Here is a 54,573-nt window from a genome sequence, read left to right as displayed (position 1 = left end):
CGCTCGCGGCGCTCGCCGGCGAGGCCGGCCTCGGCTTCGTCGCCCCGCCCCTGCCGCTCTGCGGCGACAACGGCGCCATGATCGCCTGGGCCGGGCTGGAGCGGCTGCGCCTCGGGCTCGTGGACGACCTGACCGCCCCGGCCCGCCCCCGCTGGCCGCTCGCCGCCGACCCGGCCCGGGACGCGGTCCCGGCCGGATGAGCGCGGCCGCGGATCGGCGCGCGCATTGGCGGGATCTCGTCGCGCGCCGCCTGCCCGAGGCCGCCCGGCCCGGCTGGCCGGTCCATCTCGACCATTGCTTCGCCCGCATCCTCCTCGATAATGCCTGCGGCGGCCCCTGGCGCGACAGCGTCAAGCCGCCCGCCCACGCCAACATGCCGGCCGACGGCCTGGAGGCCGCCATCGCCCTCGGCGAGGCGGTGCTCGACGGGGGCGCCGACCTCGCCCTGCTGAACCGGCGGTCTCTGGCCTGGCGCGGGAAGATCGCGACTGCCTCGGTGCGCGATGGCCTCCGGGACGGCGACCTGCTCCTGCGCCGCTGGCGCCAGGCGGACACGGCTCCGTTCGCGGCGCTCAACGCCGACCCGGCGGTGATGGAATTCTTTCCTCGGCTGCGGACGGCGCCGGAGAGCGCCGCCGAGGCGGGCAGCTATGACCGGCGCTTCGTGGCGGACGGGTTCGGCCCCTGGGCTTTGGAATGGGACGGGCGGTTCGTCGGCTTCGTCGGCGCGTTCCGGATCATGCGGTCCATGCCGTTCCCGGGGGGCGAGCGGATCGGCGCGACGATCGAGCTGGGCTGGCGCCTCGCCCGGGATGCCTGGGGCCACGGGCTGGCCACCCGGGCCGCGCGGCTGACGCTGGCCGACCTCGCCGGGCGCTGCGGCATCCGGACGGTCGTGGCCTATGCCGCGTCCGGCAATCGCCGCTCGCAGGCGGTGATGGAGCGCCTCGGCATGGTGCGGGCGGAAACGTTCGCGCATCCGGCGGTGCCCGAGGGGCCGCTGCGCAGCCACGTGCTCTATCGGCTCGACCAAGCGGGGGTTTCGGCATGAGCGCACCGATCAACGTCGTCGGCGGCGGCGCCTGGGGGACGGCGCTGGCCAACGCCGCCGCGGCCGCCGGGCACCCGGTCTCCCTCTGGCTGCGCGACCCGGAGGCCGCCGCCCGGCTCGAGGCCGAGCGGGAGAACCCGCGCTACCTGCCGGGGGTGCCGCTCCAGGCGGGCATCCACGCGACCGCCCGGTCCGAAAAGCTCGCCGGCGCCCGGGCGACCCTGCTGGTCGTGCCGGCCCAGACCGTGCGCAGCGTGTTGGAGGCCTTGCGCGATCCCCTGGCCTCGGCGGGGCCGGTGATCCTCTGCGCCAAGGGGATCGAGCGCGGCACCGACAGCTTCTTGAGCGCGGTGGCCGCGCAGGTCCTGCCCCCCGGAACGCCGGTGGCAATCCTGTCCGGCCCGAGCTTCGCGGCCGACGTCGCCCGCGGCCTGCCCACCGCCGTGACCCTGGCGGCCGCCGATCCCGGGCTCGCCGCCGCCTTGAGCACGCTGCTCTCGGGGCCGAGCTTCCGGCTCTACCACACCGATGACGTGCGCGGCGTCGAGATCGGCGGCGCCGGCAAGAACGTGCTGGCCATCGCCTGCGGGATCGTGGCCGGCCGGGGGCTGGGCGAGAGCGCCCGGGCGGCGCTGATCGCCCGCGCCTTCGCCGAGCTGATGCGCTTCGCCCGCGCCTTCGGGGGCCGGCCCGAGACCCTGATGGGCCTGTCGGGCCTCGGCGACCTCGTGCTGACCGCCTCCTCGCCGCAATCGCGCAACTTCGCCTTCGGCCAGCGCCTCGGCGCCGGGGCGACCCCGGAGGCGGCCGCCGGCGGCAAGCTCGCCGAGGGCGCCTTCACGGCCGCAGCCCTCGCCGGCCTGGCGGCGGCACGGGGCATCGAGATGCCGGTCGCCCAGGCCGTGGCGGCGATCGTGGCCGGACAGGCCGGCGTCGAGGACGTGATCGCCGGCCTGCTGGCTCGCCCCCTGCGCGGCGAGACGGATTAGGGTTTCAAAAGGTCCGGGACCGTTTGCGGGTGCAGGGCGCAGCCCTGCGAAGGCCAGGGGCTCCGCCCCCGAACCCCGCAAGAGGGCTGAGCCCTTTGGAAACCCGCATTCGTCGTGCGACCGTCCTAACCCTTCCGGTGCTCTCGGAACGCTGCCGTGATCGCCCGGAGCGCGTCCTTGCTGCGCGGGTCGGTCAGGGACGAGTGCAGCACGAGGGCGAGAGCGGGGATCGGCGGTAGGCCCAGCGCGTCGCCGACATCGATCGCGTCGGCCGGGGCGAGCGGGCGCGGGAAGGCCGAGACCGCCAGGCCGGCCGACAGGGCGGCGCTGATCGCCGCGGTGCCCCCGAGGAACACCGCCGTCCAGGGGATGCCGGCCCGGTCCAGGAGCTGGGTGGCGACGTCCCGGATGGAGCAGCAGGGCGAGGTCGCGGCCAGGCGCAACGGATCGCCGGGCCGGTGCTCGAAATGCGGCGCCGCGAACCAGCCGAAATGCTCCGGCCCCAGGATCTCGCCATCGCCCCGGTCGTCGTCGCTGCGGATGATCGCCGCGTCAACCTCGCGGTGGCCGGGGGCGCGGATCTCACCGAATCGATCGACCGGCAGGCGCTGGTCCGGGCCTTCGACCGGGTGATGCTGCTCTATGGCGGGCTCTGCGCCTGGGCCTGCGCGGGGGCGAGCCGGCTTGTGCTCGGCCGCAACGGGCGGTGAGCGGTTGTCCGCAGGGCCTGTGCGCCCCGGGGAGAGCTGGGCTATGGGGGCCGTGCCGCCGCGACGGGGCGGCCCTCGAGAGACGGCGTGATGGCGTACTGGCTGTTCAAATCCGAGCCCGCGACCTGGTCGTGGGACCAGCAGGTCGAGGCCGGCGCGGCCGGGACGCACTGGAACGGCGTGCGCAACCACCTCGCCAAGAAGCACCTGATGGCCATGCAGGTCGGCGACCGTGGCTTCTTCTACCACTCGAACGAGGGCAAGGCGGTGGTCGGCATCGTCGAGGTGAGCCGGCCCTATTACCCCGACCACACCGACGAGACCGGCCGCTTCGGCATGGTCGATGTGAAGGCCGTCGAGGCCCTGCCCCGGCCGGTGACGCTGGACGCGATCAAGGCGGATCCGGCGCTCTCCGACATGGTGCTGGTGAACAATTCACGCCTGTCGGTACAGCCGGTCACCGAGGCCGAGTGGAACCGCATCCGCGCCCTTGCCGAGGCCCCGTAAGGTCCCGGTTTCAAACGGTCTGAGACCTTTTGCGGGTCCAGGGCGGAGCCCTGGTGTCTCAGGCGGCGCGGTTGAAGGCGTTGCGGGCCGGCACGAAGGCGTCGGCGCCGACGTCGACTGGGGGCAGCGTGTCCATCACCCGGGAGGCCGGCAGGGTGACGATCACCTCGGTGCCCTCCCGCGGCCGCGAGGACAGCTGGAACTGGCCGCCGTGGAGCTCCACCAGCCCCTTCACGATCGGCAGGCCGAGACCCGAGCCCTGCTCGGCGGTCTTGATCGCCAGGGAGCCGCGGCCGAACGAGGACATCACGGTGCCGAGCTCGTCCTCGGGGATGCCGGGGCCGCTGTCCTTCACCGAGACGTATTGCCCGCCGGAGGCGGTCCAGCCGACCTTCAGCCAGATCTCGCCGCCGGGCGGCGTGAACTTCACGGCGTTCGACAGGAGGTTGAGCACGATCTGGCGCAGCGCCCGCTCGTCCGCCCAGAGCCGCGGCAGGGAGCCGTCGACGAGGTCGTGGAAGGTTTGGTTCTTCGCCTTGGCGCGCAGCCCCATCATGTGGCGGCACTCCTCCACGATGTAGGCAAGCTGCACCGCCTCCTCGTTGAGCTCGTAGCGGCCGGCCTCGATCCGCGACAGGTCGAGGATCTCGTTGATCAGGTTGAGGAGGTGCATCCCGCTGTCGTGGATGTCGTTCGAGTACTCGCGGTAGGACGGCGCGGTGTGGATGCCGAACACCTCGTTCTTCATGACCTCCGAGAAGCCCAGGATGGCGTTGAGCGGCGTGCGCAGCTCGTGGCTCATGGTGGCGAGGAAGCGGGATTTGGCGAGATTGGCCTCCTCGGCCCGGCGGCGCGCCTCGTCGGAATTGGCCTTGGCCTGCTCCAGCTCGCCGAACACCGCGTCCTTCTCGGCCCGCGAGCGCAGGGCGCCCACCGTCGAGGCGTAGAGGCGGCGCGACAGGCCCAGGAAGAAGATCTGCGCGCCCCCGGCCATCGCCAGCAGCAGCAGCGCGTCCATGCCCGTGGAGAAGGCGGCGAGCGACGCGGTAGCGAGCGCCAGCGGCACCAGGGCGGTCACCGCCGCCGCCGGCACGGTGGCGGCCAGCATGGTGGTGACGGCCGCCGCGATCACCAGGCCGAACAGCGCGAAGGTCCAGCCGCCGGTGGCGCCCAGCCCGATCATCGCCGACCACGACAGGCTCTGCAGTACCTCGCCGATCAGGAACCGGCGGCGCCAGCGGGCAAGCGGGATCGTCGCCGCGTCGGCCCGCAGGAAGGCCCGGCTCAGCGTGGTGTTGAGCGTGATCATCACGAACACGCCGAGCGCCCAGAGGGCGGCGACGACGGGCGCGATCCAGAAGGTTGCCGCCGTGGCCAGCGCCGCGGCGAACAGGACGAGCGGGATGCCGGCGCCGGCCCGGTACTGAGCGTAATGCCGCAGCAGCTCGTGGTCGAAGGCCCGCTCGAGGCCGGTCTGCGAGGTCAGCTTCTCGCGGGCCGAGCGGATCTCGCGGGCGACACCGAGGCGTCGCGCCGCCTCCTCCGTCGAGGGGCCGCGACCGCGCTGCACCATCTCGACGGTGAGATCGGACATGGGTCTCTTGAAACTCGGCTCGAACGCGGCGGCGAGGCAGCTGGGCGGGGTGGTAATCGCGCCAGGATGGGGCGGATGTCTTAAGAAGCGGCTGCCGAGATCGGTCGGATCTTAGGGATCGGCCTCATCCCGGCGCGAGGCGCTCCGGGTGTCCGTGCGCTGCCACACATCGTTGCCGGGCCGGGGCGGATTACGGTAAACCACACGCGTGGCGGGCCGAGTGCCGCGATCCGGTGCGCGCCGGATTTCGCGTGTCGACCGAGGGCCGCCGACCATGCCGAAGCTCACCGTCAACGGCGTCACCCACGAGGTCGACGCAGACCCGGACATGCCGCTGCTCTGGGTCCTGCGCGACCGCCTCGACGCCACCGGCACCAAGTACGGCTGCGGCATCGCCCAGTGCGGCGCCTGCACGGTCCATCTCGACGGGCAGCCGGTGCGGTCCTGCCAGACGAAGCTCGGCGATGTCGGCACCGCCCAGGTGACGACCATCGAGGGCGTCTCGGGCCGCGTGGCCGAGGCCGTCCAGGCCGCCTGGCGCAAGCTCGACGTCGTGCAGTGCGGCTACTGCCAGTCCGGGCAGATCATGTCCGCGATCGGGCTCCTGTCCGGCAACGCCAAGCCCAGCGACAGCGACATCGACGGCGCCATGGACGGCAACATCTGCCGCTGCGGCACCTACCAGCGCATCCGCGCCGCGATCCACGAGGCCGCGCGCGACCTCGCGTGAAGTCCCTGCCCCTCCCCGCGGTCCTGACCGGAGCATCGCCGCCATGCTGAACGCCCGTCGACCGAACCGTGTCCCGCCCCCCGTCCGGACCAGCCGCCGGGGCTTCCTGGCCGGCGCCGGCGCCATCGTGGTTGCCTTCCGGCTGGACGCGAAACCCGCTCGGGCCGCCGCGGGCCCGGACCTCGCGGGCGTCAAGGCTCAGCCCAACGCCTTCGTGCGGATCGCCCCGGACGACACCGTCACGGTGGTGATCAAGCACCTGGACATGGGCCAGGGGAACACGACCGGGCTGGCCACGATCCTGGCCGACGAGCTCGGCGCCGACTGGAAGACGGTCCGCACCGAGTTCGCGCCCGCGGACGCGACGCTCTACAACAACAGCCTGATGGGCCCGATCCAGGGCACCGGCGGCTCCACCGCGGTGGCCAATTCCTGGTTCCAGCTGCGCAAGGCCGGCGCCGCCGCCCGCGAGATGCTGATGGCCGAGGCGGCCTTCCGCTGGAAGGTCCCGGTCTCGCAGATCACCGTCGCGGACGGCGTGGTGCGCCACGCGGCGTCGGGCCGGCAGGCCCGGTTCGGCGAGCTCGCCGCTTCGGCCGCCTCCCTGCCGGTGCCGTCCGAGCCGCGACTCAAGGATCCGAGCGAGTGGAAACTCATCGGCCAGAAGGTGCCGCGCCTCGATTCCGTGGCCAAGACCAACGGCTCGGCGATCTATTCCCTGGACATCCGCCGCCCGAACCAGGTCACCGCCGTCGTCGCCCGCGCGCCGCGCTTCGGCGCCACCGTGAAGGGTTTGGACGCCGCCGCGGCCCGGAACGTCGCCGGCGTGCTCGACGTGGTCCAGGTCCCCACCGGCGTGGCCGTGATTGCCCGGGACACCTGGGCGGCCATGAAGGGCCGCGAGGCGCTGACCGTCACCTGGGACGACAGCACCGCGGAGACCCGCTCGTCCGAGGCGATCCTCGCCGAGTACCGGGAGCGGGCCAAGGGTCCCGGACTCACGGCCTCCGAGCGCGGCGACCCGCAGGCTGCCCTGAAGGGCGCCGCCAAGGTGATCGAGGCCGAGTTCACCTTCCCCTACCTCGCTCACGCAGCGATGGAGCCCTTGAACGCCACGATCGAAAAGGCGGCCGACGGCGGCTACGACGTCTACGCGGGCTTCCAGTTCCAGACCGTCGAGCAGGCCACGATGGCGGCGATCCTCGGGGTGACGCCCGACCGGGTGCGACTGCACAGCAACTGGGCCGGCGGCTCCTTCGGGCGCCGGGCGACGCCCACCGCCGATTACCTCGCAGAGGCGGCCACCGTCCTGAAGGCGTCGGGTGAGAAGGCCCCCGTGCATCTCGTCTGGACCCGCGAGGACGACATGGCCGGCGGCTATTACCGCCCGACCGTGCTGCACAAGGTCCGGGTCGGCATCGACGCCAAGGGCGCGGTGGTCGGCTGGGACCACGTCATGGTCGGCAAGTCGATCATGATCGGCTCGCCCTTCGAGGCGATGATCGTCAAGAACGGCATCGACTCGACCACTGTCGAGGGCGCCTCCGACACGCCCTACGCGCTGCCGGCCTACCGCTTCGGCGTCCATAACGGTCGCGAGGGCGTGCCGGTCCTGTGGTGGCGCTCGGTCGGCCACACCCACACGGCCCACGTGATGGAGGTGATGATCGACGAGCTGGCCCATGCCGCCGCCGTCGATCCGGTGGCCTACCGGCTCTCCCTCCTGGCCCAGGCGCCCCGGCTCTCCGGTGTGCTCAAGCTCGCCGCCGACAAGGCCGGCTGGAGCGCCAAGCCGCAGGATTCGGGCCGCGGCCTCGGGGTAGCGGTCCACGAATCCTTCGGCTCCTACGTCGCCATGGTGGCGGACGTGACCGCGCAGGATGCCGGGATCCGGGTGAACCGGATCGTGGCGGCGGTGGATGTCGGCGTCCCGGTCAACCCGGACGTGATCCGCGCCCAGGTCGAGGGCGCGGTCGGCTTCGCCCTGTCGGCGGTCCTGCGCAACCGCATCACCCTCAAGGACGGGCAGGTGCAGGAGCACAATTTCGACGCCTACGAGCCGACCCGGATGAGCGAGATGCCGAAGGTCGAGGTGCATATCGTGCCGAGCCAGGCCGCCCCCACCGGCATCGGCGAGCCGGGCGTGCCCGTGCTGGCGCCGGCCATCGCCAACGCGGTGTTCTCCGCCACCGGCCGGCGCCTGCGCGCCCTGCCCCTCGACCTCTCCGGCGTGAAGGGCGCGTGACGAATCGCACGGCGCGCCTGTCCGCCCCGGCGTAGGAGGAAGGGGCCTTCCCCCCAAGGCAAGAGACCCGACTGACGACGGCGCGGCGCGACACCGCGCCGTTTTTTTTGGCGCCGTTTTTTTTGGTTTCTGCGCGGCCGCTGGCCATCTTGGGCGGATGCCGTCCCCCGCCCCGTTCGAAGACATTGCCGCCCGCCTGCGTGCCTGCCGCCTCTGCCGGGACAGCCCGCTCTACGGGCCGCCCCTGCCCCAGGAGCCGCGGCCGATCGTGCAGGGCAGCACCGGTGCACGGCTCTGCGTGGCGAGCCAGGCCCCCGGGACCCGGGCCCACCGCACCGGCCTGCCCTTCACCGACCCGTCCGGCGTGCGGCTGCGGAGCTGGCTCGGCCTCGACGAGACGCGGTTCTACGACCCGGCGCAGGTGGCGATCGTGCCGATGGGCTCCTGCTTCCCCGGCCTCGACGCCAAGGGCGGCGACCGGCCGCCGCGCCGGGAATGCGCCGAGCGCTGGCGCGCGGAGCTGTTCTCCGGCCTGCCGAACCTCGACCTCATCCTGGTGATCGGCCAATACGCGCAGGCCTGGCATCTGGGCCGGATGGAGGACGGCCTGACCGGCACCGTGCGGCGCTGGCGCACGATCCTCGCCGAACCCCGCCGCCCCCGGGTCCTGCCCCTGCCCCACCCGTCCTGGCGCAACAACGGCTGGCTCAAGCGCGAGCCCTGGTTCGAGGCGGAGCTGCTGCCGGTGCTGAAGGCGGAGGTGGCGCGGGTGCTGCGCGGGTGAGCGGGCCGTCCGCCGCCTTCCCCAGCTTCCCGTCCGAGGTTTAAGGGCTATGCTGTGACCCGTGAAGTTCATCGCGCAGGAGCCGAAGCGGTCGGCAAACATCGCCAAGTACGGATTCGATCCGGCTCAGTTCGAGGAGGCCTTCAGCTTCGACCGTTACGCGACTGGTCCGACCAGGCCGAGCCGCACCGGCCGCGCGCGCTTCCTGCTCATCGGGACTTGGTTCGGCGAGGTCGTGGTCGTGGTGATCGTCTCACCATTGGGGACCGAAGCCTTCGATGTCGTGAGCGTTCGCCGTGCCAACCGGACGGAGAGATCTATCTATGAAGCCCTCTGACCACGCCCCCGGCTACGTCCCGAACGCCGCCTACTCACAGGCGGATTGGGACGAGGTATCCGACAATCCGGAACTGAGCGCCGAGCAACTGGCCCAGATGCACCTGGGATCCGAGGGCCTGCCGCCGGACCTCGCCGCCGCACTCGACCAGTGCGGCCGCCGCATGGCGAGCAGACGCGGGGCGTCCCCGTTTCGCTGCGCGTCGATCCCGACGTGCTCGCCGCCGACAAGGCCGGCGGTCCCGGCTGGCAGGTGCGCATGAACGAGGCCCTGGCCGCGGGGATCGCTCGCGGCAAGCGGCGGTCCAGGGCCGTCAAGCGCGGCTGACGCGTCCGGGCCGGATTGACAGGGATCGCCGCGGCGTGATCCGTGCCGCCAGCCCGAAGGACGCCCCGATGACCGAGAGTGCCGACCCCCGCGACCGCCTGATCGTGGCCCTCGATCTCCCGACCGTGGTCGAGGCCGAGGCGCTGATCGACCGGATCGGCGATGCCGCGACCTTCTACAAGATCGGCTACCGGCTGGGCTATGCGGGCGGCCTGGCGCTCGCCGAGCGGCTGGCGGCGCGCGGCCTCAAGGTGTTCCTCGACCTGAAGCTGCACGACATCGGCAACACCGTCGAGGAGGGCGTGCGCTCGGCCTCGGGCCTGGGCGCCACCTTCCTCACCGTGCACGCCTATCCCCAGACCATGCGGGCGGCCGTGCGCGGGCGGGGGGCGGATCTGAAGATCCTCGCCGTGACGGTGCTCACCTCCTACGACGATGCCGACGCCGCGGAGGCCGGCTACGGCCTGCCGGTGGCCGAGCTGGTCGCCAAGCGCGCCGCCCAGGCCGCGGAGATCGGCATCGACGGCCTGGTCTGCTCGGCGGCCGAGGCGGCCTCGGTCCGGCGCATCGTCGGGCCGGACCGGCTGATCGTCACCCCGGGCATCCGTCCGGCGGGCGCGGAGGCCGGTGACCAGAAGCGGGTGATGACCCCCGGGGATGCCCGCAGGGTCGGGATCGACCACGTGGTGGTCGGGCGCCCGATCACCGGCGCCGCCGACCCCCGCGCGGTCGCGCAGGCGATCGTCGCCGAACTCGCCTGAATCCCCGCCCTGAATCCCGGCATTGCCTTCGGGCAACCGACATCCATCTCACTTCCGCAACCGATGAGGCGCAGGATGGCGAAGGGCTACTGGATCGCGCGGGTCGATGTTCGCGACGCGGAGGCCTACAAGGCGTACGTGGCCGCCAACGGCGCTGCCTTCGCCAAGCATGGCGGGCGCTTCCTGGTGCGCGGCGGCGCCTTCGAGGCGGTGATGGGGCAGCCCCGGTCCCGCAACGTGGTGATCGAGTTCCCGAGCTACGCCGACGCCCTCGCCTGCTGGAACTCGGATCTCTACCAGGCGGCCAAAGCCAAGCAGCGCGGCGGCGTCGAGGCCGAGATCCTGGTGATCGAGGGCTATGACGGCCCGCAGCCGAGCACCTCCGAGCCGGCGCCGGAGGCCGGGCGGGCCTCGGAATAGGCTCCCCGTCCGAGGCGCAGCCGATCCATCACGAGCCGGGTGCGGGATCGATAGGCCGTGAAGGGCGGTGGCGACAGGGTCGAAGATCGGGTCGCGATCGCGCGCCGCATGCCCGCTCCATGCTGGGCACGCCGCGCGAGGAGCCGCCAAGGCGCCGAACGGAACGCCCGGGACGTGAGGTGACGGCCGTTCGATCGGTCGGTGCGTCCCGCGATCCGCGAGATCCAACCGTCGACGGCCCGCGTGCGGGGCTATCGTCCCCTCGGCGCTAGGCTGCGCAGCAGGAACGCGGTCATGGCCTCGAGGGAGGGCACCGGCTGCAAGGCGGCTTGCCCGACCAGCAGCGGATGCGTGTAGCGGACGATGCCGGCATGGATGCAGGCGGCCGCTTCCGCCGGGTCGGCGGCTTCGAACTCGCCCCGTGCCACGCCCTCGCGGACGATGCGCTCAAACCCGGCGGTAATCCGGGCGATGTGGTGGCGGCAGACCTCCCAGCTCTCGCCCATGGCCGCCTCGACCATCTCGTGCAGCCGGGGAAATTCCTCGCAGCGCCGCGTGCAGTCGCGGTGCAGCAGGTCGATCGCCGCCACGAGGCGCTCGGTGGCCGTCAGGCCCGGCCGGGCCGCGATCTCCGAGACCAGGGCCTCAATCTCGCCGATCAGCCGCTCCAGCACCGCCTCGTTGATCGCCTTCTTCGAATCGAAGAACCGGTAGACGTTGGCCGGGCTCATCTTCAGCGTCCGGGCGATGTCCGCCACGGTGGTCTTCTGGTAGCCGATCTCGCGAAAGTAGCCCGCCGCCGTCGCCAGGATGCGGCAGCGGGTGGTGGGCGCGCTCTCCTCCGCCAGCAGAGGGGTCGGGGCTTCCAGGGACATACGCTCCTCACTAGGGCACGGGCGCGCCGGGCGTCAAAGACCCCCGGCCACCCCCGGCTGACGATTCTCTGCGGCGGGTCGGCGCGTTCGGAACCGTCCCCGGCCCGACCCATTGCCCCGGCATCCGGCCGCTTTCAGGGCGGCGAGCGAACGAGGCGCGCATCATGATGCTGACGGACAAACGAGCCCTGATCACCGGAGCCGATTCCGGCATCGGGCAGGCGACCGCGGAGCTGTTCGCCCGGGAGGGCGCGGACGTGGCGATCACCTATCACACCGACGAGGCCGGCATCCGCGAGACCACGGCCCGGGTCGAGGCCGCCGGCCGCCGTGCCGTGGTGCTGCAGCTCGATGTCGGGGATCCCGCCGCGGTGAACGCTGCCTACGACCGCATCGGCAGCGAGCTGGGCACGCTTGACATCCTGGTGGCCAATGCCGGCCAGGCGATGAGCGGCATGCCCGTCGCCGAGATGGACGACACGGTGCTGGAGCGGATCCTGCGCGTGAACCTGATGGGCCCGCTGTTCTGCGCGCGCCCGTTCATCGGGATGCGCCGGTCGCAGGGCGGCGCCGGCAAGATCGTGTTCATCTCCTCGGTGGCCCAGCACCTGCCGACTCCCGAGAGCGCCCCCTACGGCATGTCGAAGGCCGGGCTCGGCTCCCTGTGCCGCAGCCTGTCGCGCGAACTCGCCGCGGACCGGATCAACGTCAACAACGTGGCCCCCGGCCTGATCGAGACGCCCATGACCGCCGACCGCTTCGAGCAGACCGAGGTGCTCGACCAGTCCCTGGAGCGGATCCCGTGGCATCGCGCCGGCCAGCCGGAGGAGATCGCCAAGGCGATCCTGTATCTCGCCTCGGGCGCGTCCGATTACGTCACCGGCCACACGCTGGTAGTCGATGGCGGCCTCACGATGCAGTGGGGCGGGGCCTGAAACGGCGATGGGCGCCGGATCTGTCGACCCGGCGCCCATCGCGAAGGACGTGATGTCCGAAGAGGGCCCGCCGGCCCCTGGCCGGGCGGGAAGCTTCCTACGAGCCGAATTGCGAGCCGAGCTGCTCCAAGTACTCGGCGAGGTCGAGGCCGCCGACGCGCTTGCCGTAATCGAAGCGCATGCCCTGGCGGATATCGACGCTGGCGTCGCGCGTGGTGAGGGTGAACGGCCGGACGCACACCCAGGCTCCGTCGCGGCGGTGCTCGAAGTACCCGAGGATCTCGTGCTTGGCCATGTCCTTGCCTCCGAAATAGTGTTCGAGGACATAACGGTCACGCTGCCATTCGGTTCGCCCTCCGCGACTGTTTTTCGCGCGGCAACCGGCATGAATCGCGTATTCGTCCCTCAGGGCCTGTCCGGCCTGATCTCGTCAGAGCTTGACTATGACAGTGCCGTGCAGCGTGCTTACGGCCAGCGTTCCAGGATCTCGTCGGTGGTGAGGGTCAGGACTTGGTGCCCGTAGCGCATCCGGTACATCACCATGAGGGCGTCGTGAGCCTCGTCGCAGGAGCTGCACAGGCCGTCCGTGGCCAGCACGATGCGGTAGCCGAAATCGACGCCGCCGAGCACGGCGGCCAGCACGCAGACATCGGTCTCCGCCCCGGTGACGATCAGGGTGTCGACGCCCCGCGCCTGCAGGCGCGCGTCGAGGTCGGATTCGAGCCAGGGTGAGTAGACGGTCTTGTCGATCACCGCGGCGGGCGGAACCAAGCGGGCCAGATCCGGGACCAGATCGATCAGCCCCGGATCGAGTTCGGCGCGGGTCATGCCCGACCACCGCTCCGAATAGGTCGCCCAGGTGCCGCGCCCCTCGCCGGGCCGGGCGGCCGGGATGAAGCGGGTGAAGACGGTTCGGTCGGGATGGGCTTCGGCCAGCCGGCGTACCTGCGGCAGCACGCGCGCCATCCACGGGGTCTGCCAGTCGGTGGGCTCGGCGAACATGCGCTGCATGTCGACGCAGAGATGCACGCAGGACCGGCCGAGGGGCTCGGCCGTGGATCCTCTGCTGTCGTCTGCGTGCGCGTCAGGCGATGACCCGGTCTCGGTGCGTACGTCCGCGCTTGCGCGCATGGGCGGTGATGTTCCTGCAGGGGACATGGGCGGCCGGCCCGGAGCGGGCCGGCCGGGATCGGTCGCGTCAGCGGTCGGCCTTCTCGCCGGCCGTGGTCAGCGCGAGGTAGCGCTCGGTGGTCGGCTTGATCAGCGACCGCACCGCCTCAGCCATGCCCTGCTCCTCCTTCAGCGATTGCTGGAATCCGGTCCGGTGGGCCTGCTGGCCGGCCGCGTCGGCGATCGTGAGCAGCGACTCGTAGGCCGCGATCTCGAAATTCTCGAAGGCGTGGTTGGCGTAGGTGTTCTTCAGGATCTCGTCCTGGGCCGGCGCGTGGCCGAGCGCCATCATGTTGCCGACGAAGCCGAGGAACCCTTCCTTGAGCGTCGAGGGGCCGTCGCCCAGGCTCTGCAGGGCTTCCTCGAGGCGCTGGCGCTGGCCGTGCGTCTCCTGGATGTGCCGGCGCAGAGCCTGCTCCATCTCCGGATAGCGCTCCAGGCGCTCGACCTGCCGCTCCATGATCTGCAGGGCCTGCATCTCGACGGCGTGGGTGTTCTTGAGGGCCGTGACGTAGATCGAGCGTATGTCAGAGGTCATGCTGCTGTCTCGCGATGGTTGTGGATCGTGACGATCCGATCTTGGGGACAACGCCGCGGCGTCACCGCCAAGTTCCGGTCGGAAGGTCGCAGCCCTCCGCCCACCGCGTCACCGGGTTGGCCTCGCTGCGCTACGATCCGTTCTGAGGCCCCGGCCGGGGCTACCTGAGGGCAGCCCCTCCGCCTGCAGGGCCTGCTGCACCGCGGGGCGCCCGCGCACCCGGCCGTACCAGGACCGGAGGTTGTGCAGTTCGTCGAAACGGATGTTGGCCCGGTAATACGAGGTCAGCCACGGGGCCTGGCCCCAGCCGGTGAGCGCAAACAGGTAGGCGTCGGCGACCGTGAAGGTGCCGCCCATCAGGAAGTCCCGCCCGGCGAGCTGGGCGTCGATCCAGGCATAGCGCGCTGCGAGCCTGGGCTTGGCGGTCTCGACCCAGCGCCCCGCCAGCCGGGCGTAGAGCAACGGAATGAAACCCTTGTGGACCTCGGAATTGAGGAATCCGAGCATCTCCTGGAGGCGGTAGCGGGCGAGGCTCCCGTTCTCCGGGGCAAGGCGCGCCTCCGGCTTCAGGTCGGCCAGGTATTGCAGGATCGCGGGTCCCTCCCGCAGGACCGAGCCGTCGTCGAGGGCCAGCGCCGGGACGTAGCCGTGCGGGTTGATGGCGCCGTAATCCTCGCCCGCCTCCGTCCTATGCGTGGCGTGATCGACGCGGCAGACGGTAAGGTCGAGCCCGAGCTCGTAGGCGACGATGTGCGGCGCGAGCGAGCAGCTCGCGGGAATGTAGTACAGCTTCATGGATAGACTCGAAAAACGCGCTGTTGCGGCGATGTCGGAAGCCGTGGTTTCCTGAATTATGCCTAGCGCAGACGAGATGATGGCGAAAGAACGCAAGAGTTTGAGCGTTGGGCACAAGAATTATACTGTGCCAGGCCGGGGTCCGAGCCGATGAGGGCGACCGTGACGGGCTGCTCCGTGGAGCACGCGATGCACCTGCTCGGCGGCCGCTGGCGGCTGCTCCTGGTGTCCTACCTGATCGATGGGCCGAAGCGCTTCAACGAGCTCCGGCGCGACATGCCGGGCATCTCGCAGCGGATGCTCACCCTGGATCTGCGCGCCCTCGAAGCCGCCGGCCTGATCAAGCGCACCGTGTATCCGACGACGCCGGTCAAGGTGGATTACGCGCTGACCGAGGACGGCCTGCGCCTGAAGGCGGTCGTGGCCGTCGTCCAGGAATTCGGCTTGTGGTTGAAGCAGCGTAACCCGGTCTGAGCGCCACCCCGGCCCGCGCCCGTCGCGGTCAATGCAGGAACGGATTCGGCCCGGAGCGCTGGCGGTCGGCCAGGTGTTTGCCGATCTCGAGCAGCAGGGTCTCCGTCAGGGCGACGATGCGCGGGTCGCCAAATTCCGAGACGGCGTTGTGCAGGGACAGGCACAAATCGGCGGTCTTGTTCAACGCGTCCTCGATCGTGTGCCCGTCCCGAGTCGCGAAGGCGGTTCCGGTGGGCTTGCTGTCCGAGATCTCGACGACGACGCCCCGGCCGGTCGTGGGACGGCCGGCCTCATCCAGGTAGAAATGCCCGCGGGTGAAGAGCCAGCGCAGGCGGCCTTCCGGAGACTGCACCCGGTATTCCGCGGTGTAGGAGCCGCCGGATTGCACGCAATCCAGGATGACCTGCGAGATATGCGCCTGGTCCTCGTGATAGACCGCCCTCAGGATCTCGGCCAGGCTCACCCCGGCCCGCGACCGGGCCGGGCTGATGTTGAACAGCAGCGCCGTGACCGGATCGGCGCGCGCGTCGTCGTTGACGATATCCCACATCCAGAATCCGACGCCGCCGGAGGCGTCGAGCGCCGCGATCAGGGCCGCCTCGGAGACGACATCGTCCGAATGGTCCAACAGGATATCCCCAATATCGGTATCGTACGCTCGCGCATTGCCGGTTACTGAACCTGCGCGGGCTTATGAGCCGGATGTAACAGAAATCGTCTGGCGAATAGAGCGCGTTGGCAACAGCCGCGCTTGGCTCGGGCGCGGCGCGACATCGGACCGAGACGCCGTCCGCATCGACGGATGGGGGCGCGCTCGGTCCCGGAGGGCCGGCCGTTGCAGGGCTACGGCGCACCGAAGCGCGGCGTGCGAGGGCGCGCAGTCGAGGCCGGGAACGAAGGCTGTGGATCGCAGAAGGTACCGCTAGATTTGCCTTTCAGGGCCGAAACCTTTATAAATTGCATCAATTCGGTTCAAAAAAATGAACTTAGGCTAGATCATGTCAGCGTTGCGGTATATTCTTCTCGGACTCTCCGTCCTGTCGTTGGCGGTCGTGCTGGTCTTCTGGACCGTCAGCGGGCACGTGGCCGATCTGGGCGTGTTTTTGGTGACGACGTTTCTGGTCGCCAACAGCATTTATATTTTATTCTCCAGCCCAAATTTGCGCGTGAGCTCTGTCTTCGATCGTGCGGCGACGGGGCTTGCTTTCGCGTCGCTCGAACTGCAGCACCAGGCCCAGGAGGCCAAGATCCGGGAAGCCGAGGCCGAGCGGATCCGGGCGGAAGAGGCCGAGCAGAACAAGTCTAAGCTGCGGGCGGCCGAGGAATTCATCAGCTACGTGCGCCAAAACCCGCTGATGCGGGGCCGGCAAGCCGTCGCGGTCAAGCAGATCACGCTGCGCAACGACCCGAAAAGCATCACGCTGCCGGCCCTGGAGCTGCCGCGCCCCGCCCCGTCGGAGCTGAACGGCCAACCCCGTAGCGATCTGGGTGCGACGAGCGGGAGCCACCCGCTGCCGACCCCCGGCGCGGTGCCGCGCCTGGAAGCCTGATCGGCCTGGGCCGCCTCTTCAGCGCCGGACCGGCGGCCACCAGCGATCCGTCCCTGTCACGACCTCGCGATCAGGCGCGCGGCGGCGCGCCCGGTCCGGCCTGCCACGGAACCTTCTCAGCGGCCTGCGGCTTGCTGGGCTGGACCCGGGAAGGATTTGCTCCACTCACGGTTCCTAGAGAAACCACCGCCCCCAATGGCGGCACGAGAGGAAACATCCTTTGCGCACCACGATCCTCACCGCGGCCCTGCTGGCCGCCCTCGGCGCCGCCGTCGCCACGCCCGCCTCCGCCGCCCCGCTCGCGCCCGGCGCCGTCGCCGCCCCCGCCGACATCGTCTCGACCGTCCAGATGGACCGCATGGAGCGCCGCATGGAGCGTCGCCACATGGAGCGCCGGATGATGCGCCGTCACATGGAGCGTCGCATGATGCACCGTGAGATGCGTCACCGCATGATGCGCCGCGAGATGATGCACCGCATGTAAGGCGGGACGCCATCCGGGCCGCGTCCCGGACCGCCCATCGGAGGCCCGGCCGTGGCGGAGACCGCGGCCGGGCCTTTTTCATGCGCCGCGCCGCCGCCGGATCCGGCGCGCCCGAGACGGCTCCGGAGGCCGATCGAACCATCTGCGGCGCACCGCGTTTCAAGCCTCCGATAGGAGACAGGTACGATGAAAGCGTTTTTGGCAGCGGTCGCCGTCGGCTTCGGCGTGATGTCCGCACTCGGTCCGGCTCAGGCGCAGCGCGGCCCCGATTACGGGTACGGGGATCGGGATTACGGCGGCCGGGATCGCGACGACGATTACCGGGGCCGTGACCGCGGCTATCGGGGGGATCGCGGTTACGGCGAGCGCGCCTATGGCGGGTTCGACGAGCGCGAGTACCTGCGCTGCAACCCGGATGTCCGCCGGGCGGTGTCGAACGGCCAGATGGAATCCGGCGCGGCGCATTACCGGACCTTCGGGCGCCGCGAGGGCCGCCGCCTGAGCTGCTGACCGGACCGCCGGCACGCTGGGCTGAGGCCGCGATCGGTCTCTCCATCGCAGACGACCGGACACGACAGGGCCTCCTCGGCGCCGGGCGCCGGGGAGGCATTTTCGCGCGCTGAACCCCCGGCCTCTGGGACGTTCCCGGGCCGGGCCGGGCCGCTGCTGAGCGGCGACGCCATCGCGACGGCGCTCCCCAACCCACACCCTCATTCCTGCTGGACGGGCCCGCCCACGTCGCGGCTTCGGACCCGGAACCGCGTCAGATGAAACCCGCACGCGGCATCCCGAATGCTTGCGGCCTTGACGGCGGGTCAGGTTGAAAACAAGCTCAAGCCTGTGTCGCTGCAGATCGATGTGCGACCCACGAGTCTGGCCGCGCTGTTGCCTGAGGCTGCAGGCGCGGCTTCATCTTTGAGCGCGGGGGCGGGCGTGAGAACAATACTGTCGATGGCCATCGCTGGTCTTCTGACGATCGGTGCCGTGCAGGCCCAGGAGAAGAGCGGCCCCCTGAAGATCGGTATCTCCGCCGGCGTGACCGGGCCCTACGCGGCCTTCGGCATGCAGGTGAAGAACGGCGCCAGCCAGGCGATCGAGGACATCAACAAGGCCGGCGGCATCAAGGGCCGCCTCTTCGAGGCGGTCTACGGCGACGACGCCTCCGACCCGAAGCAGGGCGTCTCGGTGGCCAACAAGCTCGCCGCGGAGGGGGTCAAGATGGTGGTCGGCGCCTTCGCCTCGAGCGTGTCGATCCCGGCCTCCGACGTCTATCTCGATGCCGGCATCATCCAGGTCACCCCGGCCTCCACCAACGTGAAGTTCACCGAGCGCGGGATGTGGAACACGTTCCGCACCTGCGGCCGGGACGACCAGCAGGGCGTCGTGGCCGGCACGTATCTGGCCGCGCACCTGAAGGACAAGCGCATCGCCTTCGTCCACGACAAGTCGGCCTACGGCAAGGGCTTGGCTCAGGAGACGCAGATGACGCTCAAGTCCAAGGGCGGCAAGGAAGTGCTGTTCGAGGGCATCAACCCGGGCGAGAAGGATTACTCGGCGCTGGTCTCCAAATTGAAGTCGGCCAATGTCGACGTGGTCTATTACGGCGGCTTCCATACGGAAGCGGGGCTGATCCTGCGCCAGATGCGCGATCAGGGCCTGAAGGCGACGATGGTCGGCGGTGACGGCCTCGCCCCGAAGGAATTCGTGCAGATCGCCGGCGACGGCGCCGAGGGCACGCTGATGACCTTCTCGCCGGATGCCCGCAAAAACCCGAACGCCCAGGCGGCGGTCGCCGCGTTCAAGGCCAAGAACATCGATCCCGACGCCTACACGCTCTACGCCTACGCGGCCGTGCAGGTGCTCGCCCGCGCCGTGGCCGAGACCGGCTCGAGCGAGGGCAAGGTGCTGGCCGACTGGCTGCACCAGGGCAAGACGATCGACACCGTGGTCGGCCCGATCGCCTACGACAAGAAGGGCGACCTCACCCGGCCCGACTACGTCATCTATGCCTGGAAGAAGGGCCCGGACGGCCGGATCGACTACGCCGGCAACGAGGTCGCGCCGTAGGACCGGCGCCGCGCCGCGCCGTGACGCGCGCGCCGCCGGATCGGTGGCGCGTCCGGGTTAACCGCCCCGCCCTGCCCCGGGGGCGCCCTGTTCGATCTGGGAGCGTATCGTGAGAGCAAGCCTGGCGTTTTGTCTCCTTGGGCTCCTGACGGCGGGCGCCGCGCAGGCGCAGGACAAGGGCGAGCCGGTGAAGATCGGCATCGCCGCGCCGCTGACCGGCCCCTACGCGGCCTTCGGGGCGCAGGTGAAGAACGGCGCCAGCCAGGCGATCGAGGACATCAACAAGGCCGGCGGCATCAAGGGCCGGACCTTCGAGAGCGTGGTCGGCGACGACGCGTCCGACCCGAAGCAGGGGGTCTCGGTCGCCAACAAATTCGCCGGCGCCGGGGTGAAGATGGTGGTCGGCACCTACAATTCCGGCGTGTCGATCCCGGCCTCTGACGTCTATCTCGATGCCGGCATCATCCAGATCACCCCGGCCTCCACCAACGTGAAGTTCACCGAGCGCGGGATGTGGAACACGTTCCGCACCTGCGGCCGGGACGACCAGCAGGGCGCGGTCGCCGGGGCGTATCTGGCCGATCACTTCAAGGACAAGCGTATCGCCTTCGTCCACGACAAGACGCCCTACGGCAAGGGCCTGGCCGACGAGACCCAGAAGGCGTTCAAGGCCAAGGGCGGCAAGGCCGTGATGGTCGAGGGCGTCAACCCGGGCGAGAAGGATTACTCGGCGCTCGTCTCCAAGCTGAAATCGGCCAATGTCGATCTCGTCTATTACGGCGGCTACCACACCGAGGCCGGGCTGATCCTCCGGCAGATGCACGACCAGGGCCTCAAGGCGATCGTGGCGGGCGGCGATGCCGTGGCCGACAAGGAATTCGCCCAGATCGCCGGCCCGGCCGCCGAGGGCACGCTGATGACCTTCCCGGCCGACCCGCGCAAGAACCCGAACGCCCAGGCGGCGGTGGCCGCGTTCAAGGCCAAGAACATCGATCCCGAGGCCTTCACCCTCTACGCCTACGCGGCGGTGCAGGTGCTGGCCAAGGCGGTGGCCGAGACCGGCTCCGCCGACGGCAAGGCGCTGGCCGACTGGCTGCACCAGGGCAAGCCGGTGGAGACCGTCATCGGCCCGATCGCCTATGACACGAAGGGCGACATCACCCGGCTCGACTACGTCATGCATGTCTGGACGAAGGGTCCGGACGGCAAGATCGACTATTCCGGCCACGCGCTGACGCCGTAAGGTCACGCCCAGTCGGACGCGCCGCTCTCGGGGCTCCGTGCCCCGAACCCCGCCGAAGGGCCGCGGGCCCTTTGGGATCCCGGTTCTGTGCCCGAACCGCCGGGGTCGGGTACCTCTATCGGTCGAACGACCGTGGGGCGCCGAGGCCTTATGATCCCGCTCCGCGTCCCGACGCGCAGGGGAGAACCGATGTTCGATTTCAGCCAGCTCCGGTGCTTCGCCGCCGTGGCGGAGGAGCTGCATTTCGGGCGCGCGGCCGCCCGGCTGAACATGACTCAGCCGCCCATGTCGCGGCAGATCCAGGTGCTGGAGCGGATTCTCGATGTGCAGCTCCTGGAGCGCACCAGCCGCTCCGTCCGGCTGACCGCGGCCGGGCGCAGCTTCCTCCCGGAGGCGCAGCGCATCCTGCGGCTGGCCGAGACCGCCACCCATGTCACCCGCCAGGTGGCGGCCGGGCACGCGGGGGTGCTGAAGCTCGGCTTCACCGCGGCCTCGGCCTACGACTTCCTGCCCCGCCTCGTCACCGCGCTCAAGCGGGCCTTGCCCGACGTCACGCTCGCCCTGCGCGAGATGGTCAGCCGGGATCAGCTCGAGGAACTGCTCGCCGGCCGTATCGACGCCGCGCTGGTGCGCCCGCCGGTCACCCATCCGGACCTGATCGCCGTCCGGGCGCTGGCCGAGCCCATGCTGGCGGCGCTGCCGGCCGGAAATGCTTTGGTCGTGCGCGCGCATCTCACCCCGGGCGAGCTCGGCGGCGAGCCGCTCGTGGCCTACGCGCCGAACGAGGCCCGCTACTTCCACGACCTGGTTCAGAACCTGCTCGCCGAGGCCGCGGTGGAGCCCCGGATCGTGCAGCGGCTCACCCAGATCCACTCGATCCTGGCCCTGGTCCGGGCCGATCTCGGCATCGCCCTGGTGCCGGCGGCGGCCGAGCGGCTGCGCTTCGAGGGCGTGGTGTTCCGGCCGCTGCTGCTGCCCGCCCCCCGCCCCGCCGAGCTCGTCCTGGCTTGGCGGCGCGACGCGGACGAGCCGCTGATCGCCCGGCTGGTCGCGATCCTGGCGGAGCTGCCCGCGCCCTGATCCATGCGGTTCCAGCATCGATCGATCCAGCCTTTGGCTTTGACGCGCGGCCGAAAGGCTGCGCCTGATACGGCAAGACGGCGCGCAGACGCCCGGAGCCGCCCGGAGGGATCGCGATGGACAGACTCACCAACCGCTTCAAGGCCGCCCTCGGCGAGGGGCGCCAGCAGATCGGCCTGTGGTGCAGCCTAGCCAGCCCGATCTCCACCGAGATCGTCGCCGGCGCCGGGTTCGACTGGCTGCTCCTCGATATGGAGCACTCGGCCAACGACCTGCGGGATATCTATGTCCAGCTTCAGGCGATGATGGAGAACGCCACCAACCCGGTGGTGCGGGTGCCGAGCGACGATCCGATCACCATCAAGCGCATCCTGGATGCCGGCGCGCAATCGCTGATGATCCCCAATATCGACGATGCCGCGCAGGCCGAGCGGGTCGTGGCGGCGACGCGCTACGCGCCCCGCGGCATCCGCGGCTTCTCCCAGGCGCCCCGGGCCGCCCGGTTCGGCCGCATCCCGGACTACCACACGCGCTGCGAGGCCGAGATCTACGTGATCGTGCAGGTCGAGTCGCGCCGCGCCCTCGACAATCTGGACGCGATCGCCGCCGTCGAGGGCGTGGACGGCGTGTTCATCGGGCCCGGCGACCTCTCCACCAGCCTCGGCTATCTCGGCCAGCAGGGCCATCCCGAGGTGGTCCGCACCATCGCGGACGCGGTCGGCCGGATCGTGCAGGCCGGCAAGCATGCCGGCATCCTCACGCCGAGCGAGGAGCTGGCCAAGCGCTATATCGCGGCCGGCACCCGGTTCACCGCGGTCGGCTCGGATCTGGGGCTGCTGGCGCGCAACGCCGAGGCGCTGGCCGGTCGCTTCCGCACCGAAGGCTGAGCGAGGAACACCCGATGGAGGCCGAGACCGACAGCGCGATCCGCGAGCGCCCGGCCGGGGACGTGCCGCGCACGATCCGGTTGAGCGCGCGCGACAATGTCGCGATCGTGGTCAACGCCTTCGGGCTGCCCGCCGGCACGACCTTCCCGAACGGGTTGCGGCTCACCGAGTTCGTGCCGCAGGGTCACAAGGTGGCGCTCAGTGACATCCCGGAGGGTGGGGAAGTGCGCCGCTACGGCGAGGTGGTCGGCATCGCCACGCAGGACATCCCGCGGGGTGCCTGGGTGGAGGAATCCCGGGTCGCGACCCCGGTCGCCCCCGCCCTCGACGCGCTGGAGCTGGCCACCCGGGTGCCGGCCCCCCTGCCCCCGCTCGAGGGCTACACCTTCGAGGGCTACCGCAACCCGGACGGGTCGGTGGGCACCAAGAACATCCTGGCGATCTCGATCAGCGTGCAATGCGTCGCCGGCACCCTCGACGTGGCGATCCGGCGGATCAAGCAGGAGCTGCTGCCGCGCTTTCCCAATGTCGACGACGTGGTCGGCCTTACCCACGCCTATGGCTGCGGCGTCGCCATCAACGCCCCCGAGGCGGTGGTGCCGATCCGGACCCTCCAGAGCTTGGCCCAGAACCCGAATTTCGGTGGCGAGGTCATGGTGGTGGGGCTCGGTTGCGAGAAGCTCGTCTCTGAGCGGCTGCTGCCCGATGGCGGCGCGGCCGGGGACGGGGTGGTCCGCCTCCAGGACGAGCGCCACCAGGGTTTCTCCGCGATGCTCGACAGCATCCTGGCCATGGCGGAAGCCCGCCTGGCGGTGCTGAACCGGCGCCGGCGCGAGACCTGCCCGGCCTCCGAACTCGTGGTCGGCCTGCAATGCGGCGGCAGTGACGCCTTCTCGGGTGTCACCGCCAACCCGGCGCTCGGCTTCGCGGCCGATCTGCTCGTGCGCTGCGGCGGCACCGTGCTGTTCTCCGAGGTCACGGAGGTGCGCGACGCGATCCACCTTCTGACCCCGCGGGCCAAAAATCCGGAGGTCGCCCAGGCCCTGATCCGCGAGATGGCTTGGTACGATGCCTATCTCGCCAAGGGCGAGGCCGACCGCCGGGCCAACCCGTCGCCCGGCAACAAGAAGGGCGGCCTCAACAACATCGTCGAGAAGGCCCTGGGCTCGGTCGCCAAGTCCGGCACGAGCGCGATCTCCGGGGTCCTGGCGCCCGGCGAGCGGGTGCGCGAGAAGGGGCTGATCTTCGCCGCGACCCCGGCGAGCGACTTCGTCTGCGGTACGCTCCAGCTCGCCTCGGGCATCACCCTGCAGGTGTTCTCCACCGGCCGCGGCACGCCCTACGGTCTCAGTCAGGCCCCGGTGATCAAGGTCGCGACCCGCACGGAGCTCGCCGAGCGCTGGTCCGACCTGATCGACCTCGATGCCGGCCGCATCGCCAGCGGCGAAGCCACGATCGAGCAGGTCGGCTGGGAGCTGTTCCACCTGATCCTCGACGTGGCGAGCGGGCGCACGCAGCCCTGGTCCGACCGCTGGGGCCTGTTCAACGACCTGACCCTGTTCAACCCGGCGCCGATCACCTGAAGCCCGGGTGCGTGCGGCGGGGCGTCGCATGCGCGGCCGGACTCTGCTAGGCATCCGGCACTGCCATGACGCTGCCGATTCCCGCTCCTCGGACCGTTCTCTTCCGCCTGCACTGGGCGCTCGGCCTCACCGCCGGCTTCGTACTCGCCCTCATGGGCGTGACCGGGGCGCTGATGAGCTACGAGGAGGCGATCACCGCCTTCGCCAACCGCGACCGGACGCGGGTCGAGGCGGGGGACCGGGTGCCGCTCGCCCCCACGGCCCTCGCCGCCCGGATCGATGCCCAGGCGGGCGGCCGCCGGGTGAACGTCCTCACCCTGTCGGACCACCCGCAGGCGAGCGTGTTCGTGCGCTTCGCCCGGGATCCCGAGACCCGCACGCGGCCGCCCTCGGTCTATGCCGACCCCTATGACGGCGCGGTGCTCGGGCCGGTGCGGCTCGAGGCGGCGTTCACGACGGTGCGGGACCTGCACCGCTGGCTGCTGCTCCCCGGCGGGTCCAAGGGCTGGGGCCGGACCATCACGGGCCTCTGCACCCTGGCGCTGATCGTGTTCCTGGCCACCGGTCTCTACCTGCGCTGGCCCAAGGTCCATCGCTGGCGGATCTGGCTGAAGCCGAGCCTGTCCCGGCCCGGCCGGCCGCGCTGGTGGTCCCTGCATGCCGTAGCCGGGACCTGGCTCACGCCGGTCTACCTGGTCATCGCGCTGACCGGCCTGACCTGGTCCTACCCGTCGTTCAAGGACGGGGTGACCTGGCTGCTCGCCGGGACGCCGGAGCGAACGAAGCCCGCCCGCAGGGCCGGAAGCCGGGAGGCGCCCCCGGCGCCGGAGGCCGGGTCCGAGCCCGCCCTCGACCGGGCCTGGGCGGCGTTCCGGGCCGGCGAGGGGCGGGAGGCCGGCCTCGTGATCCTCACCCTGCCGGGGGCCGACACGAAGGCGATCCGCATCCGCTGGCTGCCCCGGGGCGTCGACGCCTTAAGCGCCCGCAACGAGGCGCGCTACGACGCCGCGACGGGGGCGCTGCTCGCCACCGAGCACGCCGCCGGCACGCCGCTGGGGCGGCGCCTCATGGACAACATCCTGGAGGTCCACCGCGGCCGGTTCTTCGGCGACCTGTTCGCGCTGCTGTTCTGCCTCGCGGCCCTCGCCATGCCGGGCTTCGCGGCTACCGGGTTGACGCTCTACGTCCTGCGCCGCCGCGCGGCGACCCGGCGCCGGCCGGAGACCCGAGCGGCGAGCCTGCGCGAGGCCAATTCCTGAGAGCCACCCGCGGCGGAGATCGTCGAGCCCGGGGGCACGGGATCCCAAAGGGCTGAGCCTTTTGGCGGGTCGCCAGGGCAGAGCCCTGGCCCATCGGGCGAAGCCCGACCACCCGCTCAGAGCCGCGCGGTGATCGTCGCCAGCACCGTGAAGGGCGCGCCGGGCGTGTTGTTGGTGGCGTTGGTCGGCGCCTCGATGTAGCGGGCGTTCGTCAGGTTGCGCATGTTGACCGACAGACGCCAATGGGCGTCGAAATCGTAATACACAAGCGCGTCGACGCGGTTATAGGCGCCGACCTTGAAGCTGTTGTCGAGGTCGCCGTAGCGCTGGCCGACATGGGTGATGCCGAACCCGAGCCCGAGCCCGCGGAGCGCGCCCTGCTGGACCTCGTAGGTCGTCCAGAGGCTGCCGCTGAACACCGGTACGCCCGTCAGCCGGTTGCCGACCGCGAAGGTCGCGTCCTTGGTGATCCGCGCGTCGAGGAGGCCGACGCTGCCGATGATGTTCCAGCCGGGCAGGATCTCGCCCGCCAGATCGGCTTCGACACCCTGCGCCTGTTGCTGGCCGGTGATGACCGAGAAGCCGGGATTCTTGGGATCGACGGCCGCGACATTGTTGCGGGTGATCCGGAAGGCGGCCGCGCTCAGGGTCAGCCCGGGCGTGAGATCGACGCGGGTGCCCGCCTCGACCTGCTCGCCCGCGCTGGGATCCGGGTTGGCCACGTTCAGGATGTTCGCCGTCTGCGGCAGGAAGGAGGTGGCGTAGCTCGCGTAGAAGGTCACCGGCTCGAACGGCCGGTAGATCAAACCGACCCGCGGCGAAGCGTTGAACAGGTCCCCCTCGGGCGGCTGGGTCTTCGAGGCCGGCACGCGGTTGAAGTAATATTGAGTCCCGAGATCGAACCGAGCCCCGACCACGAGCTGCAATCCGGGCGCCAGCACGATCTGATCCTGCGCGTAGAACCCGTACAGGTCGAGTTTCTGCTTCAGGTCAGCCTGAAACCTGAGGGGCTGGAAGGCCGCGCCGAAGGTCGGGTTCAGGAAGCTGACCGGTGCGAGATTCCCCATCATCGACAAAGCGTGCCGGAAGCCATTGGAATATTCGATGCCGAGCAGCGCGGTGTGGGCGAGGCCGAAGGTCTCGAACTTCATCACCGCCTCGGACTGCGTGTCGACCGCGGCGAACCGCGAATTGACCGTGGCCTCGCGTCGCGTCAGCAGCGTACCGGCATCGTTGACGTCCAGGGCGCGGGCCGCGAACACGTTGAACGTGCCCCATTGCCCGCTGACGACCTGCCGGAGCATCAGGTTCTCGTTGACGTCGTGCTCGGCCCGCATCGTAATCGTGTTGAATTCGCCGACGTATCGCGAGTTCGGCTCGCCGTAATACCGGCCGATATTGTCGAGGGGCACGCGGCCCCGGAACGCCGTCAACCCTTCGTCGTACTGGGTATGCTGGTTCGTGAAGCTCGAATTGACGTAGACCCGGGTGTCGGCGCTCGGCGTCCAACTGACAGCCGGCGCCACGAAGACGCGCCGGTTGGTGTCACCGCCGAAATTGCGGAAGGTCGGGTCCTCCTGCGCGGCGAAGCTGAGGCGGGCGGCGAGACCCTCGACGGCGGGCAGCGCGCTCGACACGGTGCCTTCGAAGCGCCGGAAGCCGAAGCTGCCGCCCTGGACGCTCGCCTCCGCGGTGGGCTCCAGCGTGGGCCGGCGGGTCACGATGTTGACCACGCCGGCGGGGTCGCCCCGGCCGAACAGCATGGAGGCCGGGCCTTTGATCACCTCGACGCGCTCGGCATCCACGAGGTCCCGCGTGACCGGGGTGAAGTTGATCGCCGGATCGACCAGCACGCCATCGACGGCGAAGACCTGCGTGTTGAATCCGCGGATGAGGAAGTTCTGCGACCGTCCCTGGACGGTGCTGCCGAGAACGACGTTGCTGACATTGGTGACCGCATCGGTCAGGCGCGTGTCCCGCTGATCGGTGATGACACGGCGCGGGACGATGTTGATCGATTGCGGGGAGTCGCGCACTGGCGTGTCGGTCTTGGTCGCGGTCGCCGAGCGCGTAGCGCGGTAGCCCACGACCGGGCTGTCCGCCCGCTCTACGGCCGGGCCGGTGCCGGTGACGCTCAGTTCCGAGAGGACGACCTCGTTCTGAACAGCATTGGATTGTGCGTGAACGACAGTCGTCGATGCCAGAAGCAGGGTGATTGCCAGTCCGGGCGGCGTGTACGCGAAAGAAATCCGTCCGGTCCTTGCAGCAAAAATCCGGTTTTCGTAACCCTGCGGCATAGTTTTTAGTCGTTCTCAAGAAGATCGTCGCCTCGGGGCGCTTCGATCCTTGAGTACGATCGCGGTTCCGCTTCAATGCTTGATTGTAAGTGCTGCGCTCAGGGGCGCAGGATCTCATCAAACGTGACCGGCATGTCACATAGTGTCATTGGAATAACTTCAAATTCGACTGGATATGCCTACTTTAACGTGCGCGGCTGCGATGGGTGCACGTCCAGGCATGGATCCGGGCCGTCACCGCGGTCCGGATCCCACCGGAACAGCGACGCTGTTCGAATCGGCGGTGGGCGCAGGTCACTCCGGCAAGGGGGGGGCGCGTCGTGCGGCTGGGTGCAGCTGGCCGGCCTGCATGAGGGGGGGGATTGCAGGCCGGCCGGCCTACCGCGCGCCGCGACCGGGCGCGCGATCTCGGGGGGCGTCCGAGTCGGCCTCGATGGTGGGGCGATCGGGCCCGGGGCCGCTCAGGCGAGCGCGGTGATCCGCGGCCCGGCGCGGATGGCGCGCGGCAGGCGGCCGTCGAGGCCGGTCTCCAGCAGGGTGTGGAGCTGGGCCACCGCGGGGGCCGGGTCATAATCGGGTAGGATCGCACGGCTGACCAGGATCCCCTTCATCAGCGGGGCGAGCAGCGCGTAGAGATGGTCCGGATCGCAATCCGGGCTGGTGGCCAGCGCCGCGAAGGTCGCGGTGAACCAGTCGCGGGTCTCCGCCTCGGTCCGCGCGGTCAGGTCGGCGATGGCCGGGTTGCGGGTGGCCTCGGACCAGATCTCCATGCGCAGCACCGCGGCCACGCGGGTGACCGACACGAAGTACCGCGCGATGATGTCGAGCAGGGCGCCGCGCCGGTCGCCGCTGCGCTCCATCTCGGCGACGCGCTCGGCACCGCGCGCGCACTCGCGCTCGACCAGGCCGACGACCAGGGCCTCCTTGGACTCGAAGTAGCGGTAGAAGTTGCCCGGGCTCATCGCGGCCTCGCGGGCGAGGTCCTGCATGGTGGTGCGGTGGAAGCCGTTGCGCACGAAGCAGGCTTCGGCGGCGTCCAGGATGTGCTCACGCCGCGCCTCGGCGCTCGCCGTGACGGTCACGGGGCGAACTGCGCGACCGCGGCGACGCGGCTCTGGTCCTTCGCGGAGCCAGTGGCAGCGCAGGCCTGGGCCGTCTGGCTCAGATCCGCGCAGAGGCGCGCCTGCCAGCCCTTCGGGCCCGCCCCGGTCCAGCTGATCAGCGCCATCCAGGCGAGGACCAGCACGGCGGCGAAGGTGAGGTTCGCCGGGGTGCAGAACGCCCGAAGGGTCGTGAGGCGACGCGTGGCACCCGTACCGGACGGATCGAACCGGTCCTCATCCAGATCGGACCAACGGCCTTCGAGCGACAGAGCCATGGCTCACTCCTGCTTGCCTCTCCGTCGTAATGAACGCTCATTCTCGCGTCAATGAACGTTCGTTCTCAGGAGGCGGCCGTGAGCCGATATGGTTTCCGAATTCTGGCTTCGCGGCCGCCGCGTCAACGCAGATGAAGTGCGGCCGTCCGGTTCGAGGCGTCGCCCTGGACCACTCCGCCCGCTCTCCCCCGGAGCGGCCGGACGACCCCGAAAGGCCGCCCGTTCGGAGCCGAGGGTGCCGCCCCGGCTCCGGAGCCGTATCGGCTCAGGCGTGGCCGACCGGCTTAAGGGCGCCGGTCCGGTCGTGAAAATCCGGCCCGTTCACCGTGCGGGCGACGTGGCCGGCCCGGATCAGGTAGTCGCCGAAATGCTCGCCGGGCTTCCGGCCCTTGGCGAAGTCGGCAAAGAGCGGATCCAGCGTGTCGCGGATGTCGGAGGCCGCGACGTCTTCCTTGTAGAGCTTGCCCAGGCGCGAGCCGTCGAAGGCGGCGCCGAGATAGAGGTGATAGCGCTCGGGGCCGCGGCCGACGAGGCCGATCTCGGCGATGAACGGGCGGGCGCAGCCGTTGGGGCAGCCGGTGGAGCGGATCGTGATCTCCTCCTCGGCGAGCCCGTGCGTGGCGAGGCTCTCCTCCAGCTCGGTCATCAGGCTCGGCAGGTAGCGCTCGCTCTCGGCCAAGGCGAGACCGCAGGTCGGCAGCGCCACGCAGGCGATGGAGTTGCGCCGCAGCGCCCCCGCGCCCTTGGTGATGCCGTACTGGTCGACCAGGGCCTCGATCGCGGCGCGCTTGGCCCCGGGGACGTTGGCGATGATCACGTTCTGGTTGGCGGTGAGGCGGAAATCGCCCTCATGCACCTCGGCGATCTTGCGCAGGCCGGTGAGGAATTGCGGGCCGTCCTCGTAATCCTTGATCCGGCCGGAGGGGATGTAGAGCGTCAGGTGGTGGCGGCCGTCATCGCCTTCGGTCCAGCCGAAGCGGTCGCCGTTGTTGGTGAAGGTGAAGGGCTTCGGCGCGCCGAGCGTCTTGCCGATCCGGGTCTCCACCTCGGCCCGGAAAGCGTCCAAGCCGTAGCGCTCGATCGTGTACTTCAACCGGGCGTTCTTGCGGTTCTTGCGGTTGCCCCAGTCGCGCTGGACGGTCATCACCGCCTCGGCGACCTTGATGGCGTCCTCGGGCGCCACGAAGCCCATCACGTCGGCGGTGCGCGGGAAGGTGTCGGGCTCGCCATGGGTCATGCCCATGCCGCCGCCCACGGTGACGTTCCAGCCGGTCACCTGGTTCTTCTTGTCCAGGATGGCGATGAAGCCGAGATCGTGGGCGAAAATGTCGACCTCGTTGGAGGGCGGCACCGCCACGACGATCTTGAACTTCCGCGGCAGGTAGGTGCGGCCGTAGACCGGCTCGACCTCGTCCTCCTCGCCGCCGACCACGCGCTCGCCGTCGAGCCAGATCTCGCGCCAGGCGCTGGTCTTCGGCAGCAGGCTGTCCGAGATGTCCTTGGCGAGCCGGTGGGCGGCCTTGTGGGCGCCGACCTGGGCCGGGTTGGTCGCCGCCATGACGTTGCGGTTCACGTCGCCGCAGGCCGCGATCGTGTCGAGCAGCGCCGCGTCGATGGCCGCCATCGTGCGCTTGAGGTTCGACTTGATCACGCCGTGATACTGGAAGGTCTGGCGCGTGGTCGCCCGCAGGGCGCCGCCGGCGTAGGTGACCGCGATGTCGTCGAGCGCCAGCCACTGCTTGGGGCTGATCACGCCGCCGGCGATGCGCAGGCGGATCATGAAGCTGTAGGCCTTGTCGAGCTTCTTCTTGGTCCGCTCCGGGCGCAGGTCGCGGTCGTCCTGCATGTACATCCCGTGGAACTTCACGAGCTGCCCGTCATCCTCGGAGATCGCCCCGGTGGCGTGCTTCAGCAGGCCGTCGGCCAGGCCGCCGCGCAGATAGCCGCTGGCGATCTTGATGTGCTCGTTGGCGGCGAGCTGGGCCGCCCGGGCCGCCTCGGCATCGGTGATCGGCCGGTCCTTGGGCGGCGTCTCGTAGACGCGGGGAGCCGGGGTCGGAGCCAGGGCCGGGGCGTCGTCGCGGGGGCTGTGGTCGTCCATGGGATCACTTCCAAAGTCTTGACTGCGTCCCCGCCCCCTGGACGGGCGGGATCGTCACACATCCTGGTCTCAAAGGTCCGGGACCTTTTGCGGGTGCGAGGCCGAGCCCCGCCGTCGGGCTCCCCCGACGCATCAGGGCTCCGCCCTGACAACCCGCCAAAGGGCGACACGCCCTCTGGAAACCCGGACCGACCCGTGCTGCGTCGGCCTACCGTCTAGTAAACGTCCTGCTGGTAGCGGTGGCTGCGCTCCAGAGCCGCAACCTGCGCCTCGGCATCGGCCGGGCTCAAGGATTTGGCGGTCTCGTAGGCCCGCACCACCGCGGCCCGCACGTCCTTGGCCATGTGCTTGGCATCGCCGCAGACGTAGAAATGGGCACCGCCCTCCAGCCAGGAGACCAGCTCCTTGGCGTTGTGGGTGATCCGGTCCTGCACGTAGATCTTCTCCGGCTGGTCCCGGGAGAAGGCCACGTCGATCTTCGTCAGCGAGCCGTCCTCCAGGGCCTCCTGCCATTCGAGCTGGTACAGGAAGTCGTGCAGGAAGTGGCGGTCGCCGAAGAACAGCCACGAGCGGCCGGGCGCCGCGATGGCGCGGCGCTCCTGCACGAAGGCGCGGAACGGCGCGACGCCGGTGCCGGGGCCGACCATGATGATATCGGTGGCCGGATCCTGCGGCAGGCGGAAATGCCGGTTCGGCTTCAGCCGCACCCGCAGCTTGGCGCCGTCCCGGATCCGGTCGGCGACATGCACGGAAGCGACGCCCGAGCGGGCCCGCCCATGGCCCTCGTAGCGCACCGCCACGATAGCGAGGTGGACCTCGTCGCCCACTTCCTTACGCGAGGACGCGATCGAGTAGGCGCGCGGCGGCAGCGGCCGGGTGATGGTGTTGAGGTGCTCGGCGGTCAGCGTGGCCGGGAAGGTCGCGAGCAGGTCGATCAGGTGCCGCCCCTCGATCCAGGCCCGGGCCTCGCCGCTGTCGATCAGCTTCTGCGCGTCCGCGTGGCCGGTCGCCTTGACGAAGCGCTCGATCGTGGCGGCCGACAGGGTGGTGATGTCGCGCTCGGCGAGCAGCGCCTTGCGCAGGGCCTCGTCGCCCGACAGGCCCGCGGCGCCCAGGATCTCGTCCACCAGCTGCGGGTCGTTCTCGGGGAAGATCTCCAGCGAATCGCCGGGCTCGTAGGCGGGTGCCCCGTCCTCGAAGGCGAGCGCGAGGTGGATCGTCTCCTTGTCCGAGCGCGAGGAGTTGAGGTTCACGTGCTCGACGACCTCGACCACCAGCGGCTCGCGGCTCGGCTCGGCATCGTCGTCCTCGCCCGCGGCGGCGCGGGCGAAATCCACCGCCACGACGTTGTCGGGCGTCTCGGCCGGCGCGAGGGCTTTGAGGGTGTTCTTGATCCAGTCGGCGGCCGGCTTCTCGAAATCGAGGTCCAGGTCGGCGCGCTCGGCGGCGCGCTTGCCGCCCAGGGCCTCGAAGCGCGCGTCGAGCGCCTTCCCGATGGCGCAGAACTCCGCGTAGGAGGTGTCGCCCAGGGACAGGACGGCGAATTCCACGCCGTCGATGCGCGGGGCGCCCTCCCCCATCAGCTCGCCGTAGGCGCGCACGGCCCGGGCCGGCGGCTCGCCCTCGCCCCAGGTGGCCGCGATGGCGACGAGCTTGCCCGCCTTGGGCAGGGTCGCGACGTCAAGATCGGAGAAATCCAAGACCTTCGGCTTGAAGCCCTGCTTGCGCGCCAGCTTGGCGACGTTGCCGGCCAGCGCCTCGGAATTCCCCGATTCGCTGGCGTAGACGATCGTCAGCGGCTCGGCGGCCTTGGGCGGGGCGGCCGGGACGGCGGCCGGCTGGCCCCCGGCGGCGTCGAGGCCCGCCAGGAAGCCCGCGAGCCACGCGCGCTGCACGGGGGTCGCGCTGCCGAGCACGGCATCGAGGCTGGCGCGCTCGCCGTCGCCGAACGGGGCGGTGCGCGGAAGGAGATTCTGGCGTGCCATCAGGGGACCATGTCGTGGCCTACGAGGCCGGTGTCAATCGAAAACGTTCTTTTTGCAGAACGCGCCTGAACTAGGATATTGCATTCGTTGCGCCGCAATAAAAGAGAAGATCATTCTCCAACGACGGCGAGGACCGGGGCGGTGCCAGGGAGATGGCGTCCGGTCTTGGGCGGGGCCGGCAGCGGCAGGGCTGTGGTGGACTTGACCTTCTCCATGGCGAATCGCGAGGTGACGTTCTTCAACGGCAGCACCGCGATAAGCTGCTTGTAGAAGCTGTCATAGGCCTGCATGTCGGCAACCACGACGCGCAACATATAATCCACGTCGCCGGCCATCCGGTAGAATTCCAGCACTTCCGGCATGGCCGAGATGGTCGCAGCGAAGCGCTGCAGCCATTCCTGGGAATGGTCGGCGGTCTCGATCGAGACGAACACCGTGAGCCCCAGGCCGAGCTTGACCGGGTCCAGCACCGCGACCCGCCGGTCGATCACGCCGTCGGCCTCCAGCTTCTGGATGCGCTTCCAGCACGGAGTCTGAGACAGACCGACGCGCTCGCCGATCGCCGCGATGGAGAGGGTCGCGTCCGCCTGCAATAAGGCGAGGATCTTCAGATCGATGGCGTCCAAAGTCGTCTCCGTGGGATCCATCCACGCTGGGCCGCGCGGGAAGTGTAGGCGTTTTACAGGGCCGCCGAGAAGAATCTTTTGTCGTGCGGGGTCTCGGGTGTGGAGGAACGGGGTGCGCCACCGCACGCCAGGACGCCCGGATATGCCCGACAAGCAACCCGCGGCGCCTTGACTTCGTTCGTTATAGCGAACATTTCGACCCTTCGACAACAGGGTGCGGCGCGGTCTGCGCCCTTTCCCACGATCCAACCTCAGGACATGTCGCGATGACCCGTCCGGACCGAACGATGGCCGACTCCCTCGCGGAACGGTTGTCCGGGCTCGACCTGCCAGGCCGGCTCCACCTGATCGCCGCCGAGATCCCCGGCCGCCTCGTCTTCACCACGAGCCTCGGCGTCGAGGACCAGGCGCTGACGCACGGGCTGGCGATGGCCGGGCTGGCGAAGGGGCGCGTGGAGATCGTCACCCTCGATACCGGCCGGCTGTTCCCGGAGGCCTACGACACCTGGGCCGAGACCGAGTCGGCCTACGGCATCCGGATCGCGGCCTACGCGCCGGAGCGGGGGGCCGTGGAGGCGTTCGTCCGCCAGGAGGGCATCAACGGGTTCCGGCGCTCGGTCGCGGCCCGGCAGGCCTGCTGCGGCTTCCGCAAGGTCGAGCCGCTCGGCCGCGCCCTCGACGGGGCGAGCGGCTGGCTCACCGGCCTGCGCGCCGGCCAGTCGGCCAACCGTGCCGAGACGCCGCTCGCCGCATTCGATCCCGCCCGCGGCCTGATCAAGCTCAACCCCCTGGCCGACTGGTCCCGGGCTCAGGTTGACAGCTTCGTGCGCGAGAACTTCATTCCCTACAACGTGCTGCACGATCGCGGCTTCCCGTCGATCGGCTGCGCCCCCTGCACGCGCGCCGTGAAGCTCGGCGAGCCGGAACGCGCCGGGCGCTGGTGGTGGGAGCAGGAAGAGAAGAAGGAGTGCGGCCTGCATGTCGGCCGCCCCGCCGCGTCGATCCAGCCGGGCCAGGAGCCCGCGATTTTCGAGAGCAATCCAGACGTGAAGACCCGCCAGCCGGAATTCGCCCGATGAGCGCCGCCCTCGCCCCCGTGCCCCCGGGCGCCCCCGCCTCCGCCGACCGCCTCAGCCACCTGAAGCGGCTCGAGGCCGAGAGCATCCACATCTTCCGGGAGACGGTCGCCGAGACCGAGAACCCGGTGATGCTCTACTCGATCGGCAAGGATTCCTCGGTGCTGCTGCACCTGGCGCTCAAGGCCTTCGCGCCCGGCACCCTGCCGTTCCCGCTGCTCCACGTCGACACGACCTGGAAGTTCCGGGAGATGATCGCCTTCCGCGACGCCCGGGTGAAGGAGCTCGGCCTCGACCTCCTGGTCCACACCAACCCGGACGGGCTCGCCCGCGGCGTCGGGCCGGTGAGCCACGGCTCCGAGGTCCATACCGACGTGATGAAGACCCAGGCGCTGCGCCAGGCGCTCGACAAGCACAAGTTCGACGCGGCCTTCGGCGGCGCCCGTCGGGACGAGGAGGCGAGCCGCGCCAAGGAGCGGATCGTCTCCTTGCGCACCGCGCAGCACCGCTGGGATCCCAAGCGCCAGCGCGCCGAGCCCTGGCACCTCTACAATCTGAAGAAGAAGCGCGGCGAGTCGCTCCGGGTGTTCCCGCTGTCGAACTGGACCGAGCTCGATATCTGGCTCTATATCGAGCAGGAAAACATTCCGATCGTGCCGCTCTACTTCGCCGCCGAACGCCCCGTCGTGGAGCGCGACGGCCAGCTGATCATGGTCGACGACGACCGCCTGCCGCTGGAGCCCGGGGAGGTTCCGCAGCAGCGCCTCGTCCGCTTCCGGACGCTCGGCTGCTACCCGCTCACCGGCGCGGTGGAGAGCGACGCGGCCACGCTGCCCGAGATCGTCGGCGAGACGCTGGCGGCGCGCACCTCGGAGCGCCAGGGCCGGGTGATCGACAAGGACGGCGCGGGCGCCATGGAGCGCAAGAAGCAGGAAGGCTATTTCTGATGACGGTGCACCAGGCTCCCACCGCGTTCAACGACCGTGCCGCCACCTATCAGGCGTTCCTGGCCGCCCACCAGAACAAGGCCGTGCTGCGCTTCATCGCCTGCGGCTCCGTGGATGACGGCAAGTCGACCCTGATCGGCCGGCTCCTGCACGACACCAAGCAGATCTTCGACGACCAGATCTCGGCGCTCCAGCGCGATTCCCGCCGCCACGGGACGCAGGGGCAGGAGATGGACCTGGCGCTGCTGGTGGACGGCCTTCAGGCCGAGCGCGAGCAGGGCATCACCATCGACGTCGCCTACCGGTTCTTCTCCACCGACAAGCGCTCGTTCATCGTCGCCGATACCCCCGGCCACGAGCAGTACACCCGCAACATGGCCACCGGCGCCTCGACGGCGGACGTGGCGGTGATCCTGGTGGATGCCCGCCAGGGTCTGATCCGCCAGACCCGGCGCCACGCCCTGCTGGTCTCGATGCTGGGCATCCGCCGGGTGGTGCTGGCGGTGAACAAGATGGATCTGGTCGGCTGGTCGCAGGACAAGTTCGACGCGATCCGGGCGGGCTTCGCCGATTTCGCGCGCGAGCTGAACTTCACCGAGGTGAAGGCGATTCCGCTCTCGGCCAAGAACGGCGACAACGTCGTGGAGCCGGGCATCGCCGCCCCCTGGCATACCGGCGGCACCCTGCTCGAATACCTGGAGACCGTGCCGGTGCACGCGGAGGTGCTCAACGCCCCGTTCCGCATGGCGATCCAGTGGGTCAACCGGCCGAATTCCGAGTTCCGCGGCTATAGCGGGCGGATCGCCAGCGGCCGCGTCCGCCCCGGCGATGCGATCACGATCCAGCCTTCCGGCCGGACCTCGACGGTGGCGCGGATCTACACCGCCGACGGCGACCTGCCCGAGGCCGGCGAGGACGAATCCGTGACCCTCGTGCTGGCCGACCAGATCGACGCCTCCCGCGGTCAGGTGATCGCGGCGTCCGGCGCCCCGCTGCGGGTGGCGGAGCAGGTCGAGGCCCGCCTGTTCTGGGCGGCCGAGACCGAGCTTGCGCCGGGGGCGAACCTGCTCGCCAAGATCGGCACCGCCACAGTCAACGCCACGGTGGAGCGGATCGTCTCGCGGATCGATCCCGAGACCGGCAATCCCGGTCCGGCCGAGCGCCTCGCCGCCAACGACATCGCGGACGTGGCCCTGCGCCTCGATCGGCCGGTTGCGGTGGATGCCTACGCGGCCAACCGCGAGACCGGCAGCCTGATCCTGATCGACCGGGAGACCACCGACACGGCCGCCCTCGGGCTGGTCCTGGCGCCGAAGGGCGAGGCCGCCCCGGCAGCCTCCGCCGCGCCGTCCGCTAGCGAGAAGGCTTCCGGCCTGCTCGGTCGCCTCGGCCGCCTGTTCGGCCGCTGAGGCGGAAAAAGGTCCCGGATCCACAAGGTCCGGGACCGTGTGCGGGTGTGCGCAGAGCCCGCTGTTCTCGGGGGCTTTGCCCCCGAACCCCGCCAAAGGGCTGAGCCCTTTGGAAACCCCGATCGTCAGGCCGCTTCCGAGGCGGCGCCGAGGCCCCAGGCCTGGGCCAGTCGCGTATAGGATTCGTGCCGGGCCGCCTGATCGGGGATCGCCGTGACGATCATCAGCTCGTCGGCCTGCGTCCGCGCGACGAGATCCGTGAGCGTCGCCCGCAGGGTCTCAGGGCCGCCGACATGCAGCTTGTCGTGGCCGCGCTCGATCTGGGCCCGCTCGGCATCGGAATACGGGTAAGCCAGCGCTTCCTCCAGGCTCGGCAGCGGGCGGTACTCGCCGCGCTCCCGCCGCAGGGTCGACAGCCGCGCGCTCGCGGCCAGACGCTCGGCTTCCGCATCGGTCGCGCCGCAGATCGCCGCAACGGCCAGGATCGCGTGGGGCCGCTCGCCCAGGCGGGTCGGCCGGAACAGGCGGCGATAGGCCAGCATCGGCGCCTCGGCCGGCATTCCGGAGAAGTGCTGCGCGAAGCCGAAGCCGCATCCGATCTCGCCGGCGAGCTGGGCGCTGTAATCGGACGAGCCGAGCAGAAAGATCGGCGGTAGCGGCACCCCGGCGGGGCTCGCCTGGATCTTGGCGAAGGGATGCCCTTCCGGGAAGCCGCCGTCCCAGAACAGCAATTCCTGCAGGCGGTCGAGGAAATCGTCATTGCCGCCCTGGCCGGGCGCCTCCCGGCGGCGCAGGGCCCGGGCGGTGAGCCCGTCGGTGCCGGGCGCGCGCCCGAGGCCGAGATCGATCCGGCCCGGGAACAGCGCTTCCAGCACCCGGAACCGCTCGGCCACCATGAGCGGCGCGTGGTTCGGCAGCATGATGCCCCCCGAGCCGACCCGGATCGACCGGGTCGCGGCCGCGATCTGGCCGATCATGATCTCGGGGGCCGGGCTCGCCACGTTGGGCAGCGCGTGGTGCTCGGCCAGCCAGTAGCGCCGATAGCCGAGACCGTCGACATGGCGCGCCAGCGCCAGCGTGTCGTGCAGCGCCTGCGCCGGGGTCGACTCGGCGTTGACGAAGGAGAGGTCGAGGACGGAGAGCGGTGTCATCGACAGGAGATGGGGAGGCGGGTGCGCCGGTTCGAGGGCGGCTCGTCTTGGCTGCGGCTCCTACGTCTGGCTATCGTAGAAAGCTTCGAAATCCCGGCCGCCGTAGAAGATGTACGGATACGCACTGATCCGCGCTCCACGCGGTATGCGATGACGGCCGACCGCTCGAAGGGCACCGTCCGTAAGCCTTCCGAGAGGTCATCGCGAGGCCTGCCGGCGTGAGGCGCATCACCGATGCGATCACACCGGTCCTTGATCCGCTGCGTGAACCGTCGCGCCGTTGGAACGTCCTGACTGAGGTGGAAAACCGTGCGAAAGATATTGGCCAAGTCTGCCCGCGCTTGAGCGCGAAACACGACGGGCAGTCTACGCACGGCGAGTATCCCGCTGGGCTTCGGCGAACAGCTCGTCGAGATGCTCCTGAACCTCTTCGCTGCTCAGATCTGGATGAGGGTCGTCGAGGGAGCGGCGGATGCGGGCACGGATGACATCAAGGCGTTCGGCGTTCTCGCGGCGCTGGCGCTGCAGGGCGTGCACAGCCTCGTCGAGCATCGCCTCCACTGAGGCGTACTCACCGGACTCGACGCTCTAGCGTACGGTGCGGAGCGTGTCCGGTGCCAGGGTGATATTGATCGTCTCGGCGGGTGGCATGAATCGCCCTCTTCGGATCGGCACGAGACTAGCATGGAATCCGGCAGGCCACGCAGCCTTGTCCGCACCGCACCGTCGGCCTAGGGTCCCGGCCGCATCGCGGGCGCCCCAGACCGCCGCGCCCCTCACGGAGATCGAAACGCCATGGCTCTCCTCGCCGACGTCCTCTCGCGGGTGAAGCCGTCCGCGACCATCGTGATGACCCAGAAGGCCCGGGACCTGAAGGCGTCGGGCGTCGACGTCATCAGCCTGTCGGTGGGCGAGCCGGATTTCGACACGCCGGACCACATCAAGCAGGCCGCGATCGAGGCCATCCACCGCAACGAGACCCGATACCCGCCGGTCTCGGGCATCGTGCCCCTGCGCGAGGCGATCGTGCGCAAGTTCAAGCGCGAGAACGGGCTCGACTACAAGCTCTCGCAGACCATCGTGGGCACCGGCGGCAAGCAGGTGCTCTACAACGCCTTCCTGGCGACCCTGAACCCCGGCGACGAGGTGGTGATCCCCCGCCCCTATTGGGTGTCGTATCCGGAGATGGTCGGGCTGTGCGGTGGCACACCGGTCTTCGCCGACACCGACATGGAGCACGGCTTCAAGCTCCAGGCCGAGGAGCTCGATCGGGTGCTGACCCCGAAGACCAAGTGGATCGTGCTCAACTCGCCGTCGAACCCGTCCGGGGCCGCCTATACGCGCGACGAGATGAAGGCGCTCACCGATGTGCTGCTGCGCTATCCCGACGTGCACATCCTGACCGACGACATCTACGAGCACCTCACCTACGGCGACTTCGCCTTCGTCACCCCGGCCCAGGTCGAGCCCCAGCTGATCGAGCGGACGCTGACCATGAACGGCGTCTCGAAGGGCTACGCCATGACCGGCTGGCGGATCGGCTACGCGGCCGGGCCGGAGAAGCTCATCAAGGCGATGGATTTCGTCCAGGGCCAGCAGACCTCCGGCGCCAGCACCATCGCGCAATGGGCGGCTGTCGCCGCCCTGGACGGCCCGCAGGACCACTTGGCGAAGTTCCGGGCAGCCTTCCAGGGCCGGCGCGACCTCGTCGTGTCAATGCTCAACCAGACCAACGGCCTGACCTGCCCGACCCCGGAAGGTGCCTTCTACGTCTACCCGTCCTGCGCGGCGCTGATCGGCAAGACGACCGAGGCCGGCAAGACCATCGAGACGGACGAGGATTTCGTCACCGAACTGCTCCAGGCCGAGGGCGTGGCCGCCGTGCACGGCTCGGCCTTCGGGCTCGGCCCGAACCTGCGCATCTCCTACGCCACCTCGAACGCCGTGCTGGAGGAAGCCTGCCGGCGCATCCAGCGCTTCTGCGGCTCGCTGCGGTAGGTCCCCCGGACGGGCTCGTCCGGGGCGAGTCCATTCTTTGGAGTCTGCAAACCACCCGTGGGACGGGATCGCCGGATCAGTCGGCGATCCCGAGGACCAGAGCGAGCATCCGGTTCAGGGTGGCGAGCGTATCGCGCTACAGGCGACCGATGGGCGGGCTGCATTTTGCGCGCGGCATTGCGATGATCTTGTCGGTCATGATCTGCGAGGTGCTGCGCAACCCGCTTGCCGGACTTGGTTCGACAGATAGCCGGAAGAGCGGTGCGTCGCGCAAAGTGGTGGTGAGGAGGCAGACGAGGATACTGTCGGTCTCGACGAGCCAATCGGACTGAATGACGAGGGCAGGACGCGGCTTGCCGTAGGATCCGGGCGGTGAGACAGTAACGATGTCACCGCGCGTCACGGTTCAGGCCAGTCGAAGGCCGCCGCGATGAAGTCCAGGGCTTCAGCCTCCTCGGGTGCGCCCTTCAAGAGGGCCGCCTGCCGAGCGGCCTCTTCCTTGAAGCCCGGCGCCGACGGGTCTGGAACCCAGATGCGCAGGAGCTTCATACCGTCGCGCCGCGGCGCCTGACGATAGCGCTGGGCCTTCGACTGTCCTTCCCGGGGTCTGATCTGCGGCATGGAATGGCGGGTCCGATCGCGCGCCACACTAGGCCTCGGTCGCGTTCGTGACTACCATCCTCCGATCTCTGAACTCTCGTGAGTCTCCCATGCCCACCATCGCGGTGATCGCCCCCGGGGCCATGGGCAGCGCCATCGGGGCGCGGCTCGTCGGGCACGGCGCGCGGGTGCTGACCGCCCTCGAAGGGCGCGGAGCGGCGAGTCGGGCGCGGGCCGCGGCGGCCGGCATGGCCGATGCCAGCCTCGACGACCTCGCAGCCGCCGACATCCTGCTGTCGATCGTGCCGCCCGCCGACGCGGAGGCTCTGGCCCGGCATCTCGCCCCTGCGCTGGCGGCGGCCCCGCGCAAGCCGGTCTATGTCGATGCCAACGCCGTCAGCCCGGGTACGATCGCGCGGATCGCCGCGATCGTGGCGGAAACGGGCGCTCCCTTCCTCGACGGGGCGATCCTGGGTCTGCCGCCCAAGCCCGGCAGCAAGGGGCCGCGCGTCTACGTCTCGGGCGACGACACCGCCCCGGTGATGGTCCTGCGCGATCTGGGTCTCGACCTGCGCGTCTGCCCCGGCGGTGTCGGCGCGGCCTCCAGCCTCAAGATGAGCTATGCCGGCCTCAACAAGGGGCTCACCGCGCTCGCCGCGATCATGATCCTGGCCGCCGAGCGCGCCGGGGCCGGAGCGGCGCTGCGCGATGAGCTCGCCGAGAACGAGCCGGTGCTGCTCGCCCGCCTCGCCAGCGCCCTGCCCGACATGGCGCCCAAGGCCTATCGCTGGGCCCCCGAGATGGGTGAGATCGCCGATTTCCTCGGGCCGGATGCGGCTGGGCGGCAGGTCTTCTCGGGCTATGCCGAGCTCTACGGGCGCCTCGCCGCCGAGACGGGAGAGCCCGAGATCGCCGCGCTGATACGCTTCGCCGCGGCCGCCGCGGAGCGCTGATCGCCGCGGGTGCGCCGAATCGGCGGCCGCTCTGTTGCCGGCTCGGCTGCCACCCTCTACACGGACGGTCCCCGCGGCCGATGCGCCTGAAGGTTTCGCGAGCCCGCTCGGGCCTGCATGGTAGCGGGGTCGGCAGTGACGGGGTGGTCCGGACCAGTTCTCTGGGCCAATCCTGTGAGGCTCAGTGGGCCGAGTCGCTGCAGGAGTGTTGGGAGCGCGGGGAACAGGAACCGCGGGCTCGGCGCAAGGCCCACATAGAATGACTCTGATCCGGGACTGGCGGCGCCGATCCGGCGCCTTGCCCCGATCCGGGACAGCCCGGTTGGGCACGGTTGCAGCTTCGTTCACGCTCCGGCGCGATGATACGACGAGGCCGGGGATCCGGTCCGGCGTAACCGCGTTCTTTCGGGCCTGACGACCATGAGAGCCCTGCTCACCGGCGGCATCAAGGCGATCCTCGGGATTGCCGCCATCTCCACCGCCGCCCATTGGACCCTGCGCGTACAGCGCGAATCCGCTTCCGCGAGTCCGATCGCGGCCTTCGCCAGCGCCCCCGATCCGGTGGCGACGGGCTCCATCGAGCCGCGCCGACCGGTGAGCGCGGCACCGATCGTGCCGGCAGCCGTGCCCGCCCCGGCCGCGGGCCTCGACCAGGGCCACCTGGCCGCTTTGATCGCCGGCGCGACTCCGGCCAAGGCCAAGGTCGCCAAGACGGCGACCAAGACCGCCGCCGCCGAGAAGGTCGTGGCCAAGCGCTGAACCGGCGCACCGTGCCGGCTGCATACTTCCCCTGCGCCGCGACGGGTGCCGCCGCGCAGGTCAGCGTGGCAGGAATACAGGCCTCCATCGAGATTTGGCAGGCATGAGCACGCAGGTCGCGACATCCGTCGCCCACGACAGGGGCCCCGCCCGGGCGGCCCCGTCACCCGACCTCGCGCGCCGAAGGCGGATCGTCGGCATCGCCCTGATGTGCGGCGCCGTCGCGTTCTTCGCGGGCCTCGACGCCAGCGCCAAGACCCTGGCGCGGGGAGGCGTCGACCCGCTGGTCACCACCTTCATGCGCTACGCCGCGAGCGTCGCGATGATCTCGCTGTTCATCAACCCGGTGCGCACCCCCGGCGTGGTGAAGAGCCGGCGGCTGACGCTGCAGATCGTGCGCTCGCTGTTGCTCTTCGCCTCCACGGCCCTGAACTTCCTGGCGTTGCGCTACCTGCAACTCGCCGAGACGATCTCGATCCAGTTCGCCGCCCCGCTTACCGTCGCGCTGCTGGCGGGGCCGCTGCTCGGCGAATGGTCGTCGCGGGGCCGGATGGTGGCGATCGGCGTCGGCTTCATCGGTGTTCTGGTGATTGTGCGGCCGGGGCTGGGCGGGATGCATCCGGCCGCCCTGCTCTGCGTGGCCAACGTCGGGGTCTACGCCTTCTACGCGATCATCACGCGGAAGCTCGCAGCCTACGATTCCACCGCCACGACCATGTTCTACACCGGGCTCGCGGGCCTGGCGCTGATGGCCCCGCTCCTGCCCTGGATCTGGACCAGCCCGGCCAATCTCGGCCACTGGGCGCTGCTGATCGCGGTCGCGCTGTTCGGGACGATCGGGCACTGGCTGCTGGTCATGGCGCATGCCCGCGCGCCGGCCAACGTGCTGGCGCCGTTCATCTATACGCAGCTGCTGTGGTCCGTGACGCTGGGCTTCCTGCTGTTCGGCGATGTGCCGAGCCGCTGGACGGTCGCCGGCGCCATGATCGTGGTCGGCTCCGGCCTCTATCTCCTGGCGCAGGAGACGATCCGGCGGGACAGGCCGGCCGCCTGAGGCGGCCGGCCGGTTTCAGGCTCGCTTAGCGGCCCATGCGCTCCTGGCGATCCAGGCGCTCCTCGCGGCGGTCCTCGCGGGCGCGGCGGGCCGGATCCGTGTCGGTGCCGAGGACGCCGCCGACGGTGCCGGTGGCGGCACCCACCGCGCCGCCCACGACACCGCCCACCGGGCCGGCCGCGGCCGAGCCGTCCTCGACGCCGCGCTGGGCGCCCCGGGCCGTGCCCTGGGCTTCGGCGCCGGACGCGAAGGCCAGCGGGGCAAGGGCGAGGGCGGCGATCATCAGCTTCTTCATGGTCAACTCCAGGCGGTCGATCGGGGCAGGCTCCGCACCGTGCGGGTCACGGAGGGTGTGCAGGTCAACGGTTCAGGCGCCGAAAGGTCTCATCCGGCATCGCCGGGCCGGCCGCTGGCATCGGGCCGGGGCCGCTGCTAGAGAACGGGCCATGTTCGCTTCGCATACGCTTCGCGGCCTGGGCCGCAGGCTTCGAATTATTGGCCCGGCCTCCGCCTGAATGACGGCCCGCTTCGGCGAGGCCGCGCGGAAGTCCGGGATCCTGATGCCGCCCGCCCAGCCATTGCCGGCCCGATGCCGCCGGCCCGACCGCCGATGCGAGACCCGATGACCACCCCCGAGACCGCCTCCGCCCGCGACTATTCCAAGACCCTGTTCCTGCCGCGCACCGAGTTCCCGATGCGCGCCGGCCTGCCGACCCGGGAGCCGCTGCTGCTCGAGCGCTGGGCCGCGATCGACCTCTACGGGAAGATCCGCGCCGCCGCCGCGGGCCGGCCGCGCTTCGTGCTGCATGACGGCCCGCCCTACGCCAACGGCAACATCCATATCGGCACAGCGCTCAACAAGATCCTGAAGGACGTGGTGGTGCGCTCGGCCAGCGCGCTCGGCCTCGACGCCAACTACGTCCCCGGCTGGGACTGCCACGGCCTGCCGATCGAGTGGAAGATCGAGGAGCAGTACCGCGCCAAGGGCCGCAACAAGGACGACGTGCCGGTGATCGAGTTCCGGCAGGAATGCCGGACCTTCGCGGCCCACTGGCTCGACGTGCAGCGGGGCGAGTTCAAGCGGCTGGGCGTCACCGGCGACTGGGACCATCCCTACGCCACCATGGCCTACCCGGCGGAAGCCGTGATCGCCGACGAGCTGATGAAGTTCTCGATGAGCGGCCAGCTCTATCGCGGCTCCAAGCCGGTGATGTGGTCGGTGGTCGAGAAGACCGCTTTGGCCGAGGCCGAGGTCGAGTATGAGGAGCATGTCAGCGACACCGTGTTCGTCGCCTTCCCGATCCGGGAGGGGGGCGGCGCGGCGCTGGCGGACGCTCGGGTGGTGATCTGGACCACCACCCCCTGGACCATGCCGGGCAACCGCGCCGTCGCCTACTCCAAAAGAATCGCCTACGGGCTCTACCGGGTCACGCAGGCCCCGGCCGAGAATTGGGCGACCCCTGGCCAGACCTACGTGCTGGCCGACAGCCTGGCCGCCACCGTGTTCAAGGCCGCCCGGGTCGAGACGTTCGAACGCGTCGGCGACGTGCGCCCCGAGACGCTGGCCGACCTCACCCTGGCGCACCCGCTCAACGGCCGCGGCTACGACTTCCCTGTGCCGATGCTCGACGGCGACCACGTCACCGACGAATCCGGCACCGGCTTCGTCCACACCGCGCCGAGCCACGGCCGCGAGGATTTCGATCTCTGGATGTCCAGCGGCCGGCTGCTGCAGGAGCGCGGCATCGACACCGCGATCCCCTACACGGTGGACGCCGACGGCGCCCTGACCAAGGCCGCGCCGGGCTTCGAGGGCACCCGGGTGCTCACCGACAAGGGCGAGAAGGGCGACGCCAACAAGGCGGTCATCGCCGCGCTCACCGAGGTCGGGGCGCTGGTCGCCCGCGGCGTGCTGCGCCACCAGTACCCGCATTCCTGGCGCTCCAAGAAGCCGGTGATCTTCCGCAACACCCCGCAATGGTTCATCGCCATGGACCGGCCGGTGGACAGCCTGGGCAACCGGTCCCTGCGCGAGGTCGCGCTCCAGGGTATCGAGGAGACCCAGTGGGTCCCGCCCCAGGGCAAGAACCGCATCAACGGCATGGTCGGCAACCGGCCGGACTGGGTGGTCTCGCGCCAGCGCGCCTGGGGCGTGCCGATCACCGTCTTCGTCCACCGGGAGAGCGGTGAGATCCTCAAGGACGCTGCCGTCAACGCCCGGATCCGCGACGCCTTCAAGGCCGAGGGGGCCGATGCCTGGTTCCGGGACGACGCGGCGCAGCGCTTCCTGGCGCCGGACCACGACCCGGTCGCCTACGAGAAGGTGACCGACGTCCTCGACGTCTGGTTCGATTCCGGCTCCACCCACGCCTTCGTGCTGGACGATCCGGAGGCGTTCCCGGCGCTGGCCGGAGCGCGGCGCGTCCGCGATGGCGGCCAGGACCGGGTGATGTACCTGGAAGGCTCCGACCAGCACCGGGGCTGGTTCCAATCCTCGCTGCTCGAATCCTCCGGCACCCGGGGCCGGGCGCCCTACGACATCGTCCTGACCCACGGCTTCGTGCTCGACGGCAAGGGCCTGAAGATGTCGAAGTCGAAGGGCAACGTCGTCGCGCCGCAGAGCATCATCAAGGATTCGGGCGCCGACATCCTGCGCCTGTGGGTTGCCGCCTCGGACTATACCGACGACCTGCGGATCGGCCCGGAGATCATCAAGACGTTTGCCGAGACCTACCGGAAGCTCCGGAACTCCCTGCGCTGGATGCTCGGCTCCCTGGCGCATCGCGTGCCGGGCGACGACGTCGCGGTCCAAGAAATGCCGGAGCTGGAGCGGCTGATCCTGCACCGGCTGGCCGAGCTCGACGGCGAGATCCGCGAGGCCTACGCGACCTACGACACCAAGCGGGTGGTGGCCCTGCTCAACGGCTTCATGACCGGCGACCTGTCGTCGTTCTACTTCGACGTGCGCAAGGACGCGCTCTACTGCGACCCGATCTCGTCGGTGACCCGCCGGGCGGCCCTGCAGGTGATCGACGAGACCTTCCGCCGGGTGGTGGTCTGGCTGGCGCCGGTGCTGGCCTTCACGGCGGAAGAGGCTTGGCTCGACCGCTATCCGTCGCCGGACGGATCGGTCCACCTCCAGACCCTGCCGGAAACCCCGGCGGCGTGGCTCGACCCCACCCTCGCGGAGCGCTGGCAGAAGATCCGGAAGGTGCGCCGGGCCGTGACCGGCGCCCTGGAGATCGAGCGCGCGGCCAAGCGGATCGGCGCGAGCCTGGAGGCGGCCCCGACCGTCTACGTCGCGGATCCGGAGCTGCTCGCCGCCCTGGAGGGCTGCGACTTCGCCGATACCTGCATCACCTCCGCGATCACGGTGGTGGCCGGCGAGGGTCCCGCGGAGGCGTTTCGGCTCGACGAGGTGCGCGGCGTCGCCGTGGTGCCGAATCCGGCGGAGGGCCGCAAATGCGCCCGCTCCTGGCGCGTCAGCCCCGCGGTCGGCAGCGACCCGGAATACCCGGACGTGACCCCCCGCGACGCCCAGGCCCTGCGCGAGTGGGACGCGGCCCACCCGGAGGCCAGCGCGGCGTGATCGTACCCGCGACATCACCCTCCCCCCTCTGCGGGGGAGGGTGGCGCCCGAAGGGGGTCGGGAGAGGGGAGCGACCCTTCCGGACGAGGCGGGGCCGGCATGACGGGCACAGCCTCGCTCTGCATCGCCGCTCCCCTCTCTCCCCCTGCTGCGCAGGGTTCCCTGCCCCGCAGAGGGGGGAGGGAGATGCGCGTTTGGTCCTGCACCCATGAGCCCCACCCGCGCCGGTCTGCTGGCCCTGCTCGTCACCCTGGTCCTCGACCAGGCCTCCAAACTCGGGCTCTATTTCGGAACCGACCTCGTGCTGACCCAGCCGTGGCGGCTGGCGCCGTTCGCCGACTTCGTGGTGGTCTGGAACCGCGGCGTCTCCTACGGCCTGTTCCAGCAGGAGAGCGGGTTCGGGCGCTGGTTCCTCGTCGTCCTGTCGCTCGCCGCCGCCCTCGGCCTCGGAATCTGGATGACCCGGGCCGGCTCGCGGCTTCTGGCGGTGGCGCTCGGCCTGATCGTCGGCGGCGCGCTCGGCAACGCCATCGACCGGGCCGCCTACGGGGCGGTGTTCGACTTCGTCCACCTCCATGCCGGCGGCTGGTCCTGGTACGTGTTCAACGTGGCGGACGCCGCGATCGTCGCCGGGGTGATCGGCCTGATTCTCGACAGCCTGAGTCCAGCCGGGCGGGGTACGCCGCAAGGGGCCTCGCGCCCATGATTCCCGCAACAGATCGGCCCTGCCCGCCCCAAGCCTCTGGTGCAATGCGGTCAAGGCGCCATACGATCGCCGGAAACCGGTCTCAGGCCGGGACCCGTCGGATCAGGCCGCGTCGCGGCCGTCCCCGCGCCGGACTCCCGGCCGGAACCCGTGAGGCAGCATGACCGGGCACCGCAGGCTTCGTCTCATCCTCCCCGCCGTTGCGGTCGCGCTGTCGCCGCTGCTGGCCTGCGGCGCGCAGGCCCAGGAGCGGGGCGAGTTCATGCGCGACGCGCTCTCCGGCATCGGTCTCCTGGAGAAGCGCCAGGACCCGATCGACTATCACGAGCGCCCGCCGCTGGTGATGCCGCCCAAGCTCGACGGCAAGGCCCTGCCCCAGCCCCGGGCCCGCTCCACCAGCACCGCCTGGCCGAAGGATCCCGAGATCGTCGAGCGCGAGCGCGCGGCGGCCGAGCGGCGCCGCCCGGTCGGCAACCAGGCCCGCGGCCGCTACGACGACAACAACGCCACGCTCTCGGTGGACGAGATCCGCGGCGGTCGCCGCGCCGGGGCGAACGTCACCACCGAGGCCGAGCGCAAGCCGGGCGATACCAACCGCGACGATAGCCTGCTCAGCCCGTTCGACCTGCTGAAGGGCAAGAGCGCCAATGCCGAGCCCTCCGATGTCGAGCCGGCCCGGGACGTGCTGACCGACCCGCCGACCGGCTACCGGCAATCCCCGAAGAAGCTGGCGCAGCCGCCGTCCCGGGACCCGATCAACAATGCCAGCCGCGAGCGCGAGGAGGCCGATCCCCGGGCCTATCAGCGCCAGCGCGCCCAGCAGTAACCATCCGGCTGTGGCGTCGTTGCAACGGCGCCCCGGCATGGCAACATGACATGTCTGTCCCTGTGCGGCTCTTGCCGGCCGGAGACGAGGACGGCCCCGATCCATCCGAGCGTCCCAGGCGGGCGTCGGCGGCACCGGGGCCGGCAAAAGGAAAGCGGAATGCACCTGTTCAGGAAGGCGACGCCCACCCTCTTCCCGCCGCGTCCGGGCTCGCCGTATGGCGGCAGCGCCGGCCGGGGCGAGGCCGCGCCGTTCGGGCGCTCCGAGGCGGGCGGGCCCGAAGTCACGGCCTTCACCCTCGACAACGGCCTCGACGTGGTGGTCGTGCCCGATCACCGGGCTCCCGTGGCGACCCACATGATCTGGTATCGCAACGGCTCGGCCGATGATCCGTTGGGCCAGTCGGGCATCGCCCACTTCCTCGAGCACCTGATGTTCAAGGGCACCGAGAAGCACCCGGTGGGCGCCTTCTCCAAGGCGGTCTCGGGCCTCGGCGGCCAGGAGAACGCCTTCACCAGCTACGATTACACCGCCTATTTCCAGCGGGTCGCCCGGGACCATCTCGGCACCATGATGGCGTTCGAGGCCGACCGCATGAGCGGCCTCGTCCTCGACGACGCCGTGGTCGCGCCCGAGCGCGACGTGGTGCTGGAGGAGCGGCGCATGCGGGTCGAGACTGACCCCTCCGCCCAGCTCTCCGAGGCGATGGCCGCCTCGCTGTTCGTGCACCACCCCTACGGCATCCCGATCATCGGCTGGATGCACGAGATCGAGGGCCTGAACCGCGAGCACGCGCTGGCCTATTACAAGCGCTTCTACACCCCCGAGAACGCGATCCTAGTGGTGGCCGGCGACGTGACCCCGGACGAGGTCCGGCGCCTGGCCGACGCGACCTACGGCCGCGTCGCCCCCCAGGGCGCCCGCCCCGAGCGCCTGCGGGCCCGCGAGCCCGAGCCCAAGGCCCTGCGCCGGGTCGCGGTCGCCGACCCGAAGGTCGAGCAGCCGACCCTGCAGCGGCTCTACCTGACCCCGTCCTGCATCACCGCCCGCGACGGCGGCTGCCACGACCTCGAGCTGCTGGCCGAGGTGCTGGGCGGCGGCTCGACCTCCTACCTCTACCGCAAGCTGGTCATGGAGACCGGCCTCGCGGTGAATGCCGGCGCCTGGTACATGGGCTCTGCGATCGACGAGACCCGGTTCTCCGTCTACGCGGTGCCGGCCGAGGGCGTCTCCCTGGAGGCGCTGGAGGAGGCCGTGGACAAGATCCTGCGCCGCGCCCCCGCGGAGGCGCTCGGCGCCGAGGCGATCGAGCGCGCCAAGACCCGGCTCGTGGCCGAGACCGTCTACTCCTCCGACAGCCAGTCCTCGCTCGCCCGGATCTACGGTTCGGCGCTCGCGATCGGCGAGACCATCGAGGAGGTCCGCCGCTGGCCGACCGATATCGAGGCGGTCTCGCAGGAGCGCCTCAAGGCCGCCGCCGAGCGCTGGCTGACCCCGTCCCGCTCGGTCACCGGCTACCTGACCAAGGCTCAGGACCCCGACGCCCCGGTCGCGATGGCCGCGGAATAGGTTTTCGGGCGCGTCCCGGCAGGCGGTTTTACCCCCGCCGGGACCTGCATCAGGCCGCGAGACCACTCCGCCGCCGCCCGTGACGAGATAAGAAGAGGTTCCCATGAGCGTCGCCGAGAACTTGGTCGACACCGCCGCCCCCGCCAGCTCGCCCACGACGGCGCTGCCGGTGACGACCGCCGCCGGCATCGAGGCGTGGCACGTCGAATCCCCGGTCGTGCCGATGATCGCGCTGGCCTTCACCTTCGAGGGCGGCGCCGCCCAGGACCCGGCCGGCAAGGCCGGCTGCGCGCAGATGCTGGCCCGGCTCCTCGACGAGGGCGCCGGCGACCTGACCTCCGACGCCTTCCAGGAGCAGCTCGCCGCCCGGGCGATCGAACTGTCCTTCCATGCCGGCCCCGACGCGATCGGCGGCTCGCTCAAGATGCTGGTCAAGCATGCCGACGAGGGCATCGCGCTCCTGGCCCTGGCGCTCGCCAAGCCGCGCCTCGATCCGGACGCGATCGAGCGCGTCCGCGGCCAGGTGATCGCCGGCCTGCGCTACCAGCAGAACGATCCGGGCGTGCTCGCCTCGCGCCGGTTCTTCAAGGAGGCCTTCGCCGGCCACGCCTATGCTCGGCCTTCCTCGGGCACGGTGGAGAGCGTCGCCACGATCACCCGGGATGACCTCCTGGCGATGCATGCCCGCATCATCGGGCGCGGCCGGGTGAAGGTCGCGGCGGTGGGAGCCATCGGGGCCGAGCAGCTCGCCGAGGGCCTGAACCGCGCCTTCGGCTCTCTGCCGGAGGCCGGAGCGCTCAAGGCGGTGCCGCGCACCGAGGTGCAGGATCTTGGCCGGCGCATCGTGGTCGATCTCGACGTGCCGCAATCGGTGATCCGCTTCGGTATGGCCGGCGTGCCCTGGCGCGACCCGGACTTCATCCCGGCCTACGTGCTCAACCACATCCTGGGCGGCGGCGCCTTCACGTCGCGCCTGTTCCAGGAGGTGCGCGAGAAGCGCGGGCTGGCCTACTCGGTCGGGACCTCGCTGGTCAGCCACCGCTCGGCCGCGATGACCTGGGGCTACACCGCCACCAAGAACGAGCGCGTCGGCGAGGCCCTGTCGGTGATCGGCGACGAGATCGGCCGGCTGATCGCCGACGGCCCGGACGACGACGAGCTGCAGAAGGCCAAGGACTACCTCACCGGCTCCTACGCGCTCGGCTTCGACACCTCGACCAAGATCGCCCATCAGCTGGTGCAGATCGCCTTCGAGGAGCTGGGCATGGACTACATCGCCCGCCGCAACGCCCTGGTCTCGGCCGTGACCCAGGCCGATATCCGCCGCGCCGCCGCCCGGACTTTTGCGGACGGCCGGATGCTGGTGGTCGCCGCCGGCCGTCCGGTTGGTCTCTGAGGCTCAGGCTGCCGCGGGGGCGAGCGGGGCGATCCGCTCGATCTCCGGCCCGAGGGTGCGCGTCAGCGTCTTCACCTCGTACTGGCGCTGGAGGTTGAGCCAGAATTCCGCGCTCGTGCCGAAATAGCGGCCGAGGCGCAGGGCCGTGTCGGTCGAGACCCCGATCTGCTCGGCGGCGATCCGCTCGATCCGGGTCCGCGGAACGCGGCAGGCCCGCGCCACCGTGCCGGCCGACAAGCCGAGGGGAATCAGGAAGTCCTCGCGCAGCACCTCGCCGGGATGCAGCGGCGGCAAGACGGTGTCGGTCTCGTACGCGATGGTCATGGGGTATCTCCCAGGGCGAGCGGTATGGCAGTCTGGCCCCCTTACGCCCACTGCATTCCAGCCGTGCGCTCGCAACGCCGTTGCCCGAACCCCACGTGACGCGGATCGGAGCGGCACCCACACGGAAAACCATGCAGCTCACCGGCATCCATCACCTCACCGCGGTGACCGCCCGCGCGGCTGAGAACGTCGCATTCTACACCGGCACGCTCGGCCTGCGGCTGGTGAAGAAGACCGTGAACCAGGACGACGTGTCGGCCTATCACCTGTTCTACGCGGACGGGCTGGCGAGCCCGGGCAGCGACATCACCTTCTTCGACTGGCCGGCGCCGCGGGAGCGGCGTGGGTCGAACAGCATCACCCGTACCCATCTGCGCGTGCCTGGCGAGAGCGCGGTGGCGTGGTGGCACGCGCGCCTGCGCGAGGCCGGCACCGTCCTGGCCGAGCCCGCCCTGCGCGACGGCCGCCTCACCGTCGATTTCGAGGATCCCGAGGGTCAGCGCCTCGCCCTGGTCGATGACGGCGGCACCGGCCCGGAGCATCCCTGGGACGCCTCGCCGGTGCCGGCGGCCTACCAGATCCGGGGCCTGGGCCCGATCCGCCTGTCCGTGCCGGACCCGGCCCGCACCGCCGCCGTGCTGACCGATCTGCTCGGCATGCGCCGGGAGCGGAGCTTCGAGACCGGCGACGGCCCGGTCGCGGTCTACGCCATGGGGCCGGGCGGCCCGGCCGCCGAGATCCAGCTCCTGGCCGATGCCGCCGCACCGGCGCAGCAGGGCGCGGGCGCGGTCCACCACGTCGCCTTCCGCATCCCCGACGCGGAGTACGAGGCGTGGGCCGACCGGCTGAAGGCGGCCCGGGTGCCGAGCAGCGGGCCGGTGGATCGCTATTACTTCCGCAGCCTGTATTTCCGCGAGCCCAACGGCATCCTGTTCGAGATCGCTACCGACGGCCCGGGCTTCACCGCCGACGAACCTCTGGAGAGCTTGGGCGCGCGCCTCGCCCTGCCGCCGTTCCTGGAGCCGCGCCGGGTCGAGATCGAGGCGGGGTTGAAGCCGCTCCGTCCGGTCGTTGCGGGTTAAAATATTCGAACGATTCCAGGCCATTCACTTCTTCCGCAGGTGTGATCCTGGCGCGCCTTGACGGGCGTGCTGCAACTGCGAAAGAAGCACCCGAGAAGAAGCACCCGATTTGGGTTTGACAGCCGGATCCCGGTGCGCGCGTGCGCGGGGTCCGACCCTGCCCCGCGGGACGGCGACGATCCGCCGAACCTCATGCGCCCCGAATCGCCGGGGGCATGGGCCGAGCATCAGAGGATTCGAGGACTGATCCGTCGATGAGCAAGTTCTACGAGGAGCGCGTTCTGTCGGTGCATCACTGGACCGAGAATCTGTTCTCGTTCCGCACCACGCGGGACCCGGCGTTCCGCTTCCGCAACGGCGAGTTCACCATGATCGGCCTCGAGGTCGAGGGGCGGCCACTGCTGCGCGCCTATTCGGTGGTCTCGGCCAATTACGAGGAGGAGCTCGAGTTCTTCTCGATCAAGGTCCAGGACGGCCCGCTGACCTCCAAGCTCCAGCACCTCAAGGTCGGCGACCCGATCATCGTCGGCAAGAAGCCCACCGGCACCCTGGTGCTCGACAACTTGCTGCCCGGCCGGAACCTCTACCTGCTCGGCACCGGCACGGGCCTGGCCCCGTTCCTGTCGATCATCAAGGACCCCGAGAGCTACGAGCGGTTCGAGAAGGTCGTGCTGGTCCATGGCTGCCGCCAGGTCCAGGAGCTGGCCTACGGCGAGACCATCACGGAGGCCCTGCCGAAGCACGAGTTCCTGGGCGAGATGATCTCGAACCAGCTGATCTACTATCCGACCGTGACCCGCGAGCCGTTCCGCAACCGCGGCCGGATCACCGACCTGATGGTCTCGGGCAAGCTCTTCTCCGATATCGGCCTGCCGGCCATGTCGGTGGAGAACGACCGCTTCATGCTCTGCGGCAGCCCCGACATGATCCGCGACACCCGCGAGCTGCTGAGCAGCGGCGGCTACGAGGAAGGTAACCACGGCGAGGCCGGCCACTACGTGATCGAGAAGGCCTTCGTCGAGAAGTAGTTGTTCTGGACTTTGCGTTCAGCCCGGTGCGGTCCGCCGCGCCGGGTTTTTTGTGTTCCTGCGACAGCATTCGTCTCCGCGCGCTCGCAATGACGGGTTCGGCACGAGGCTGTGTCAAAAGTCCCTTCTGAGATAGACTTGCGGCCTCATCTGCGGAGGCCAGCATGGGTCGGTTCGTCGAAGGGCAGGACCGTCGGCAGTCCTGGTTGCTGCCCAGTTCGCTGGATGACTATGTCACCGCCGACAATCCGGTTCGGGTGATCGAGGTCTTCATCGACGAACTCGATCTGGGTGCGCTTGGCTTCACCCGCTCCGAGCCTGCGG

The 54,573-nt window shown here is 70.2% G+C and carries 56 protein-coding genes and 3 pseudogenes; 38 read left to right on the top strand and 21 right to left on the bottom strand.

What is annotated here, in order from left to right; translation table 11 throughout:
• From AKJ13_RS25180 to AKJ13_RS25170, 3 genes and pseudogenes are all read left to right on the top strand, one after another.
• Positions 1-200, top strand: a pseudogene (locus AKJ13_RS25180) (tRNA (adenosine(37)-N6)-threonylcarbamoyltransferase complex transferase subunit TsaD); the annotation flags it as partial.
• Positions 197-1,051: a GNAT family N-acetyltransferase gene (locus tag AKJ13_RS25175; RefSeq protein ID WP_050735779.1), complete on the top strand. Its 855-nt coding sequence runs from the start codon at positions 197-199 to the stop codon at positions 1,049-1,051. The pseudogene AKJ13_RS25180 and the gene AKJ13_RS25175, both read left to right, overlap by 4 nt.
• Positions 1,048-2,040 (top strand): NAD(P)H-dependent glycerol-3-phosphate dehydrogenase, encoded by a 993-nt coding sequence (locus tag AKJ13_RS25170; RefSeq protein WP_050735778.1) that lies wholly within the window; start codon positions 1,048-1,050, stop codon positions 2,038-2,040. Before AKJ13_RS25175 ends, AKJ13_RS25170 begins: the two co-directional genes overlap by 4 nt.
• A 125-nt stretch (positions 2,041-2,165) precedes the next feature.
• Here the strand turns inward: AKJ13_RS25170 and AKJ13_RS25165 are convergent.
• Positions 2,166-2,600, bottom strand: a pseudogene (locus tag AKJ13_RS25165) (LysR family transcriptional regulator); the annotation flags it as partial.
• On the opposite strand from AKJ13_RS25165, the gene AKJ13_RS25160 reads away from it, so the two are divergent.
• Together AKJ13_RS25160 and AKJ13_RS25155 are read left to right on the top strand one after the other, a co-directional pair.
• A complete protein-coding gene (locus AKJ13_RS25160) occupies positions 2,532-2,750 on the top strand; it encodes a hypothetical protein (RefSeq protein WP_144426378.1) in 219 nt (72 codons plus the stop codon). The pseudogene AKJ13_RS25165 and the gene AKJ13_RS25160 overlap by 69 nt on opposite strands.
• Before the next feature lie 90 nt (positions 2,751-2,840).
• A complete protein-coding gene (locus AKJ13_RS25155; protein WP_050735776.1) occupies positions 2,841-3,257 on the top strand; it encodes an EVE domain-containing protein in 417 nt (138 codons plus the stop codon).
• A 58-nt stretch (positions 3,258-3,315) separates the two neighbouring features.
• Here AKJ13_RS25155 and AKJ13_RS25150 read toward each other — a convergent pair whose 3' ends face one another.
• A complete protein-coding gene (locus tag AKJ13_RS25150; protein WP_050735775.1) occupies positions 3,316-4,851 on the bottom strand; it encodes an ATP-binding protein in 1,536 nt (511 codons plus the stop codon).
• A gap of 274 nt (positions 4,852-5,125) precedes the next feature.
• Between AKJ13_RS25150 and AKJ13_RS25145 the strand changes: the two genes are divergently transcribed.
• From AKJ13_RS25145 to AKJ13_RS25120, 7 genes are all read left to right on the top strand, one after another.
• On the top strand, positions 5,126-5,581 hold the full coding sequence (locus tag AKJ13_RS25145) for a (2Fe-2S)-binding protein (protein WP_050735774.1): 456 nt from the start codon (positions 5,126-5,128) through the stop codon (positions 5,579-5,581).
• A gap of 43 nt (positions 5,582-5,624) precedes the next feature.
• Positions 5,625-7,826, top strand: coding sequence for a xanthine dehydrogenase family protein molybdopterin-binding subunit (locus AKJ13_RS25140; protein WP_050735773.1), 2,202 nt, complete (start codon positions 5,625-5,627; stop codon positions 7,824-7,826).
• Between the two features lie 157 nt (positions 7,827-7,983).
• On the top strand, positions 7,984-8,610 hold the full coding sequence (locus AKJ13_RS25135) for a uracil-DNA glycosylase family protein (RefSeq protein WP_050735772.1): 627 nt from the start codon (positions 7,984-7,986) through the stop codon (positions 8,608-8,610).
• Positions 8,611-8,671: 61 nt separating this feature from the next.
• Entirely contained in the window at positions 8,672-8,947 is a 276-nt protein-coding gene (locus AKJ13_RS25130; RefSeq protein WP_050735771.1) for a BrnT family toxin, read from the top strand.
• Between the two features lie 150 nt (positions 8,948-9,097).
• Positions 9,098-9,274, top strand: coding sequence for a BrnA antitoxin family protein (locus tag AKJ13_RS32875; RefSeq protein WP_244471723.1), 177 nt, complete (start codon positions 9,098-9,100; stop codon positions 9,272-9,274).
• Positions 9,275-9,342: 68 nt separating this feature from the next.
• A complete protein-coding gene (pyrF, locus tag AKJ13_RS25125) occupies positions 9,343-10,035 on the top strand; it encodes an orotidine-5'-phosphate decarboxylase (protein WP_050735783.1) in 693 nt (230 codons plus the stop codon).
• Between the two features lie 75 nt (positions 10,036-10,110).
• Complete coding sequence (locus AKJ13_RS25120) at positions 10,111-10,455, top strand: DUF1330 domain-containing protein (RefSeq protein WP_050735770.1); 345 nt, start codon at positions 10,111-10,113, stop codon at positions 10,453-10,455.
• A 251-nt stretch (positions 10,456-10,706) separates the two neighbouring features.
• Here the strand turns inward: AKJ13_RS25120 and AKJ13_RS25115 are convergent, their stop codons facing one another.
• Positions 10,707-11,330, bottom strand: a complete 624-nt coding sequence (locus AKJ13_RS25115) for a TetR/AcrR family transcriptional regulator (protein WP_050735769.1) — start codon at positions 11,328-11,330, stop codon at positions 10,707-10,709.
• A gap of 164 nt (positions 11,331-11,494) precedes the next feature.
• On the opposite strand from AKJ13_RS25115, the gene AKJ13_RS25110 reads away from it, so the two are divergent.
• Complete coding sequence (locus tag AKJ13_RS25110; protein WP_050735768.1) at positions 11,495-12,265, top strand: SDR family oxidoreductase; 771 nt, start codon at positions 11,495-11,497, stop codon at positions 12,263-12,265.
• A gap of 97 nt (positions 12,266-12,362) precedes the next feature.
• Here AKJ13_RS25110 and AKJ13_RS25105 read toward each other — a convergent pair whose 3' ends face one another.
• The 4 genes from AKJ13_RS25105 to gstA form a co-directional block, all read right to left on the bottom strand.
• Positions 12,363-12,560, bottom strand: coding sequence for a hypothetical protein (locus tag AKJ13_RS25105; protein WP_007563351.1), 198 nt, complete (start codon positions 12,558-12,560; stop codon positions 12,363-12,365).
• Between the two features lie 170 nt (positions 12,561-12,730).
• Complete coding sequence (locus AKJ13_RS25100) at positions 12,731-13,396, bottom strand: isochorismatase family cysteine hydrolase (protein ID WP_082317117.1); 666 nt, start codon at positions 13,394-13,396, stop codon at positions 12,731-12,733.
• 67 nt (positions 13,397-13,463) lie between these two features.
• A complete protein-coding gene (locus AKJ13_RS25095; RefSeq protein WP_050735767.1) occupies positions 13,464-13,973 on the bottom strand; it encodes a ferritin-like domain-containing protein in 510 nt (169 codons plus the stop codon).
• 108 nt (positions 13,974-14,081) lie between these two features.
• Positions 14,082-14,768, bottom strand: a complete 687-nt coding sequence (gene gstA / locus AKJ13_RS25090) for a glutathione transferase GstA (RefSeq protein WP_200905699.1) — start codon at positions 14,766-14,768, stop codon at positions 14,082-14,084.
• A gap of 150 nt (positions 14,769-14,918) precedes the next feature.
• Between gstA and AKJ13_RS25085 the strand changes: the two genes are divergently transcribed.
• The gene (locus AKJ13_RS25085; RefSeq protein WP_050735766.1) at positions 14,919-15,242 is read left to right on the top strand and encodes a helix-turn-helix domain-containing protein; all 324 of its coding nucleotides are present in this window, start codon (positions 14,919-14,921) and stop codon (positions 15,240-15,242) included.
• A gap of 28 nt (positions 15,243-15,270) precedes the next feature.
• Here AKJ13_RS25085 and AKJ13_RS25080 read toward each other — a convergent pair whose 3' ends face one another.
• Positions 15,271-15,870 (bottom strand): PAS domain-containing protein, encoded by a 600-nt coding sequence (locus tag AKJ13_RS25080; protein ID WP_050735765.1) that lies wholly within the window; start codon positions 15,868-15,870, stop codon positions 15,271-15,273.
• Between the two features lie 370 nt (positions 15,871-16,240).
• Between AKJ13_RS25080 and AKJ13_RS25075 the strand changes: the two genes are divergently transcribed.
• From AKJ13_RS25075 to AKJ13_RS25035, 9 genes are all read left to right on the top strand, one after another.
• Positions 16,241-16,792 (top strand): hypothetical protein, encoded by a 552-nt coding sequence (locus AKJ13_RS25075; RefSeq protein WP_050735764.1) that lies wholly within the window; start codon positions 16,241-16,243, stop codon positions 16,790-16,792.
• Positions 16,793-17,012: 220 nt separating this feature from the next.
• A complete protein-coding gene (locus tag AKJ13_RS25070; protein WP_007563335.1) occupies positions 17,013-17,276 on the top strand; it encodes a hypothetical protein in 264 nt (87 codons plus the stop codon).
• Positions 17,277-17,462: 186 nt separating this feature from the next.
• Entirely contained in the window at positions 17,463-17,786 is a 324-nt protein-coding gene (locus AKJ13_RS25065) for a hypothetical protein (RefSeq protein ID WP_007563333.1), read from the top strand.
• A 441-nt stretch (positions 17,787-18,227) separates the two neighbouring features.
• Positions 18,228-19,343, top strand: a complete 1,116-nt coding sequence (locus AKJ13_RS25060) for a branched-chain amino acid ABC transporter substrate-binding protein (RefSeq protein WP_050735763.1) — start codon at positions 18,228-18,230, stop codon at positions 19,341-19,343.
• A gap of 145 nt (positions 19,344-19,488) precedes the next feature.
• Entirely contained in the window at positions 19,489-20,586 is a 1,098-nt protein-coding gene (locus tag AKJ13_RS25055) for a branched-chain amino acid ABC transporter substrate-binding protein (RefSeq protein ID WP_050735781.1), read from the top strand.
• Between the two features lie 189 nt (positions 20,587-20,775).
• Positions 20,776-21,666, top strand: a complete 891-nt coding sequence (locus AKJ13_RS25050) for a LysR family transcriptional regulator (protein WP_050735762.1) — start codon at positions 20,776-20,778, stop codon at positions 21,664-21,666.
• 116 nt (positions 21,667-21,782) lie between these two features.
• Positions 21,783-22,553, top strand: coding sequence for an HpcH/HpaI aldolase/citrate lyase family protein (locus tag AKJ13_RS25045; protein ID WP_050735761.1), 771 nt, complete (start codon positions 21,783-21,785; stop codon positions 22,551-22,553).
• A 14-nt stretch (positions 22,554-22,567) separates the two neighbouring features.
• Positions 22,568-24,136, top strand: a complete 1,569-nt coding sequence (gene garD, locus AKJ13_RS25040) for a galactarate dehydratase (RefSeq protein ID WP_050735760.1) — start codon at positions 22,568-22,570, stop codon at positions 24,134-24,136.
• Positions 24,137-24,201: 65 nt separating this feature from the next.
• Positions 24,202-25,395, top strand: coding sequence for a PepSY-associated TM helix domain-containing protein (locus tag AKJ13_RS25035; RefSeq protein WP_050735759.1), 1,194 nt, complete (start codon positions 24,202-24,204; stop codon positions 25,393-25,395).
• A 116-nt stretch (positions 25,396-25,511) separates the two neighbouring features.
• Here the strand turns inward: AKJ13_RS25035 and AKJ13_RS25030 are convergent, their stop codons facing one another.
• The 6 genes from AKJ13_RS25030 to AKJ13_RS25005 form a co-directional block, all read right to left on the bottom strand.
• Entirely contained in the window at positions 25,512-27,482 is a 1,971-nt protein-coding gene (locus AKJ13_RS25030; RefSeq protein ID WP_244471722.1) for a TonB-dependent siderophore receptor, read from the bottom strand.
• Positions 27,483-28,153: 671 nt separating this feature from the next.
• Positions 28,154-28,774 carry a TetR/AcrR family transcriptional regulator gene (locus AKJ13_RS25025; protein ID WP_050735757.1) on the bottom strand — a complete coding sequence of 207 codons (621 nt, stop codon included), beginning with the start codon at positions 28,772-28,774 and terminating at the stop codon, positions 28,154-28,156.
• Positions 28,771-29,070, bottom strand: coding sequence for a hypothetical protein (locus AKJ13_RS25020; protein ID WP_050735756.1), 300 nt, complete (start codon positions 29,068-29,070; stop codon positions 28,771-28,773). Before AKJ13_RS25020 ends, AKJ13_RS25025 begins: the two co-directional genes overlap by 4 nt.
• A 265-nt stretch (positions 29,071-29,335) precedes the next feature.
• Positions 29,336-31,171: an NADPH-dependent assimilatory sulfite reductase hemoprotein subunit gene (locus tag AKJ13_RS25015; RefSeq protein WP_050735755.1), complete on the bottom strand. Its 1,836-nt coding sequence runs from the start codon at positions 31,169-31,171 to the stop codon at positions 29,336-29,338.
• Positions 31,172-31,386: 215 nt separating this feature from the next.
• A complete protein-coding gene (locus AKJ13_RS25010; protein WP_050735754.1) occupies positions 31,387-33,156 on the bottom strand; it encodes a flavodoxin domain-containing protein in 1,770 nt (589 codons plus the stop codon).
• A gap of 110 nt (positions 33,157-33,266) precedes the next feature.
• Positions 33,267-33,782, bottom strand: coding sequence for an Lrp/AsnC family transcriptional regulator (locus AKJ13_RS25005; RefSeq protein ID WP_039902897.1), 516 nt, complete (start codon positions 33,780-33,782; stop codon positions 33,267-33,269).
• 266 nt (positions 33,783-34,048) lie between these two features.
• Here AKJ13_RS25005 and AKJ13_RS25000 point away from each other — a divergent pair, with 266 nt between their 5' ends.
• The 3 genes from AKJ13_RS25000 to cysN are packed head-to-tail and all read left to right on the top strand — an operon-like array spanning position 34,049 to position 37,214.
• Positions 34,049-34,861, top strand: a complete 813-nt coding sequence (locus tag AKJ13_RS25000) for a phosphoadenylyl-sulfate reductase (RefSeq protein ID WP_050735753.1) — start codon at positions 34,049-34,051, stop codon at positions 34,859-34,861.
• Positions 34,858-35,805 (top strand): sulfate adenylyltransferase subunit CysD, encoded by a 948-nt coding sequence (cysD, locus tag AKJ13_RS24995; RefSeq protein ID WP_050735752.1) that lies wholly within the window; start codon positions 34,858-34,860, stop codon positions 35,803-35,805. Before AKJ13_RS25000 ends, cysD begins: the two co-directional genes overlap by 4 nt.
• Positions 35,805-37,214, top strand: a complete 1,410-nt coding sequence (gene cysN, locus AKJ13_RS24990; protein WP_050735751.1) for a sulfate adenylyltransferase subunit CysN — start codon at positions 35,805-35,807, stop codon at positions 37,212-37,214. Before cysD ends, cysN begins: the two co-directional genes overlap by 1 nt.
• Before the next feature lie 125 nt (positions 37,215-37,339).
• Here the strand turns inward: cysN and AKJ13_RS24985 are convergent, their stop codons facing one another.
• Genes AKJ13_RS24985 through AKJ13_RS30825 form a run of 3 tightly spaced genes read right to left on the bottom strand, consistent with a single transcriptional unit; the run spans position 37,340 to position 38,917 of the window.
• Positions 37,340-38,365 (bottom strand): LLM class flavin-dependent oxidoreductase, encoded by a 1,026-nt coding sequence (locus AKJ13_RS24985; protein ID WP_050735750.1) that lies wholly within the window; start codon positions 38,363-38,365, stop codon positions 37,340-37,342.
• Complete coding sequence (locus AKJ13_RS30830) at positions 38,362-38,721, bottom strand: type II toxin-antitoxin system RelE/ParE family toxin (protein ID WP_348270975.1); 360 nt, start codon at positions 38,719-38,721, stop codon at positions 38,362-38,364. Before AKJ13_RS30830 ends, AKJ13_RS24985 begins: the two co-directional genes overlap by 4 nt.
• 10 nt (positions 38,722-38,731) lie before the next feature.
• Positions 38,732-38,917 carry a hypothetical protein gene (locus AKJ13_RS30825; RefSeq protein ID WP_348270974.1) on the bottom strand — a complete coding sequence of 62 codons (186 nt, stop codon included), beginning with the start codon at positions 38,915-38,917 and terminating at the stop codon, positions 38,732-38,734.
• A gap of 243 nt (positions 38,918-39,160) precedes the next feature.
• Here AKJ13_RS30825 and AKJ13_RS24980 point away from each other — a divergent pair, with 243 nt between their 5' ends.
• A complete protein-coding gene (locus AKJ13_RS24980; RefSeq protein WP_050735749.1) occupies positions 39,161-40,363 on the top strand; it encodes a pyridoxal phosphate-dependent aminotransferase in 1,203 nt (400 codons plus the stop codon).
• 136 nt (positions 40,364-40,499) lie between these two features.
• On the opposite strand, the gene AKJ13_RS30820 is transcribed toward AKJ13_RS24980, so the two are convergent.
• The gene (locus tag AKJ13_RS30820) at positions 40,500-40,766 is read right to left on the bottom strand and encodes a type II toxin-antitoxin system PemK/MazF family toxin (RefSeq protein WP_082317116.1); all 267 of its coding nucleotides are present in this window, start codon (positions 40,764-40,766) and stop codon (positions 40,500-40,502) included.
• A complete protein-coding gene (locus AKJ13_RS24970) occupies positions 40,763-40,984 on the bottom strand; it encodes an antitoxin MazE family protein (RefSeq protein ID WP_007563291.1) in 222 nt (73 codons plus the stop codon). Before AKJ13_RS24970 ends, AKJ13_RS30820 begins: the two co-directional genes overlap by 4 nt.
• Before the next feature lie 89 nt (positions 40,985-41,073).
• On the opposite strand from AKJ13_RS24970, the gene AKJ13_RS24965 reads away from it, so the two are divergent.
• From AKJ13_RS24965 to AKJ13_RS24955, 3 genes are all read left to right on the top strand, one after another.
• Positions 41,074-41,916 carry an NAD(P)-dependent oxidoreductase gene (locus AKJ13_RS24965; RefSeq protein ID WP_050735747.1) on the top strand — a complete coding sequence of 281 codons (843 nt, stop codon included), beginning with the start codon at positions 41,074-41,076 and terminating at the stop codon, positions 41,914-41,916.
• Positions 41,917-42,336: 420 nt separating this feature from the next.
• Positions 42,337-42,675: a hypothetical protein gene (locus AKJ13_RS24960; protein ID WP_050735746.1), complete on the top strand. Its 339-nt coding sequence runs from the start codon at positions 42,337-42,339 to the stop codon at positions 42,673-42,675.
• A gap of 103 nt (positions 42,676-42,778) precedes the next feature.
• Positions 42,779-43,729 (top strand): DMT family transporter, encoded by a 951-nt coding sequence (locus tag AKJ13_RS24955; protein WP_050735745.1) that lies wholly within the window; start codon positions 42,779-42,781, stop codon positions 43,727-43,729.
• Between the two features lie 25 nt (positions 43,730-43,754).
• Here AKJ13_RS24955 and AKJ13_RS24950 read toward each other — a convergent pair whose 3' ends face one another.
• A complete protein-coding gene (locus tag AKJ13_RS24950) occupies positions 43,755-44,024 on the bottom strand; it encodes a hypothetical protein (protein WP_007563284.1) in 270 nt (89 codons plus the stop codon).
• A 327-nt stretch (positions 44,025-44,351) separates the two neighbouring features.
• Here AKJ13_RS24950 and ileS point away from each other — a divergent pair, with 327 nt between their 5' ends.
• From ileS to AKJ13_RS24925, 5 genes are all read left to right on the top strand, one after another.
• Positions 44,352-47,318, top strand: a complete 2,967-nt coding sequence (gene ileS / locus AKJ13_RS24945) for an isoleucine--tRNA ligase (protein ID WP_144426376.1) — start codon at positions 44,352-44,354, stop codon at positions 47,316-47,318.
• A gap of 208 nt (positions 47,319-47,526) precedes the next feature.
• Entirely contained in the window at positions 47,527-48,024 is a 498-nt protein-coding gene (lspA, locus tag AKJ13_RS24940) for a signal peptidase II (RefSeq protein WP_050735744.1), read from the top strand.
• 160 nt (positions 48,025-48,184) lie between these two features.
• Positions 48,185-48,850 carry a hypothetical protein gene (locus AKJ13_RS24935; RefSeq protein ID WP_050735743.1) on the top strand — a complete coding sequence of 222 codons (666 nt, stop codon included), beginning with the start codon at positions 48,185-48,187 and terminating at the stop codon, positions 48,848-48,850.
• Between the two features lie 159 nt (positions 48,851-49,009).
• Positions 49,010-50,419, top strand: coding sequence for a pitrilysin family protein (locus tag AKJ13_RS24930; RefSeq protein WP_050735742.1), 1,410 nt, complete (start codon positions 49,010-49,012; stop codon positions 50,417-50,419).
• A 103-nt stretch (positions 50,420-50,522) separates the two neighbouring features.
• Positions 50,523-51,815 (top strand): pitrilysin family protein, encoded by a 1,293-nt coding sequence (locus tag AKJ13_RS24925; protein WP_050735741.1) that lies wholly within the window; start codon positions 50,523-50,525, stop codon positions 51,813-51,815.
• Positions 51,816-51,818: 3 nt separating this feature from the next.
• Here AKJ13_RS24925 and AKJ13_RS24920 read toward each other — a convergent pair whose 3' ends face one another.
• Entirely contained in the window at positions 51,819-52,139 is a 321-nt protein-coding gene (locus AKJ13_RS24920; protein ID WP_050735740.1) for a HigA family addiction module antitoxin, read from the bottom strand.
• A 131-nt stretch (positions 52,140-52,270) separates the two neighbouring features.
• Here AKJ13_RS24920 and AKJ13_RS24915 point away from each other — a divergent pair, with 131 nt between their 5' ends.
• The 3 genes and pseudogenes from AKJ13_RS24915 to AKJ13_RS32870 form a co-directional block, all read left to right on the top strand.
• Positions 52,271-53,221 carry a ring-cleaving dioxygenase gene (locus tag AKJ13_RS24915; protein ID WP_050735739.1) on the top strand — a complete coding sequence of 317 codons (951 nt, stop codon included), beginning with the start codon at positions 52,271-52,273 and terminating at the stop codon, positions 53,219-53,221.
• Between the two features lie 254 nt (positions 53,222-53,475).
• On the top strand, positions 53,476-54,249 hold the full coding sequence (locus AKJ13_RS24910; RefSeq protein WP_050735738.1) for a ferredoxin--NADP reductase: 774 nt from the start codon (positions 53,476-53,478) through the stop codon (positions 54,247-54,249).
• 164 nt (positions 54,250-54,413) lie between these two features.
• Positions 54,414-54,573, top strand: a pseudogene (locus AKJ13_RS32870) (IS5/IS1182 family transposase); the annotation flags it as partial.

It is taken from the genome of Methylobacterium sp. ARG-1, assembly GCF_001262595.1.
Lineage (GTDB): Bacteria > Pseudomonadota > Alphaproteobacteria > Rhizobiales > Beijerinckiaceae > Methylobacterium > Methylobacterium brachiatum.
The sequence above is the reverse complement of the archived record's forward strand: the minus strand, read 5'-3'. Positions and strand labels throughout refer to the sequence as shown.

Bases quoted from the DNA above. Each gene is read 5' to 3' on its own strand.
- AKJ13_RS24930 (WP_050735742.1), top strand. From the start codon at position 49,010: ATGCACCTGTTCAGGAAGGCGACGCCCACCCTCTTCCCGCCGCGTCCG.
- AKJ13_RS25135 (WP_050735772.1), top strand. From the start codon at position 7,984: ATGCCGTCCCCCGCCCCGTTCGAAGACATTGCCGCCCGCCTGCGTGCC.
- AKJ13_RS25145 (WP_050735774.1), top strand. From the start codon at position 5,126: ATGCCGAAGCTCACCGTCAACGGCGTCACCCACGAGGTCGACGCAGAC.
- AKJ13_RS25105 (WP_007563351.1), bottom strand. From the start codon at position 12,560: ATGGCCAAGCACGAGATCCTCGGGTACTTCGAGCACCGCCGCGACGGA.
- AKJ13_RS24910 (WP_050735738.1), top strand. From the start codon at position 53,476: ATGAGCAAGTTCTACGAGGAGCGCGTTCTGTCGGTGCATCACTGGACC.
- AKJ13_RS24965 (WP_050735747.1), top strand. From the start codon at position 41,074: ATGCCCACCATCGCGGTGATCGCCCCCGGGGCCATGGGCAGCGCCATC.
- AKJ13_RS24960 (WP_050735746.1), top strand. From the start codon at position 42,337: ATGAGAGCCCTGCTCACCGGCGGCATCAAGGCGATCCTCGGGATTGCC.
- AKJ13_RS25120 (WP_050735770.1), top strand. From the start codon at position 10,111: ATGGCGAAGGGCTACTGGATCGCGCGGGTCGATGTTCGCGACGCGGAG.
- AKJ13_RS24935 (WP_050735743.1), top strand. From the start codon at position 48,185: ATGACCGGGCACCGCAGGCTTCGTCTCATCCTCCCCGCCGTTGCGGTC.
- lspA (WP_050735744.1), top strand. From the start codon at position 47,527: ATGAGCCCCACCCGCGCCGGTCTGCTGGCCCTGCTCGTCACCCTGGTC.
- AKJ13_RS25140 (WP_050735773.1), top strand. From the start codon at position 5,625: ATGCTGAACGCCCGTCGACCGAACCGTGTCCCGCCCCCCGTCCGGACC.
- AKJ13_RS25015 (WP_050735755.1), bottom strand. From the start codon at position 31,171: ATGGACGACCACAGCCCCCGCGACGACGCCCCGGCCCTGGCTCCGACC.
- AKJ13_RS30825 (WP_348270974.1), bottom strand. From the start codon at position 38,917: ATGCTCGACGAGGCTGTGCACGCCCTGCAGCGCCAGCGCCGCGAGAAC.
- garD (WP_050735760.1), top strand. From the start codon at position 22,568: ATGGAGGCCGAGACCGACAGCGCGATCCGCGAGCGCCCGGCCGGGGAC.
- AKJ13_RS25065 (WP_007563333.1), top strand. From the start codon at position 17,463: ATGAAAGCGTTTTTGGCAGCGGTCGCCGTCGGCTTCGGCGTGATGTCC.
- AKJ13_RS25000 (WP_050735753.1), top strand. From the start codon at position 34,049: ATGACCCGTCCGGACCGAACGATGGCCGACTCCCTCGCGGAACGGTTG.
- AKJ13_RS25100 (WP_082317117.1), bottom strand. From the start codon at position 13,396: ATGCGCGCAAGCGCGGACGTACGCACCGAGACCGGGTCATCGCCTGAC.
- AKJ13_RS25010 (WP_050735754.1), bottom strand. From the start codon at position 33,156: ATGGCACGCCAGAATCTCCTTCCGCGCACCGCCCCGTTCGGCGACGGC.
- ileS (WP_144426376.1), top strand. From the start codon at position 44,352: ATGACCACCCCCGAGACCGCCTCCGCCCGCGACTATTCCAAGACCCTG.
- AKJ13_RS25155 (WP_050735776.1), top strand. From the start codon at position 2,841: ATGGCGTACTGGCTGTTCAAATCCGAGCCCGCGACCTGGTCGTGGGAC.
- cysD (WP_050735752.1), top strand. From the start codon at position 34,858: ATGAGCGCCGCCCTCGCCCCCGTGCCCCCGGGCGCCCCCGCCTCCGCC.
- AKJ13_RS25160 (WP_144426378.1), top strand. From the start codon at position 2,532: ATGCTCCGGCCCCAGGATCTCGCCATCGCCCCGGTCGTCGTCGCTGCG.
- AKJ13_RS25085 (WP_050735766.1), top strand. From the start codon at position 14,919: ATGAGGGCGACCGTGACGGGCTGCTCCGTGGAGCACGCGATGCACCTG.
- AKJ13_RS25115 (WP_050735769.1), bottom strand. From the start codon at position 11,330: ATGTCCCTGGAAGCCCCGACCCCTCTGCTGGCGGAGGAGAGCGCGCCC.
- AKJ13_RS25150 (WP_050735775.1), bottom strand. From the start codon at position 4,851: ATGTCCGATCTCACCGTCGAGATGGTGCAGCGCGGTCGCGGCCCCTCG.
- AKJ13_RS24980 (WP_050735749.1), top strand. From the start codon at position 39,161: ATGGCTCTCCTCGCCGACGTCCTCTCGCGGGTGAAGCCGTCCGCGACC.
- AKJ13_RS25050 (WP_050735762.1), top strand. From the start codon at position 20,776: ATGTTCGATTTCAGCCAGCTCCGGTGCTTCGCCGCCGTGGCGGAGGAG.
- AKJ13_RS25020 (WP_050735756.1), bottom strand. From the start codon at position 29,070: ATGGCTCTGTCGCTCGAAGGCCGTTGGTCCGATCTGGATGAGGACCGG.
- AKJ13_RS24915 (WP_050735739.1), top strand. From the start codon at position 52,271: ATGCAGCTCACCGGCATCCATCACCTCACCGCGGTGACCGCCCGCGCG.
- AKJ13_RS25095 (WP_050735767.1), bottom strand. From the start codon at position 13,973: ATGACCTCTGACATACGCTCGATCTACGTCACGGCCCTCAAGAACACC.
- gstA (WP_200905699.1), bottom strand. From the start codon at position 14,768: ATGAAGCTGTACTACATTCCCGCGAGCTGCTCGCTCGCGCCGCACATC.
- cysN (WP_050735751.1), top strand. From the start codon at position 35,805: ATGACGGTGCACCAGGCTCCCACCGCGTTCAACGACCGTGCCGCCACC.
- AKJ13_RS24950 (WP_007563284.1), bottom strand. From the start codon at position 44,024: ATGAAGAAGCTGATGATCGCCGCCCTCGCCCTTGCCCCGCTGGCCTTC.
- AKJ13_RS25045 (WP_050735761.1), top strand. From the start codon at position 21,783: ATGGACAGACTCACCAACCGCTTCAAGGCCGCCCTCGGCGAGGGGCGC.
- AKJ13_RS25175 (WP_050735779.1), top strand. From the start codon at position 197: ATGAGCGCGGCCGCGGATCGGCGCGCGCATTGGCGGGATCTCGTCGCG.
- AKJ13_RS24925 (WP_050735741.1), top strand. From the start codon at position 50,523: ATGAGCGTCGCCGAGAACTTGGTCGACACCGCCGCCCCCGCCAGCTCG.
- AKJ13_RS25110 (WP_050735768.1), top strand. From the start codon at position 11,495: ATGATGCTGACGGACAAACGAGCCCTGATCACCGGAGCCGATTCCGGC.
- pyrF (WP_050735783.1), top strand. From the start codon at position 9,343: ATGACCGAGAGTGCCGACCCCCGCGACCGCCTGATCGTGGCCCTCGAT.
- AKJ13_RS25060 (WP_050735763.1), top strand. From the start codon at position 18,228: ATGGCCATCGCTGGTCTTCTGACGATCGGTGCCGTGCAGGCCCAGGAG.
- AKJ13_RS24970 (WP_007563291.1), bottom strand. From the start codon at position 40,984: ATGCCGCAGATCAGACCCCGGGAAGGACAGTCGAAGGCCCAGCGCTAT.
- AKJ13_RS24955 (WP_050735745.1), top strand. From the start codon at position 42,779: ATGAGCACGCAGGTCGCGACATCCGTCGCCCACGACAGGGGCCCCGCC.
- AKJ13_RS25075 (WP_050735764.1), top strand. From the start codon at position 16,241: ATGTCAGCGTTGCGGTATATTCTTCTCGGACTCTCCGTCCTGTCGTTG.
- AKJ13_RS25035 (WP_050735759.1), top strand. From the start codon at position 24,202: ATGACGCTGCCGATTCCCGCTCCTCGGACCGTTCTCTTCCGCCTGCAC.
- AKJ13_RS24985 (WP_050735750.1), bottom strand. From the start codon at position 38,365: ATGACACCGCTCTCCGTCCTCGACCTCTCCTTCGTCAACGCCGAGTCG.
- AKJ13_RS24920 (WP_050735740.1), bottom strand. From the start codon at position 52,139: ATGACCATCGCGTACGAGACCGACACCGTCTTGCCGCCGCTGCATCCC.
- AKJ13_RS25170 (WP_050735778.1), top strand. From the start codon at position 1,048: ATGAGCGCACCGATCAACGTCGTCGGCGGCGGCGCCTGGGGGACGGCG.